The sequence below is a fragment of the Photobacterium sp. NCIMB 13483 genome (assembly GCF_003025475.1).
GTDB classification, from domain to species: domain Bacteria; phylum Pseudomonadota; class Gammaproteobacteria; order Enterobacterales; family Vibrionaceae; genus Photobacterium; species Photobacterium piscicola.
In genome coordinates this window covers 1-46,501 of record NZ_PYLV01000031.1, presented here as the reverse complement: position 1 = coordinate 46,501, position 46,501 = coordinate 1, and the positions used below count along the sequence as shown (strand labels likewise).

46 protein-coding genes are annotated in these 46,501 nt (G+C 42.6%); 34 read left to right on the top strand and 12 right to left on the bottom strand.

Annotation, left to right across the window (positions count from 1 at the left end):
• The coding region (locus C9I86_RS20230) for a hypothetical protein (RefSeq protein ID WP_206748827.1) at positions 1–203 on the top strand (203 nt) is incomplete at its 5' end.
• A 345-nt stretch (positions 204–548) separates the two neighbouring features.
• On the opposite strand, the gene hemG is transcribed toward C9I86_RS20230, so the two are convergent.
• Genes hemG through C9I86_RS18210 form a run of 3 tightly spaced genes read right to left on the bottom strand, consistent with a single transcriptional unit; the run spans position 549 to position 3,216 of the window.
• Complete coding sequence (gene hemG, locus C9I86_RS18220; RefSeq protein WP_107277116.1) at positions 549–1,073, bottom strand: menaquinone-dependent protoporphyrinogen IX dehydrogenase; 525 nt, start codon at positions 1,071–1,073, stop codon at positions 549–551.
• A 10-nt stretch (positions 1,074–1,083) separates the two neighbouring features.
• Positions 1,084–2,541 (bottom strand): TrkH family potassium uptake protein, encoded by a 1,458-nt coding sequence (locus C9I86_RS18215; protein WP_107277115.1) that lies wholly within the window; start codon positions 2,539–2,541, stop codon positions 1,084–1,086.
• Positions 2,542–2,589: 48 nt separating this feature from the next.
• Entirely contained in the window at positions 2,590–3,216 is a 627-nt protein-coding gene (locus C9I86_RS18210; RefSeq protein WP_107277114.1) for a YigZ family protein, read from the bottom strand.
• A gap of 263 nt (positions 3,217–3,479) precedes the next feature.
• Here C9I86_RS18210 and fadB point away from each other — a divergent pair, with 263 nt between their 5' ends.
• From fadB to C9I86_RS18195, 3 genes are all read left to right on the top strand, one after another.
• Entirely contained in the window at positions 3,480–5,654 is a 2,175-nt protein-coding gene (fadB, locus tag C9I86_RS18205) for a fatty acid oxidation complex subunit alpha FadB (protein ID WP_107277113.1), read from the top strand.
• Between the two features lie 2 nt (positions 5,655–5,656).
• Positions 5,657–6,823 (top strand): acetyl-CoA C-acyltransferase FadA, encoded by a 1,167-nt coding sequence (gene fadA / locus C9I86_RS18200; RefSeq protein WP_107277112.1) that lies wholly within the window; start codon positions 5,657–5,659, stop codon positions 6,821–6,823.
• A 163-nt stretch (positions 6,824–6,986) separates the two neighbouring features.
• Positions 6,987–7,967 (top strand): MDR family oxidoreductase, encoded by a 981-nt coding sequence (locus C9I86_RS18195; protein ID WP_080159030.1) that lies wholly within the window; start codon positions 6,987–6,989, stop codon positions 7,965–7,967.
• A 94-nt stretch (positions 7,968–8,061) separates the two neighbouring features.
• Here the strand turns inward: C9I86_RS18195 and C9I86_RS18190 are convergent, their stop codons facing one another.
• Positions 8,062–9,003, bottom strand: a complete 942-nt coding sequence (locus tag C9I86_RS18190) for a LysR family transcriptional regulator (RefSeq protein ID WP_107277111.1) — start codon at positions 9,001–9,003, stop codon at positions 8,062–8,064.
• Between the two features lie 125 nt (positions 9,004–9,128).
• The gene (locus C9I86_RS18185; protein WP_080159032.1) at positions 9,129–9,311 is read right to left on the bottom strand and encodes a hypothetical protein; all 183 of its coding nucleotides are present in this window, start codon (positions 9,309–9,311) and stop codon (positions 9,129–9,131) included.
• Positions 9,312–9,449: 138 nt separating this feature from the next.
• Between C9I86_RS18185 and tusA the strand changes: the two genes are divergently transcribed.
• Entirely contained in the window at positions 9,450–9,701 is a 252-nt protein-coding gene (gene tusA / locus C9I86_RS18180; RefSeq protein WP_080159033.1) for a sulfurtransferase TusA, read from the top strand.
• A 45-nt stretch (positions 9,702–9,746) separates the two neighbouring features.
• Here the strand turns inward: tusA and C9I86_RS18175 are convergent, their stop codons facing one another.
• A complete protein-coding gene (locus C9I86_RS18175) occupies positions 9,747–9,992 on the bottom strand; it encodes a hypothetical protein (RefSeq protein ID WP_080159034.1) in 246 nt (81 codons plus the stop codon).
• Between the two features lie 272 nt (positions 9,993–10,264).
• Positions 10,265–10,954: an OmpA family protein gene (locus C9I86_RS18170; RefSeq protein ID WP_080159035.1), complete on the bottom strand. Its 690-nt coding sequence runs from the start codon at positions 10,952–10,954 to the stop codon at positions 10,265–10,267.
• Positions 10,955–11,247: 293 nt separating this feature from the next.
• Here C9I86_RS18170 and glyQ point away from each other — a divergent pair, with 293 nt between their 5' ends.
• The 3 genes from glyQ (at position 11,248) to C9I86_RS18155 (ending at position 15,725) form a co-directional block, all read left to right on the top strand.
• Entirely contained in the window at positions 11,248–12,159 is a 912-nt protein-coding gene (gene glyQ / locus C9I86_RS18165) for a glycine--tRNA ligase subunit alpha (protein WP_036789134.1), read from the top strand.
• Positions 12,160–12,168: 9 nt separating this feature from the next.
• The gene (glyS, locus tag C9I86_RS18160) at positions 12,169–14,238 is read left to right on the top strand and encodes a glycine--tRNA ligase subunit beta (protein WP_107277110.1); all 2,070 of its coding nucleotides are present in this window, start codon (positions 12,169–12,171) and stop codon (positions 14,236–14,238) included.
• A 236-nt stretch (positions 14,239–14,474) separates the two neighbouring features.
• On the top strand, positions 14,475–15,725 hold the full coding sequence (locus C9I86_RS18155) for a valine--pyruvate transaminase (protein WP_107277109.1): 1,251 nt from the start codon (positions 14,475–14,477) through the stop codon (positions 15,723–15,725).
• Between the two features lie 105 nt (positions 15,726–15,830).
• Here the strand turns inward: C9I86_RS18155 and gyrB are convergent, their stop codons facing one another.
• The 4 genes from gyrB to dnaA are packed head-to-tail and all read right to left on the bottom strand — an operon-like array spanning position 15,831 to position 21,851.
• Positions 15,831–18,251: a DNA topoisomerase (ATP-hydrolyzing) subunit B gene (gene gyrB, locus C9I86_RS18150; protein WP_080159038.1), complete on the bottom strand. Its 2,421-nt coding sequence runs from the start codon at positions 18,249–18,251 to the stop codon at positions 15,831–15,833.
• Positions 18,252–18,266: 15 nt separating this feature from the next.
• The gene (gene recF, locus C9I86_RS18145) at positions 18,267–19,349 is read right to left on the bottom strand and encodes a DNA replication/repair protein RecF (RefSeq protein ID WP_107277108.1); all 1,083 of its coding nucleotides are present in this window, start codon (positions 19,347–19,349) and stop codon (positions 18,267–18,269) included.
• Between the two features lie 2 nt (positions 19,350–19,351).
• Positions 19,352–20,452, bottom strand: coding sequence for a DNA polymerase III subunit beta (gene dnaN / locus C9I86_RS18140; RefSeq protein ID WP_080159040.1), 1,101 nt, complete (start codon positions 20,450–20,452; stop codon positions 19,352–19,354).
• Position 20,453: 1 nt separating this feature from the next.
• Positions 20,454–21,851 (bottom strand): chromosomal replication initiator protein DnaA, encoded by a 1,398-nt coding sequence (dnaA, locus tag C9I86_RS18135; protein ID WP_080159041.1) that lies wholly within the window; start codon positions 21,849–21,851, stop codon positions 20,454–20,456.
• A gap of 477 nt (positions 21,852–22,328) precedes the next feature.
• On the opposite strand from dnaA, the gene C9I86_RS18130 reads away from it, so the two are divergent.
• From C9I86_RS18130 to mnmE, 8 genes are all read left to right on the top strand, one after another.
• Complete coding sequence (locus C9I86_RS18130; protein ID WP_107277107.1) at positions 22,329–23,084, top strand: amino acid ABC transporter substrate-binding protein; 756 nt, start codon at positions 22,329–22,331, stop codon at positions 23,082–23,084.
• Between the two features lie 81 nt (positions 23,085–23,165).
• On the top strand, positions 23,166–23,837 hold the full coding sequence (locus C9I86_RS18125; RefSeq protein WP_080159043.1) for an amino acid ABC transporter permease: 672 nt from the start codon (positions 23,166–23,168) through the stop codon (positions 23,835–23,837).
• Positions 23,834–24,571 carry an amino acid ABC transporter ATP-binding protein gene (locus C9I86_RS18120; protein WP_080159044.1) on the top strand — a complete coding sequence of 246 codons (738 nt, stop codon included), beginning with the start codon at positions 23,834–23,836 and terminating at the stop codon, positions 24,569–24,571. Before C9I86_RS18125 ends, C9I86_RS18120 begins: the two co-directional genes overlap by 4 nt.
• Before the next feature lie 183 nt (positions 24,572–24,754).
• On the top strand, positions 24,755–24,889 hold the full coding sequence (gene rpmH / locus C9I86_RS18115; RefSeq protein ID WP_006233350.1) for a 50S ribosomal protein L34: 135 nt from the start codon (positions 24,755–24,757) through the stop codon (positions 24,887–24,889).
• A 15-nt stretch (positions 24,890–24,904) separates the two neighbouring features.
• A complete protein-coding gene (rnpA, locus tag C9I86_RS18110; RefSeq protein WP_080159045.1) occupies positions 24,905–25,261 on the top strand; it encodes a ribonuclease P protein component in 357 nt (118 codons plus the stop codon).
• Positions 25,228–25,485 carry a membrane protein insertion efficiency factor YidD gene (gene yidD / locus C9I86_RS18105; protein WP_080159046.1) on the top strand — a complete coding sequence of 86 codons (258 nt, stop codon included), beginning with the start codon at positions 25,228–25,230 and terminating at the stop codon, positions 25,483–25,485. Before rnpA ends, yidD begins: the two co-directional genes overlap by 34 nt.
• Before the next feature lie 2 nt (positions 25,486–25,487).
• Positions 25,488–27,128, top strand: a complete 1,641-nt coding sequence (gene yidC / locus C9I86_RS18100; protein WP_080159047.1) for a membrane protein insertase YidC — start codon at positions 25,488–25,490, stop codon at positions 27,126–27,128.
• 116 nt (positions 27,129–27,244) lie between these two features.
• A complete protein-coding gene (gene mnmE, locus C9I86_RS18095) occupies positions 27,245–28,612 on the top strand; it encodes a tRNA uridine-5-carboxymethylaminomethyl(34) synthesis GTPase MnmE (RefSeq protein WP_080159095.1) in 1,368 nt (455 codons plus the stop codon).
• A 66-nt stretch (positions 28,613–28,678) separates the two neighbouring features.
• Here the strand turns inward: mnmE and C9I86_RS18090 are convergent, their stop codons facing one another.
• Positions 28,679–29,218 carry a cobalamin adenosyltransferase gene (locus tag C9I86_RS18090; protein WP_080159048.1) on the bottom strand — a complete coding sequence of 180 codons (540 nt, stop codon included), beginning with the start codon at positions 29,216–29,218 and terminating at the stop codon, positions 28,679–28,681.
• A gap of 140 nt (positions 29,219–29,358) precedes the next feature.
• Between C9I86_RS18090 and C9I86_RS18085 the strand changes: the two genes are divergently transcribed.
• The 18 genes from C9I86_RS18085 (at position 29,359) to glmU (ending at position 46,309) form a co-directional block, all read left to right on the top strand.
• On the top strand, positions 29,359–30,276 hold the full coding sequence (locus C9I86_RS18085) for an ABC transporter substrate-binding protein (RefSeq protein WP_080159049.1): 918 nt from the start codon (positions 29,359–29,361) through the stop codon (positions 30,274–30,276).
• Positions 30,254–31,294: an iron ABC transporter permease gene (locus C9I86_RS18080; protein ID WP_107277106.1), complete on the top strand. Its 1,041-nt coding sequence runs from the start codon at positions 30,254–30,256 to the stop codon at positions 31,292–31,294. The genes C9I86_RS18085 and C9I86_RS18080 overlap by 23 nt, the downstream gene beginning before the upstream one ends.
• A complete protein-coding gene (locus tag C9I86_RS18075; protein ID WP_107277105.1) occupies positions 31,291–32,058 on the top strand; it encodes an ABC transporter ATP-binding protein in 768 nt (255 codons plus the stop codon). The genes C9I86_RS18080 and C9I86_RS18075 overlap by 4 nt, the downstream gene beginning before the upstream one ends.
• Positions 32,059–32,411: 353 nt before the next feature.
• Positions 32,412–32,858: an FMN-binding protein MioC gene (gene mioC / locus C9I86_RS18070; protein WP_080159052.1), complete on the top strand. Its 447-nt coding sequence runs from the start codon at positions 32,412–32,414 to the stop codon at positions 32,856–32,858.
• A gap of 426 nt (positions 32,859–33,284) precedes the next feature.
• On the top strand, positions 33,285–35,174 hold the full coding sequence (gene mnmG, locus C9I86_RS18065) for a tRNA uridine-5-carboxymethylaminomethyl(34) synthesis enzyme MnmG (protein WP_080159053.1): 1,890 nt from the start codon (positions 33,285–33,287) through the stop codon (positions 35,172–35,174).
• Between the two features lie 10 nt (positions 35,175–35,184).
• Entirely contained in the window at positions 35,185–35,805 is a 621-nt protein-coding gene (gene rsmG / locus C9I86_RS18060; RefSeq protein ID WP_080159054.1) for a 16S rRNA (guanine(527)-N(7))-methyltransferase RsmG, read from the top strand.
• 17 nt (positions 35,806–35,822) lie between these two features.
• Positions 35,823–36,617 (top strand): ParA family protein, encoded by a 795-nt coding sequence (locus C9I86_RS18055; protein ID WP_080159055.1) that lies wholly within the window; start codon positions 35,823–35,825, stop codon positions 36,615–36,617.
• A gap of 8 nt (positions 36,618–36,625) precedes the next feature.
• Positions 36,626–37,531: a ParB/RepB/Spo0J family partition protein gene (locus C9I86_RS18050; RefSeq protein WP_107277104.1), complete on the top strand. Its 906-nt coding sequence runs from the start codon at positions 36,626–36,628 to the stop codon at positions 37,529–37,531.
• Positions 37,532–37,706: 175 nt separating this feature from the next.
• Positions 37,707–38,096 (top strand): F0F1 ATP synthase subunit I, encoded by a 390-nt coding sequence (locus C9I86_RS18045; RefSeq protein WP_080159057.1) that lies wholly within the window; start codon positions 37,707–37,709, stop codon positions 38,094–38,096.
• A gap of 8 nt (positions 38,097–38,104) precedes the next feature.
• Entirely contained in the window at positions 38,105–38,908 is an 804-nt protein-coding gene (gene atpB, locus C9I86_RS18040; RefSeq protein ID WP_080159058.1) for a F0F1 ATP synthase subunit A, read from the top strand.
• 66 nt (positions 38,909–38,974) lie between these two features.
• Positions 38,975–39,232, top strand: coding sequence for a F0F1 ATP synthase subunit C (atpE, locus tag C9I86_RS18035; RefSeq protein WP_012551447.1), 258 nt, complete (start codon positions 38,975–38,977; stop codon positions 39,230–39,232).
• Between the two features lie 82 nt (positions 39,233–39,314).
• Positions 39,315–39,785 carry a F0F1 ATP synthase subunit B gene (atpF, locus tag C9I86_RS18030; protein ID WP_080159059.1) on the top strand — a complete coding sequence of 157 codons (471 nt, stop codon included), beginning with the start codon at positions 39,315–39,317 and terminating at the stop codon, positions 39,783–39,785.
• Between the two features lie 16 nt (positions 39,786–39,801).
• Positions 39,802–40,335: a F0F1 ATP synthase subunit delta gene (gene atpH, locus C9I86_RS18025; RefSeq protein WP_107277103.1), complete on the top strand. Its 534-nt coding sequence runs from the start codon at positions 39,802–39,804 to the stop codon at positions 40,333–40,335.
• A 16-nt stretch (positions 40,336–40,351) separates the two neighbouring features.
• Positions 40,352–41,893 carry a F0F1 ATP synthase subunit alpha gene (atpA, locus tag C9I86_RS18020; protein ID WP_080159061.1) on the top strand — a complete coding sequence of 514 codons (1,542 nt, stop codon included), beginning with the start codon at positions 40,352–40,354 and terminating at the stop codon, positions 41,891–41,893.
• Positions 41,894–41,938: 45 nt separating this feature from the next.
• Positions 41,939–42,805 carry a F0F1 ATP synthase subunit gamma gene (gene atpG / locus C9I86_RS18015; RefSeq protein ID WP_080159062.1) on the top strand — a complete coding sequence of 289 codons (867 nt, stop codon included), beginning with the start codon at positions 41,939–41,941 and terminating at the stop codon, positions 42,803–42,805.
• A 32-nt stretch (positions 42,806–42,837) separates the two neighbouring features.
• Positions 42,838–44,244 (top strand): F0F1 ATP synthase subunit beta, encoded by a 1,407-nt coding sequence (gene atpD / locus C9I86_RS18010; protein WP_080159063.1) that lies wholly within the window; start codon positions 42,838–42,840, stop codon positions 44,242–44,244.
• A gap of 17 nt (positions 44,245–44,261) precedes the next feature.
• The gene (locus C9I86_RS18005; RefSeq protein WP_080159064.1) at positions 44,262–44,684 is read left to right on the top strand and encodes a F0F1 ATP synthase subunit epsilon; all 423 of its coding nucleotides are present in this window, start codon (positions 44,262–44,264) and stop codon (positions 44,682–44,684) included.
• A 266-nt stretch (positions 44,685–44,950) separates the two neighbouring features.
• Positions 44,951–46,309: a bifunctional UDP-N-acetylglucosamine diphosphorylase/glucosamine-1-phosphate N-acetyltransferase GlmU gene (gene glmU / locus C9I86_RS18000; RefSeq protein ID WP_080159065.1), complete on the top strand. Its 1,359-nt coding sequence runs from the start codon at positions 44,951–44,953 to the stop codon at positions 46,307–46,309.
• Positions 46,310–46,501 lie beyond the last annotated feature (192 nt).

Genomic DNA, 46,501 nt, shown 5'->3' with positions numbered 1-46,501 from the left:
TAGGCCTGCCGCCAGCGTTCAATCTGAGCCATGATCAAACTCTTCAATTAAAGTTTTGTTGTCTCTTTCGAGACGGCTCAATGAATACTGACTTCAAAACTACCTTAGTAATTTTAAAGCTATTATCGTTCCAACAGAACGATAATGAATTGACTGTGCCAAAACAACTTACGTTATTTTGTATTGGTCACTCAGTTCATTGATAAATCTTTCGACTTAACTATTCAACGAGTGCCCACACAGATTGCATGGTCAAATTGTTAAAGAACAATCTTCTTCGAATTATCAAACATTTGACTGTTTAATCGTTTCGTTGAAGTGGATGGCCATTCTAGCGAAATAACATAAAGTGTCAACCACTTTTTTATTTCTTTTATCAGGTCTATCATCCAATCGATTATTGCATAACATCTTCTTTTATAAAGCTGCTCGCGTTCCGATAGAGCAGCAGTATAGAGACAACGACGTTCATCGCAAGTACTTTATGCTTTTTATCAATAAAAACGAACCGTTAGATCAAAAAGCAAACAAAGCGATCAATAATACGATTATAGCGTCTTAAATTGGTGACTAAAATGTGCCACCTTTTGCCAGTCGGTATATTCCACTTCTTTTGTTGTATCAGTTTCGCCCCCCGTAAGCTTCATTATTAACTTAATCATTGTGCGATCAAAAAAGTTATAACGTGGATAGCGCAATGCTCCAGCAAATACGGCCATCATTTTAGGATGCCATGGTGACTTCAATAAGAACTTCTTAACATAAGCACTTGTTGCTGGCGTATCTTTACCTTCTTTACGAGCGGTTAGGTTAACGCAGAAGAAAGCGACCTTTGCTTGTTCAAGACTAGCTACATTTTGCTCTATAAATTGATATAGCTTTTTATTTAAATGGCCATAGCGTACGGAAGCACCAACAAGAATGCGATCATAACCATTGAAATCAATTTTTGGCTCTGAATGTATATCAATATAGTCACATTGATACTGTTCGCCTAAGTCCTGCTCTATATGGTTAAGGATTTTAATCGTTTGTCCTTCACAACTAGAATGCAGTAATAATACCTTTTCCATGATAGCTCCTTTAATTACGCCAAAATGTCGGCGTAAATAAAACTAATAATGTAAACACTTCTAAACGGCCAAATAGCATAGCAATAATGAGGATCCATTTCGCTGAATCATTTATTTGACCAAAATGAACCGCAACTTCGCCTAAACCTGGACCTAAATTATTAAGTGTCGCGGCCACCGCTGAAAATGCTGTTAATTCATCGATACCTGTCGCAATAAGAGCCAACATACATACCACAAAAACCAATGCATAAGCCGAGAAAAACCCCCACACAGCATCAACAACTCGTTGTGGTAACGCTTTATGCCCAAGTTTAATGGTGTACACCGCGCGAGGATGTACTAAACGTTTTAACTCTCGAACACCTTGTAATGACAATAACAACATTCGAATTACTTTCATGCCACCCCCAGTCGAGCCAGCACAACCACCTATAAAAGAGGAAAACAGCAATAACACAGGTAGAAATAACGGCCAATCAGAAAAACCAGTGGTAGTAAAACCTGCCGTTGTAGAAATAGAGACCGTTTGAAACAGCGCTTGATCAAAAGCATCAAAAGAGTGGTCATAAGAATGATGCTTTAATAGCAATCCAAAACAAATCACAAATAGAATAAGTTGCACCACAAAAAATGCTCTAAATTCAGGATCTCGCCAATATGTTTTAAGGTTAATATTGCCATTACCAAATGCAGCAAAGTGAAGGGAAAAGTTACAGGCTGAAATTAAAAGAAAAACAACGGTGATCATATTAATAGTAGGACTATTAAAATAACCGATACTGGCATCGTGAGTTGAGAAGCCACCGATTGCGACAGTTGAAAAGCTATGTGATATCGCATCAAAGCCGCTCATACCAGCAAGCCAAAACGCGAATGCACATGCAATCGTTAATGCTAAATATATATACCACAACGTCTTAGCTGTTTCGGCAATACGAGGAGTCATTTTACTGTCTTTTACCGGCCCTGGCGTTTCAGCTCGATATAACTGCATTCCACCAATACCTAACACCGGTAATATTGCGACCGCTAACACGATAATTCCCATACCGCCAAACCATTGCAGTAACTGACGATAGAATAAAATCGCTTTCGGTAAATGGTCGAGGCCAACAATGACCGTTGCGCCCGTTGTTGTCAGTGCAGAAAATGATTCAAAAAAGGAGTCTGCAACCGACAAGTCTGGATTTTTAGACAACAAAAAAGGTACCGCGCCAGCACTACCAATAACAGCCCAAAACAGCACTACAATTAAGAAGCCATCACGGGCTTTTAATTCATGCCGATGGCGACGATTAGGTAACCATAGTACAGTTCCACCCGCTAGTAATAAAAAGAAGGTGACAACAAAAGGAAATCCAGCACCATCACGGTAAATCAAAGCCACTAGAGCGGGAATGAGCATCGTGACACTAAATAAAGCGAGCAACAGCCCGACGATACGTATAATTGAACGAAACTGCATGGCCCTAACCGGCCCTCATATGAAAATATAGAATAAAATAAATAATGGTTAACTTTCAGGAGTTGATGTTGCAACAATCCGTCCACCACTACGATTAATTAACTTGGTACTAAATTCAGTCACGGTACGGCTATCAAGCGCTAGATGCATACTCACTTGTTGACCATAATCAGCCTTTAATTGTGTGCCGTTATATTCACTTAATAACGCTTCAACTAATGATATTTGATTATAATCACAACATAGAAACAACTCACTGATGATGATCTTTTGTTGTGTGCTCAGTAGCGTTAATCCACGTTGCACACCGCCACCATAAGCCTTAACCAGCCCACCCGTTCCTAAATGAATACCACCAAAATAACGAACAACAACTGCAGTTAATTCACCAACCCCCGATCCAGTTAATTGCGCTAATATCGGTTTTCCAGCGGTTCCTGATGGCTCGCCGTCATCACTAAAGCCCCACAACATTGAATCTGTCGGTCTACCAGCAACAAAACCCCAACAATGATGATTGGCACTTGGATGGACTAACTTTACTTCGTTAATAAACTGCTTAGCCGCTTCAATCGACGCCGTATGGGCTAAATACGTTATAAAATGGCTCTTTTTGATTTCTTCTTCAAAAGTCACGGCTTGCAGTGGAATCAAGTAAGGTTCGCTGGTTGACATAAAACATACCTCGTCATCAAAAAACCACCGCAGGATACCATATTCCTATTATGACCCAAGCAATGCTCATTATTGCTTACAATGACGCCATTCTACGAATTATTACCGTTAAGATAATGAACCAATCGACAATGTTAAATAAATGTTTAAATTAATTGTTGAATTTGTAGCCATTGCAGTTCAGACTAAATATTAACCACTACAGGTCAAACCAGTTAAATCACACCAGATCCGTCATAGAATGGAATATATGGAGATAGAACATGATTTACCACGGTGAAACACTCTCTGTACGCTACCTCGAAGAAGGGATCGCTGAACTCATTTTTGATGCACCAGCTCCCATCAATAAATTTGATCTCGCCACTCTTGAAAGTTTTAGTCTTGCTCTTGATGCACTCTACCAACAACCCAACCTTAAAGGCTTAATCCTACGTTCAACCAAAGCGGCATTTATCGTTGGCGCCGATATTACCGAGTTTCTAGGATTATTTGCTCTGCCAGCTAATCAACTTTCAAAGTGGCTTCATCACGCCAATACTATTTTTAATAAATTAGAAGATTTACCTGTTCCCACTCTATCAGCCATTAATGGTTATGCCCTTGGTGGTGGTTGCGAATGCGTACTCGCGACTGATTTTAGAATTGCAGATCATCAAGCGCATATTGGATTACCAGAAACAAAACTCGGGATCATGCCAGGATTTGGAGGGACGGTTCGCCTGCCACGATTAATTGGCGCAGACAGTGCAATGGAAATAATTACCTCAGGTAAAGATAAAACAGCAGATGCAGCCTTAAAACTAGGACTTATTGATGCGGTGGTTGCCACAGATGTATTACCAACAGCAGCATTGCGTATTATTAAACAAGCTATTGCGGGTGATTTAGATTGGCAACGACGCCGATCTCAAAAAAAAATGCCATTAAAGCTAACAGCTACTGAAGCATTAATGAGTTTTACCACGGCTAAAGCTATGGTCGCTAATATCGCAGGTAAACATTACCCTGCACCAATGGCGGCAGTGACCGCAATCGAAACCGCTGCAACCAGTGAACGCACACAAGCTCTGGTTATTGAAAATTCTCACTTTGTCACCCTTGCTAAAACTGATATTGCTCAAGCTTTAGTGGGTATTTTTCTAAATGACCAATATTTAAAAAGCAAAGCTAAACAAGCCATTAAAACAGCCCACCCAACACAACAAGCAATGGTATTAGGTGCTGGCATTATGGGTGGCGGCATTGCTTATCAATCAGTAACAAACCATGTCCCTGTCGTCATGAAAGATATCACCAGTGAGGCCTTAACTCTTGGCATGCAACAAGCCGCAAAATTACTTAATAAAAAACTCACTCGAGGACGGATCGACGGCTTACAAATGGCAGCAACATTAGCCACCATCACGCCAACCCTGACTTATTCCGATTCCAACCACGTTGATATTGTTATAGAAGCGGTAATTGAGAATCCCACCATAAAAGCAGCGGTGCTCGCAGACGTCGAGCAACAGGTTACCGATACTACGGTGATCACCTCAAACACCTCAACAATCCCAATTAATTTACTCGCAGCATCATTACAACGACCTCAAAATTTTTGCGGCATGCACTTTTTTAATCCGGTCCATAAAATGCCATTGGTTGAGATCATTCGCGGCCAACACACCTCAAATGAAACCATCGCTCAAGTGGTGGCTTATGCGGCTAAAATGCGCAAAACCCCTATTGTAGTAAATGATTGTCCGGGATTTTTTGTTAATCGGGTTTTATTTCCTTATCTAGCGGCATTTAGTTTACTGCTGCGTGATGGCGGTGATTATCGTCAGATTGATAATGTTATGGAACAGGATTTCGGGTGGCCAATGGGGCCGGCTTATCTGCTCGATGTGGTGGGTATTGATACCGCTCATCACGCTCAAAAAGTGATGGCTGAGGGATACCCACAACGCATGGCTAAACATGATACCGATGCCATTGATGTCTTATACGAACAACAACGCTTTGGCCAAAAAACAGGAGCGGGATTTTTTAACTACCATCTGGATAAGAAAGGTAAGCCTAAAAAAACAATTGATCCTCAAACGACTGATTTACTTGCGCCCATCACAGCAACATCGACCTCATTTGCAAACACCACCATTATCGATCGTATGATGATTCCAATGATTAATGAAGTCGTACGCTGCTTAGAAGAAAACATTATTGCAACGCCTGCAGAAGCAGATATGGCATTGGTTTACGGCTTAGGTTTTCCGCCCTTTAAAGGTGGTGTATTCCGTTATTTAGATAACCTAGGCTTAGCTAATTACGTCGCATTAGCCAATAGTTATCAATCACTCGGTCCTTTATATCAAGTACCTGAAGGTCTGCGCGCCAAAGCGGCGGCTGATGAGTGTTATTACCCCACTATTGCTGCTGCATCATTAAGGAGTTAATTATGAATAATGTGGTGATTGTTGACTGTATTCGTACCCCAATGGGACGCTCAAAAGGCGGTGCATTCCGCCATGTGCGTGCTGAAGATTTATCAGCGCATTTAATGACAGGATTGTTAACCCGTAACCCTCAATTAGATGCGAATAATATAGAAGATATTTATTGGGGATGTGTGCAACAAACCTTAGAACAAGGATTTAATATTGGTCGTAATGCAGCACTACTTGCAGGGATCCCAACCTCTGTCGGTGCAACAACCGTTAACCGTTTATGTGGTTCATCCATGCAAGCACTGCATGACGCCACTCGCGCTATTATGGTGGGCGATGCACAAAGCTGTTTAATTGGCGGGGTTGAGCATATGGGTCACGTACCAATGACTCATGGGGTTGATTTCCACCCAGGCCTATCGAAAACCGTCGCTAAAGCCGCAGGGATGATGGGCTTAACCGCAGAAATGTTAGCCCGAAAATATGATATTAGTCGGGAGCTACAAGATCAATTTGGCGCGCGTTCACACCAGCGCGCCCATGCCGCGACGGTTGAAGGTCGATTTACCCATGAAATTTTCGCAACAGAAGGCCATGATAGCAATGGCATTTTAACTAAATATGCTACCGATGAAGTCATTCGTCCCGAAACAACCGTGGCAGCATTAAGTCAATTACGCCCTATTTTCGATCCCATCCATGGCACAGTAACAGCCGGTACATCATCAGCGCTATCGGATGGTGCGGCAGCAATATTACTCATGGATGAACACCAAGCGCGCACATTAGGTTTACCTATTCGAGCCCGAATCAAAGCCATGGCAATTGCTGGGTGTGAACCATCACTCATGGGATTTGGACCTGTTCCTGCCACTCAAAAGGCATTACAACGCGCAGGCTTAAGTTTAGATGATATTGATATCATTGAGCTCAATGAAGCCTTTGCGGCACAAACATTACCGTGCATTAAAGCACTCGGGTTAATGGATCATCTTGATGAAAAAATTAACCTTAACGGCGGTGCGATTGCCCTTGGTCACCCATTAGGGTGTTCAGGTGCTCGTATCTCAACCACTCTCATCAATATCATGGAACAAAAGCAAGCTCGCTTTGGTTTAGCCACCATGTGTATCGGCTTAGGACAAGGTATTGCGACTATCTTTGAACGAATAGAATAACCTCCAAAAATATCGCAAGTGTTGATCTTCACCATATAATGGTACAGACGCCATGCAACTTACACATAGATACCATGAGTAAGTTTCATTTTCTTCATCAAGATAAGCCGTCTACACTCAATCCTATATTGATTGCTAACCATGATTTTTCCGGAGTATTGCAATGTTTAAAGCACTAGTACTAGAACAAGAAGATAAAAAAACACTCGCAACTATTCGTCAAATGGCAACATCTGAATTACCTGCTGGTGATGTGTTAATTGATGTTGATTACTCTTCATTAAACTATAAAGATGGCTTAGCAATTACCGGTAAAGGTCGTATCGTACGTCAATTCCCAATGGTACCAGGTGTCGATTTAGCGGGCACAGTGGCTGAGTCAAGTGATGATCGCTACCACGTCGGTGACAAAGTAGTACTGACGGGCTGGGGTGTGGGTGAAGGTCACTGGGGTGGCATGGCTGAAAAAGCCCGCCTAAATGCAGATTGGTTAGTACCATTACCCGCAAACCTTGATGGCAAACAAGCGATGATGGTCGGTACTGCAGGCTTAACGGCAATGCTGTGTGTACAAGCTATTGTTGATGCAAATGTAAAACCTGAAGATGGCGAGATTTTAGTCACGGGTGCCAGCGGTGGTGTTGGCTCAGTTGCGATTACTTTACTGGCACAACTCGGCTATAAAGTTGCCGCAGTAACGGGGCGTGCTGAAGCTAATGGCCCATTACTAAAACAACTTGGCGCAACGACAATTATTGATCGTAGTGTGTTTGAAGAACCTGCTCGCCCATTAGATAAGCAATTGTGGGCTGGCGCAATTGATACTGTTGGTAGCAAAGTACTGGCTAAAGTATTAAGCCAAATTAACTACAACGGTGCAGTTGCTATTTGTGGCCTTGCTGGCGGCTTTGATTTACCGACAACAGTTATGCCTTTTATTCTACGTAATGTACGTTTACAAGGTATCGATTCAGTAATGTGCCCATTTGAAAAACGTCAACAAGCATGGCAACGTCTAACTGAGTTACTACCCGCTAGCTACTTTGAACAAGCCTGCCGTGAAGTCGCACTTGAACAAGTAACAGAATGTGCAGAAGCGATCACCAACGGTCAAATCACCGGCCGCGTAGTCATTAAACTGTAATGATCAAATAATGCAGTATTAATGCCACTGAATGATGGTCGTTAATCAATGAGGTCAGCCATGTGCTGGCCTTTTTATTGATCTCAATATTTCACTACAACAACCCGATATCATGAATACGGGAGTTGATCAGTCGTCCACACTCTTCTTTAATAATAGTACGCAGCCATATTTGCGATGCCGAATGCTCACAACGCGCATGCCATAATAATGAATAATCAAATGGCTTAAACTCAAATGGCAATGGCTTGACGATTAACTGATAACGTTCTGCGACTAAATACGCCAAATCTGCAGGCACCGTCATGATCAATGGCATTTGTTCGATGATCGCTAAAGCCGCTTCTAAATGATAAGCCCGTAATACCATTTTAGGTTGAGGATGACCACGCAACTGTTCATCAATTAACGCTTTAACGCCATCGCTTACCGCTATCATTGCATGGGGATAGGTTAAGTAATCTTGCAAGGTAAGTGGCTTATTTGCTAATGGATGATTCTGGCTCACAAGACAAAACACACTCACTAAGCCTAATAACTGCTGACACAGTGGCTCCATATCAGCACTAGGACGACAAATTGCCATATCACAGCCCCCCGTAGTCAACTGTGACAACACGTTATTATGCTGTAACGGGCTAAATTCTAATGACAGATGGGGTGCTTCTTGATAAATACGCGGCAATGCAAATGGCAGAATAGTTTGCATTGCATAATCCGTCGTCGCAATTTTAAAAGTTTGATCACAAATAGCGGGATCAAAATCATTCGGCGTCAGTAATAATCGTAATGATTCTAACGGTTCATTTAATTGTTCATTTAATTCCAATGCCCGTTGTGTCGGTAGTAATGACTGCCCTTGACGGGTAAACAACGGATCACCGACTAAGTCGCGTAATCGGCCAAGCACTCGGCTCATTGCTGATTGGCTCAAGTTAAGTCTAATAGCTGCACGACTAACACTGCCTTCATCCAATAACACCTTTAACGCAACCAGTAAATTTAAGTCACGCCGATAAACTTCTTCGAGCTCCATAGTTTTACTTCTCTAACGCTATGAATTAATCAAATATGGCAACAGTATGGCGGGATAGATAAAAAAAATCCCGCCTTTTTAAGACGGGAATATTCACGAGCAAGCATCATTCAACGCCGTTAGCGTTATTTTTTTTGTTGTTCTAGCTTATTTTTACTGGCGAACTCAACCCATAATCCAAGGATTGTGGCCAGCAAACCACCAACAGCAAAGAGCCCGGTAGCATGGTGACTAATAAGCATTATAGTGCTAAATGAAATAATGCACAGTACCGCATAAATCATGACACGATCGATTGAAGTTAACATAATATCCCCCTAATCCATTAGAAGAAAGGTTAATGTGATGTTAATAAGGTTACACATTTTATCTAGATTTACCAAGCCTTATTGATTAATTCTTATCCCGCAGTATGATCATAATGTCTACAATAATACGTGTAAATTATGACTGCTAATTTTGAAAATCCGACCCATAGCCTTGATGCTCTCGGCTTACGTTGTCCTGAACCCGTAATGATGGTACGCAAAACAGTCCGAAAAATGGCAACTGATGAAACCTTGTTAGTTATTGCCGATGACCCATCAACGACGCGCGACATTCCCAGCTTTTGTCGCTTCATGGATCACACGCTTATCGCCGCAGAAACAGAAACGCTACCCTATCGTTTTCTGATCAAAAAAGGCGCTGGCAATTAAATCAAATTAAAAAGGCAGCGTTAATAAACGCTGCCTTTTTAGTTGTTATTGATTGTGTTGTTGCTGACGTAAGTTTTCGAGTTCATGTTGCACCTGACGTAACTCTTTTTTAAGTGGTAATACATAGCGTAATCGAACCCACGCATCGACAGACAAATAGGTTGTGACAACCGTTCCGACGACCATAGGAAACCACATATCAGTTAACATCATTCCCGCTACATTCAGTGCTAATGCAATATGAAATAACCAACATTGACTTTGCGGTGAAATCGCTGAGAAGCGCGCCATAGAAACCCCCTACATCACCCAACAGAATTTAAGTTAACGATTAATTAACGTTAACTCTAGCATGGTAAATCACGATAATCTTTTGCAGCAATCACAGTTACACACTTAAATTAATTCACATTTAATGACGATTTAACCCGCTTAACTTCACTTCCAAGTTTCACATGAAACTAACCACACTCAATATAAAATAAAACAAAAAAAACCATGAGCCTGAGCCCATGGTTTCAATATGGTGTTAGTTACACACCACTATGATCAATCAATATCAATTAAGCCAATGGAGATAGAATGATCTCAACACGACGGTTTTGAGCACGACCTTGTGATGTTCCATTGGTCGCAATCGGGCTGTTCTCACCACGGCCTTGAGAAACAACACGATCAACATTTACGCCTTGACGGATAAGGTAGTTACCGACTTCACCGGCACGTACTTGTGATAAACGCTGATTATAAGCCGCAGCGCCAGAGCTATCTGTAAAGCCCAAAACGTTTAACTGGGTCTTAGGGTATTCTTTAGCAACTATCGCTACATTATGTAACGCTTCCATCGCACGGCTATTTAATGCAGATTGGTCAACACCAAAGGTAATTTCATTTGGCATATTTAAAATGATGTTATTGCCATTACGGGTAACACTGATGCCTGAAGATGCTAATTGCTGACGCAGTTTAGCTTCTTGTACATCCATGTAATAACCAATACCGCCACCCAAAGCTGCGCCAGATGCTGCACCAATCAATGCACCTTTACCGCGATCATGTTTGCTTGAAGACGCGATACCGATTGCAGCACCCGCTAATGCACCAATGATAGAACCGCCAGTACCTTTTGCAGTTTGGCTCTCACCAGTATAAGGGTTAACTGTTGAACACCCCGCAAGCGTAACAGCAGCAGCAACAGAAATTACCGCAGCACGCACCCAAGTTTTTGATGCCATCACTTGATTTTTTGCCATTTAATTTAAAGACCCATGTTCTTGATACGCACATCGCATACCGAATAAAACTACGTTAATAATCAGACCAACGAGCTATTTGTTAGCGCTATTGTAATCAACCGATACATTTACGCCATCAAAATAATGTCAAATATTCATGAAAACCCAGTGTCCACAAGGGACAATCTGAGGAATTATCTCAAAACAAGCGCCAGATGGATAAAAAACACTCACGGCCCCTACTCGCCTCTGGGTTGGCAATGTATACTTGATAATTAATTATTTCATCCACTAATCTCGCGAAGCTGACAATGCAGAAATACGATATTAAAACCTTTCAGGGCATGATCCTCGCGCTGCAGGATTACTGGGGCCAACAAGGCTGTACAATTGTGCAACCTCTTGACATGGAAGTGGGTGCAGGTACCTCTCACCCGATGACATGTCTACGAGCTCTAGGTCCAGAACCAATTGCAGCAGCGTATGTACAACCATCTCGCCGTCCAACCGACGGTCGTTACGGTGAAAACCCTAACCGTCTTCAGCACTACTATCAGTTCCAGGTAATGCTTAAGCCGTCTCCAGATAACATTCAGGAACTGTACTTAGGCTCACTAGAAGTCCTAGGTGTTGACACTAAAGTACATGACATCCGTTTTGTAGAAGACAACTGGGAAAACCCAACCTTGGGTGCTTGGGGTCTTGGCTGGGAAGTTTGGCTGAACGGCATGGAAGTAACACAGTTTACTTACTTCCAGCAAGTTGGCGGCCTTGAGTGTAAGCCTGTTACTGGCGAAATCACTTACGGTATTGAACGTCTAGCGATGTACATTCAAAACGTTGATTCAGTCTATGACTTAGTTTGGACAGATGGCCCATTAGGTAAAGTAACCTACGGTGATATCTTCCATCAAAACGAAGTTGAGCAATCAACTTACAACTTTGAACACGCTGATGTTGATTTCCTATTTACTTTCTTTGACCAGTGCGAGAAAGAATCACTGAAGCTGTTAGCACTTGAGCAGCCACTGCCATTGCCAGCTTACGAGCGTATTTTGAAAGCAGCACATGCTTTCAACCTTCTTGATGCTCGTAAAGCAATTTCAGTAACTGAACGTCAACGTTACATTCTACGTATTCGTAATGTAACCAAACAAGTCGCTGAAGCTTACTATGCATCACGTGAAGCACTTGGCTTCCCAATGTGTAAAAAAGATAAGTAAGGGATAGCCATGACAGATAAGAATTTCTTAATTGAGCTAGGTACTGAAGAGTTGCCACCCAAGGCACTTCGCACTCTAGCTGAAGCGTTTGCAGCCAACTTTGAAGCGGAGCTAAAAGCCGCTAACTTACCTCACCAAGGTATTAAGTGGTATGCAGCACCGCGTCGCCTAGCACTTAAAGTAACAGCGCTTGCTGAAAATCAACCTGACAGAATTGTAGAAAAGCGCGGCCCAGCGATTGCGGCAGCATTTGATGCAGAAGGTAATGCGACTAAAGCGGCTCAAGGTTGGGCGCGTGGTAACGGCATTACGGTTGATCAAGCTGAACGCATGATTACCGATAAAGGCGAATGGCTACTGTTCAAGCAAGAAGTAAAAGGCCAACCAGCCCAAACATTATTGCCTGAACTTGTTGCAGCAGCATTAGCTAAACTGCCTATCCCTCGCCCAATGCGTTGGGGTGATAAAGACACCCAATTTATTCGTCCAGTAAAAACACTGACGATGCTATTAGGTGAAGAGCTCATTGAAGGCACTATTTTAGGTGTTGCTTCTGCGCGTACTATTCGTGGCCACCGCTTTATGGGTGAAGCTGAATTTACGATCGATAATGCTGACCAATACCCTGCGATTCTAGAAGAACGTGGCAAGGTAATGGCAGACTACGATGCACGTAAAGCAATCATTCTAGCTGATGCGAAACTAGCCGCTGAAGCGGTTGGTGGTATTGCAGATCTTGATGATGAGCTAGTTGAAGAAGTTACCTCTCTTGTTGAATGGCCAGTCGTGCTGACCGCTTCATTTGAAGAAGAGTTTCTAAAGGTTCCTTCTGAAGCGTTAGTTTACACCATGAAAGGTGACCAGAAGTACTTCCCTGTTTATGATGCGGAAGGCAAACTAGTCCCTAAGTTCATCTTCGTCTCTAACATCATCTCAAATGATCCAAGCCAAGTTATTTCAGGTAATGAGAAAGTAGTCCGCCCACGTTTAGCGGATGCTGAGTTCTTCTTTAATACTGACCTTAAGAGCAAGTTAGTTGATCGCCTACCTCAACTTGAGACAGCCATCTTCCAACAACAGCTTGGTACCATTAAAGATAAAACCGATCGTATCACTGAGCTTGCGGGCTACATTGCAGAGAAAATCGGCGCTGATGTCACTAACGCTAAGCGTGCTGGCCTACTGGCTAAGTGTGACTTAATGACCTCTATGGTATTTGAGTTCACTGAAACCCAGGGTGTTATGGGTATGCACTATGCACGTCATGATGGCGAAGTAGAAGATGTTGCACTAGCACTAAACGAGCAATACATGCCACGTTTTGCTGGCGACCAACTACCAAGCACTGGTGTTTCTTCTGCAGTGGCGATGGCTGACAAACTAGATACTATCGTAGGTATCTTTGGTATTGGCCAAGCACCAAAAGGTAGCGACCCATTTGCATTGCGTCGTGCTTCTTTAGGTGTACTACGTATTATCGTTGAAAACGGTTACGACTTAGATCTTGTTGATTTAGTCGCTAAAGCACACTCGTTATTTGGTGACAAACTAACGAATGCTAATGTTGATTCAGATGTAATTGAATTCATGCTCGGTCGTTTCCGCGCATGGTACCAAGATGCAGGCTTTAGCATTGATGTTATTCAAGCTGTACTTGCAATGCACCCTACTCAACCGTCTGATTTTGATAAGCGTGTTAAAGCAGTAAGTCATTTCCGTGACTTAGATGCAGCAGAATCACTTGCCGCAGCCAACAAGCGTGTAGGTAACATTCTCGCGAAATTTGATGGCGAGCTACCAGCGACCATTAACAACAGCTTGTTAGTAGAAACGGCAGAGAAAGAACTAACACAAAAAGTAGAGACGGTTGTTGCAACACTTGCACCAGTCTTTGCTGCGGGTGATTACCAACAAGCACTCACAGAACTTGCATCACTACGTGAGCCTGTTGATGCATTCTTTGATAATGTAATGGTAATGGCTGATGACGAGCAACTTAAAGTTAACCGTCTAGCACTGCTAAACCTATTACGTAACCAGTTCTTACAAGTAGCTGATATTTCATTACTACAAAAGTAAGTTTAATCATCACTGGTTCATAATATAAACCACGCTTTGGCGTGGTTTTTTTATATCTGCATTTGATAATTTCACATTGTTCCACGTGAAACACATCGACACAGCCGACCACTACCCTTAGAGCAAACAAAGGGTTTCGCTTCTGATTGCAATCAGGTATTTTGATCTATCGCCCATCATAAATAACGGGCATCGCAAGCACGTAACCCTGCACTGATATAGAGGTCAATAGCACCATGGAATTTTCTGGCTTTGGCGATAAGTTCGCTGGCGATTCAGGCATTACTCAATTAATGCACGATTTAAATGATGGCTTAACCAACCCTGATGCGATCATGCTCGGTGGTGGTAATCCAGCTCAGATTCCAACAATGGTTGATTATTTTAATCAGCTATTAATAGAAATGGCCACCTCTGGTGAGTTGACCGCATCGATCACCAACTACGATGGCCCTCAAGGAAAAGACCGTTTTATTAACGCCCTAGCGACGTTGCTTAAACACCATTATGGTTGGGACATCAGCAGTAAAAACATTACTCTCACCAACGGTAGTCAAAGTGCCTTCTTTAATTTATTTAACTTATTAGCAGGCAAATGCCGTAATGGTGCCAGTAAGAAAATTCTCTTACCGCTATCTCCTGAATATATTGGCTATGCTGATGCGGGTTTGGAACAAAATATGTTTGTCTCTTACCAACCCACGATTAGCTTATTGGATAATGGCTTATTTAAATACCATATTGATTTTAGTAAGTTGGTTATTGATGACAGCATTGGTGCAATTTGTGCTTCTCGCCCAACCAACCCGACAGGTAACGTGCTGACTGATGATGAAGTTAAGCAACTCGATGCGCTCGCTCAAGCACATAATATTCCACTGATTATCGACAATGCTTATGGCATGCCTTTCCCTGATATTATCTTTGCTGATATCACCCCTTTTTGGAACAGCAATACCATTTTATGTATGAGCTTATCTAAACTGGGTTTACCCGGTATTCGCTGCGGAATAGTGATTGCCAATGAAGAGATTATTACTGCGCTCACCAATATCAACGGTATTATCAATTTAGCACCCGGCAGTTTAGGTCCGGCAATTGCTGATAAGCTAATCGCCCGTAATGATTTATTACGGCTAAGCCATGACGTTATTCGCCCTTTTTATCAGCGCAAAGCACAATATGCCGTGAGTCGATTACAGCACTATATTACTGATCCACGGTTTCGTATTCATAAGCCAGAAGGCGCGATATTTTTATGGTTATGGTGTGATGAATTACCAATCACCACTAAAGAACTCTATCAACGTCTGAAAGTTCGCGGAGTATTAATTGTTCCAGGTGAATATTTCTTTATTGGTTTACAACAACCATGGCAACACAGTCAGCAATGTATACGCATGAACTACGTTCAAAGTGACGAACAAATGGAGCGCGGAATTAAAATTATTGCAGAAGAAATTACACGAGCTTATACCATGGGTTAACCAACCCTATTCTGCCCTCCCCTTTAGTAACAACAATAAAATTACCCTATAAAAAAACGCCGCTATGATTAGCGGCGTTTTTATAACTATTAACCTAATGACAAACTACACGTCAAGGTTAGCTACTTTTAATGCGTTCTCTTCAATGAAGTTACGACGCGGTTCAACTTGATCACCCATCAAACAAGTAAACAGCTCATCGGCCGCAACAGCATCATTGATGGTAACTTGTAGCATACGGCGTACTTCAGGATCCATGGTTGTTTCCCACAACTGGTTCGGGTTCATTTCACCCAGACCTTTATAGCGTTGTAAAGATAAGCCACGACGTGATTCTTTGTTTAGCCACTCAAGCACTTCTTTAAAGCTTGAAACTGGTTGTTTACGCTCACCACGTTGGACAAAAGCAGTATCATCCAATAAGCCATCTAGTGCTTCAGAAAGATCCGCTAATTTAGCATATTCTTTTGAGTTCAATAGATCGAAGCTTAATGGGTACTCATGATCAACACCGTGAGTACGCACCACAACCTTAGGTACGAAGACGTTGTTCTCTTCATCACGTAAGATTTCAAACGTAAACTGACTTTCACCTGATTGCTTAGTATTTAGTGCTGCAACAAGGTGAGTTAACCATGCTTCAACTTGCGCGCTATCCGCTAGCATCTCAGTGCTTAAACGAGGTTGGTAAACCAATTCATTCAGCATTAACGCTGGGTAACGACGGCTCATGCGTTCGATCAGTTTCATCGCGCCATTATATTGAGTCACCAATGCTTCAAGTGCTGTACCTGTCATTGCAGGAGCACCATCATTTGCAAACAGAGATGCATTATCTAATGCTAGTGCTGTTTGGTATTGGTTCATCTCTTCGTCGTCTTTAATGTATTGCTCTTGCTTACCTTTCTTCACTTTGTAAAGTGGTGGCTGAGCAATATAGATGTGGCCACGCTCAATAAGCTCTGGCATTTGACGGTAGAAGAAGGTCAATAGCAACGTACGAATGTGCGAACCATCGACATCGGCATCGGTCATAATGATGATGTTGTGGTAACGCAGTTTATCTGGGTTGTACTCGTCACGACCAATACCACAGCCCATTGCAGTGATCAGTGTTGCCACTTCTTGTGAAGATAGCATCTTGTCGAAACGGGCTTTTTCAACGTTAAGAATTTTACCTTTTAGCGGTAGAATCGCTTGGTTTTTACGGTTACGTCCCTGCTTGGCTGAACCGCCAGCAGAGTCCCCTTCCACAATGTATAGTTCAGAAAGAGCAGGATCTTTTTCCTGACAATCTGCAAGTTTCCCCGGAAGGCCCGCTAAATCTAATGCACCTTTACGACGTGTCATTTCACGCGCTTTACGCGCTGCTTCACGCGCACGAGAGGCATCAATAATTTTAGTACAAATGATTTTAGCGTCAGCTGGGCTTTCTAATAAGAACTCAGCAAACTTCTCGTTCATTGCTGATTCAACCGCAGTTTTCACTTCACTTGAAACCAGTTTATCTTTAGTCTGGCTCGAGAACTTAGGATCAGGCACTTTAACAGAAACTACCGCGACTAAGCCTTCACGCGCATCATCACCTGACGTTGCTGCTTTGGCTTTCTTTGAGTAGCCTTCTTTATCCATAAATGAATTAAGAGTACGGGTCAAAGCACCACGGAAACCCGCTAAGTGGGTACCACCATCACGTTGTGGAATGTTGTTAGTAAAGCAGTAAACACCTTCTTGGAAACCATCGTTCCACTGCATTGCAACTTCAACGGTAATGCCATCTTCACGCTCACTATCAAAGTGAAAAACTTTCTGATGGATTGGCGTTTTATTACGGTTTAGGTGCTCGACAAACGCGCGAATACCACCTTCATACATAAAGTGATCTTGCTTACCGTCTTCACGCTCATCAATTAACTTGATAGACACGCCAGAGTTCAAGAATGATAATTCACGTAGACGTTTAGCTAAAATTTCGTAATGAAATTCAATATTGTTGGTAAAGGTTTCTTCGCTTGGCCAGAAACGTAAACGAGTACCGGTTTTGTCAGTATCACCCACTTCAGCCAATGGTGCATCAGGCACACCATGATGGTAAGTTTGCTGATGGATATGGCCTTTACGGTTAATGGTTAGCTCAACTTTTTCAGACAAGGCGTTTACAACAGAAACACCTACGCCATGGAGGCCGCCAGACACTTTGTAAGAATTATCATCGAACTTACCACCAGCGTGGAGTACAGTCATGATAACTTCAGCGGCTGACACCCCTTCTTCTTCGTGAAGTTCAGTCGGAATACCACGACCGTCATCGCTTACAGAAACCGAACCATCTTCGTGGATCGTAACAATGATATCTTCACAGTGACCAGCAAGAGCTTCATCGATAGAGTTATCGACTACCTCAAAAACCATGTGGTGCAAGCCAGTACCATCATCAGTATCACCGATGTACATTCCTGGGCGCTTACGTACCGCATCGAGGCCTTTAAGCACCTTAATGCTTGATGAATCGTAATTGTTGGACATTGAGTTACTCTCGCTTTAATTATCCTGTGTTATCTTGCCGTGTTCGACCATGAACAACTTACCGTTTTCATCAAGCATATCAACCACTTGCTCGCGACTAATAGCACTAATGAACACTTGGGCGTTAGTTTCCTTTAATCGTTGCGCTAACAACGCTCGCCTATGGCTATCCAATTCGGAAGCAAAATCATCAATTAGGTAAATACACTGTTTGCCGGTGGCCTCTGTCAGATGTAAACCTTGCGCTAAACGCAATGCACACACCATTAACTTTAGCTGACCGCGGGACAAAACGTCCTCAACCGGTGTTCCAGCAACTTTAATCCGTAAATCAGCCTTATGGGGCCCACTTACGGTATAGCCAAGCTGACAGTCACGTTCAAAATTACGTTGCAGCAGCTCAGCATACGGTGTCTCTTTTTCCCAGCCACGATAGAAACCGAGCTGGATTTCAAATTCAGGTAAGAACACCTGACATATTTCAGCCGCTTTGATTTTTACGGCAGTAATGTACTCTTGACGCCACACACTGATTTGTTCAGCAAGTAATGCTAGCTCTTGATCCCAATAACTGAGTTCACGGTAACTTCGTGCTTGCTTTAATAATGCATTACGTTGTTTCGTCAGTCGTTTTAAGCGGCTCCATGCATTATAGAACTTTGGTTCAACATGAAACACACCCCAGTCAATAAAAGACCGTCGAAACTTAGGTCCGCCGATCAATAAATCAAATCCTTCTGGGGTAATTAACTGTAATGGTAAAATTTGGGCTAACTGCGCCAACTTTTGATTACCTTCACCACCAATTTTAACTTCGGTAGTACCATCACGTTGCTTGCTGATCCCTAACGGTAAAGTGAGATCATTGTTATCAGTGACTCGACCATGAATAAACAATTGTTGTTGTTCATGGCGAATAACGCGACTGGTTAAATGACTGCGGAATGAACGCCCATGTCCTAAATAATGAATCGCTTCAAGAACACTGGTTTTACCGCTGCCATTAGCGCCAACCAAAAAATTAAACCCGCTGGCTAACGCAATATCACACTGAGCAATATTACGAAAATCCTGCACTAATAACCGAGTAAGCGCCATAATTACAGTCTAATTGGCATTACTACATACATGGCTTCATCATTGGTTGCATCTTCAATTAATGACGGCGCATTCGCATCCGATAATGACAACCGCACTTGATCACACTTTAGGGTGTTTAATACATCAAGCACATAGCTAACATTAAAACCAATCTCTAAGCTATCGCCCTCATAATCAACATCAAGAAACTCTTCCGCTTCTTCTTGTTCAGGGTTATTAGCAGTAATACGCATTTCACCGTTAGATAAACCGACTCTTACGCCACGAAACTTTTCGTTGGATAAAATCGCCGCTCGTGCAAACGCTTTACGCATTTCATCACAACTTGCTTCAACAAATTTGGTGCTATTTTGTGGCATTACACGACGGTAATCAGGGAAGCGACCATCAACTAACTTAGAGGTAAACACAAAATTACCCACCGTCGCACGTAAATTTGAATGACCAATTTGAATATTGACTAAGGCTTCAGGGTTATCAAACAACCGCACCAATTCAAGTACCCCTTTACGCGGTACAATAATTTGCTTGGTTGGTAAATCATGACCTGTATCAATCGCACACACAGCCATTCGGTGACCGTCGGTTGCGACTGAACGTAAATGTTGACCATCAGTTTCAAACAACATGCCGTTTAAGTAGTAACGCACATCTTGGTTAGCCATTGAAAATTGGGTGCTATCAATTAGCTGACGCATACGACCTTGTTCAATCGTAAACTCAACTTCGCTTTGCCAATCTTCAATATTTGGAAAATCTGTAGCGGGTAATGTCGTTAGTGTATAGCGACTACGACCAGAGCGAATTAACACTCGATCACCTTCATAGATAACCGCGATGGTGGCACTATCAGGTAAACCACGACAAATATCTAAAAATTTACGTGACGGTACTGTCACAGCACCCGCTTCAAAATCGCCTTCTAACGCAATTTTAGCAATGAGCTCCACTTCAAGATCGGTACCCGTCATTGACAAGCATCCATTCTCAACTTGCAGCAAAATATTGCCTAAAATAGGTAATGATGGACGACCACCTAATGCACCAGTCACCTGTTGCAAAGGTTTTAATAAATGTTCACGTTCAACAGTAAATTTCATATTAAGACGACAACGTTCTAATTAGGTTTGAATAATCTTCTTTAATATCGTGGCTTTCTTCACGTAACTGCTCAATCTTACGACAAGCATGGAGCACGGTAGTATGATCGCGGCCACCAAAGGCATCGCCAATCTCAGGAAGACTGTGGTTTGTCAGTTCTTTTGCTAAAGCCATCGCCATTTGGCGAGGACGAGCAACACTACGAGAACGACGTTTAGACAGCATATCAGCCATCTTTATTTTATAATATTCTGCAACAGTCTTCTGAATATTATCAATCGTCACTAACTTTTCTTGTAGCGCTAATAAATCACGCAGTGCTTCACGAACAAAATCAATCGTGATCGCGCGACCAGTAAAGTTAGCATTGGCAATCACACGATTCAACGCACCCTCTAATTCACGCACATTGGAGCGTAACCGCTTTGCAATAAAGAACGCCACTTCGTCAGCCAGACGAATATTATGATCTTCGGCTTTCTTCATTAAAATAGCAACGCGGGTTTCCAGCTCAGGCGGTTCAATAGCAACAGTCAGTCCCCAACCAAAGCGTGATTTTAAACGGTCTTCAACCCCATTAATTTCACGAGGATAACGATCTGATGTCAAAATAATTTGTTGGTTACCTTCTAATAACGCATTGAAGGTATGAAAAAATTCTTCTTGAGAACGTTCTTTATTGGCAAAAAATTGAATGTCATCAATCAAGAGAGCGTCAACACTACGGTAATAACGCTTAAATTCTTCAATGGCATTGTTTTGTAGCGCTTTCACCATATCTTGCACAAAACGCTCAGAGTGCATATAAACCACTTTGGCATTAGGTTTACGATTAGCAATCGCATTACCCACCGCATGCAACAAGTGAGTTTTACCTAACCCCGTACCACCGTATAAAAATAACGGATTGTAAGCCGCACCTGGGTTATCAGACACTTGACGACAAGCAGCAAGGCCTAATTGGTTTGATTTACCTTCCACAAAATTATTGAAATTATGTTTAGGGTTTACATTTGAACGATAGCCACCAGGTGATTCCGTTTGTACAGGAGACGGTGCCGGTTCGTAATGCATTGGCTCAGGTTCAGTGCGAGGTCTTGATTGCGGCAAGGTAAAAACCGGCGGCGCAACAGGTTGAGGTGGCGCAACAACAGGTTTGCTACCAACCTCAAAACGCAGGCTCGGAACATCAGCACCACAAAATTCATTAAGCAGTCGATTGATATTATTAAGATATTTATCACGCACCCAATCTAAAACAAACCGATTGGGAGCAAATAATGTCAATGTATGATCATTTAATTCAGCCTGAAGCGGACGCAGCCACATACTGAATTCTGTCGCAGGGAGTTCTTCCTGAAGGCGTTGAAGGCACTGCAACCATAGCGAAGATGACAAGGTAGACTCCACACTGAATAAACAAAACACAAAAAGGAAGATAATTTTATACTCGCTGAACAAGGATCGCCAGTAAAGAGATCCCAGATCCAGTGAATAAGATCGAACTTATGCACATAGATCTCACAATAAAATGCAAGATCAGCACAATTTAACCCACCTTTACCCACAGCTATATTAACACACCTGCCACAAAGATAAGTCTTTCATTGCCCGTTTAATGCTGTTTTTACTCAATAATGACCATTATATCATCAGCCATTATCATCCACAGGGAAAACCAACTGCTGTGGGTAACCTTTTATAACAATCAGCCCCTCTTTTAGGTGCCGTAAAAAGCATAATCTCAAGCCGTAATATGTCGCTAGCCAAACAAATGGTTATTTCAAATAACTGTTAATTATTATCTTTATGATTAAATATCGAGGTAGGATGCTTTCACCAAATAAAGCCCTATCAAGGTAAGGAAAATACCGAATGAAAAACTGGATAAAAACATTAGTGATCGCAAGTACTTTATTTGCTACTACAACCACCAGTGTTATGGCTGCAACCACAGTAAAAGTGGGCATGTCAGGTCGTTATTTCCCTTTTACTTTTGTTAGTCAAGATAAGCTACAAGGGTTTGAAGTTGACCTTTGGAATGCCATTGGTAAACGCAATGACTATAATGTTGAATTTGTTACCGCCAGCTTCTCTGGTTTATTTGGCCAGTTAGAAACAGGGCGTATTGATACTATTTCAAACCAAATCGCCATCACTCCCGCCCGCCAAGCCAAATTTTTATTTAGTCAACCTTATGTCATTGATGGTGCGCAATTGGTGGTAAGAAAAGGCAATGACAGCATTCACTCAACAGCGGATTTAGATGGAAAAACGGTGGGCGTCAACTTGGGCTCAAACTACGCGCAACTGCTACGTGGTTTACCCAATGCCGATAATATCAACATCAAAACCTATGACAGTGGTATTGAACAAGATGTGGCTTTGGGACGTACCGATGCGTTTGTGATGGATCGTCTATCGTCAGTGGCTGTGATTAATACAAAACACTTACCGTTACAATTAGCAGGAAAGCCATTTGCAACCGTTGAAAGTGCATGGCCATTTTTAAATAACGCCAAAGGTAAATTACTTCAACAGCAAGTGAATCAAGCTTTAGTGGCAATGCGTAAAGACGGCACCCTTGCTGCAATATCAAACAAGTGGTTCCATACTGACATCACTCGATAACTCATCGTTTCACCATCACAAACAAAAGTGGTGGTGACTTTATTTACCCCGCTTGCATAGCCAGTACAACGGATCACCATTATGGGTTTTGATTTTAATTATATGTTGTCGTTGATGCCTATTTTGTTGAAATATCTACCAACGACATTATCCATGGCCTCTCTTGGTGCCATTTTTGCACTTTTCCTTGGGTTAGCTATTGCGTTAATTCGTATTTATAAACTGCCGCTACTTAACCCTTTAGCTCAACTTTATATCAGTTTCTTCCGTGGCACACCGTTACTGGTACAACTATTTTTACTGTATTACGGTTTACCACAAGTATTACCAAGTTTAGTTGGATTAGACGCATTCAATGCCGCGGTTATTGGCCTTAGCCTTCACTTTGCCGCTTACATGGCAGAAAGTATTCGAGCAGCGATTATCGGTGTTGACCGCAGCCAACGCGAAGCCAGTCTTGCTATCGGCATGACGGAATCGCAAACCATGTTGCGAATTATTTTACCGCAAGCCACTCGTATCGCTTTACCTTCGCTCATGAACTATTTCATCGATATGATTAAATCGACCTCCCTTGCCTTTACATTGGGTGTACCTGAAATTATGGCAAAAGCACAAATGGAAGCATCATCAAGCTTTAAGTTCTTTGAGGCTTTTCTTGCTGTTGCAATCATATACTGGGTGTTGGTGATAGTGCTTACTCGCTTACAACAATTGGCTGAAACACGTTTAGATAGGGCTTACGTACGATGATCAATATAAACAAACTCACTAAACGTTTTGGCGAACAAACTATTTTTAGCGATCTTGATCTCACTATCAAAAAAGGTGAAATCGTGGCTATCATTGGTCCATCAGGCACCGGAAAATCAACCTTTTTACGTTGCCTTAATTACCTTGAAAGTGCCAATAGTGGCACTATCACCATTAACGATGTGACCGTCGATGGCCAACAGCCTAAAAAAAGTGACATTTTAGCCCTGCGACGCCAAACCGGATTTGTATTTCAAAACTATGCTTTGTTTAATCACCTGACAGCACAGCAAAATATCAGTGAAGGTTTACGCGTCGTTAAAGGCCTTAGTAAACAACAAGCACAGCAACGCGCACTTGATATTTTAACGGACATTGGTTTAGCCGATAAAGCCGATATCTACCCTGCCGCCCTCTCTGGTGGCCAACAGCAACGGGTGGGTATTGGTCGTGCTATGGCGTTAGAAGCCGAATTATTATTACTTGATGAACCTACGTCAGCCCTCGATCCACTGTGGGTCAATGAAGTGCTTAACTTGATCAAGCAATTGGCAAAACAACAACAAACAATGTTGATCGTCACTCATGAATTACAATTTGCGCGTGAAGTCGCCGATAGAGTGATCTTTATGGCCGACGGTCAATTTGTAGAGCAAGGGCCACCAGAGCAGATCTTTAATCACCCTAACGATCCGCGACTAAAGGCTTTTTTGACTCAAATAGGGATCCAATAAGGATCCTTGAACTTCGCGCTATAAAACGTATAATGCAGCGCCCGTCATTAGATGTGGGTATAATTATTGACTCTTTGTTGGTCAGTGATTACAATTCCGCCTCTTTGTTCGTGGTAATTGTCCAATTATGGCCAATTACATCTAACAAACTTAAAAACTGATCAGTTAATTTAAGGTAAAACCATGAAACGCACATTCCAACCTTCTGTTCTTAAGCGTAAGCGTAGTCACGGCTTCCGTGCTCGTATGGCAACTAAGAACGGTCGTGCAACAATCAATGCACGTCGCGCTAAAGGCCGTAAGCGTCTTTCTAAGTAATCATCGACGATTATTTTGAATAAGTTCGCTTTTTCTCGGGAGTTACGTTTGTTAACTCCCGAACATTATAAAACTGTCTTCCAGCAAGCTCATCGTGCTGGCTCTCCCCACTTGACTATTCTTGCCCGTTCTAACGAACTCGACCACCCCCGTCTCGGTCTGGCTGTTCCAAAAAAACAGATTAAAACTGCTGTCGACAGAAACCGCTTCAAACGCGTTGTTCGCGAAAGTTTCCGTTTAAAACAACATCAGCTTCCAGCTTGCGACTTCGTAGTCATTGCCAAGAAATCAGCCAATGGGTTGAGTAACGAAGAACTATTTACGTTGTTAGATAAGTTATGGCATCGCCTGTCTCGCCCGTCGCGTGGCTAGTCGTAAGACTAGTCCGCTTTTACCAACTGGCAATCAGTCCTCTCCTTGGACCACGCTGTCGGTTCACCCCTACATGTTCTCAATATGCGATCGAAGCTGTAAAAACGCATGGAGCGCGAAAAGGTTGTTGGTTAGCGGCGAAACGTCTATTAAAATGTCACCCTTTAAATGACGGTGGTTACGACCCCGTTCCGCCAACCAAGCATAACGACAGAGAACATTAACCATGGGTTCCCAACGTAATATTCTGTTAATTGCCCTACTGTTTGTCTCATTCTTGCTATTTCAACAATGGCATGGCGACAAAAACCCGCAACCAACGAAGCCGGGTGTAGAGCAACAAGTCAATAACAATAGTGGTATTCCATCACATTCAAGTGATAATCAACCACTGGCTGACCAGAAAACTTCAACTAACTTAATTACCATTAAAACGGATGTACTGGAATTAACAGTCGACACGCTTGGTGGTGATGTTATCAATGCAAAACTACTAAAATACGACAACACCCTAGATTCTAAAGACCCATTTGTTCTGTTAAGTGATACTGACGGCCGCGATTACATTGCGCAATCAGGCTTAATCGGCACTAATGGTTCTGACTCACAAACACATGGTCGCGCACAATACGCGGTGACGGCGAAAAGCTTCGTCATGGCACCAGACCAAAACGAACTACGTGTACCAATGACATTCACTCGTGATGGCATTAGTTACATCAAAACGTTCGTTTTCAAGCGTAACGATTATGCGGTTAATGTTGACTACACTGTCGACAACAAAACTGACAAGCCTGCAACAGTACAAATGTACGCACAGCTTCGTCACCGCCTAGAAAGCAAAACTGGCGGCGGTATTCAAGGCATGGCAATGCACACCTACAATGGTGCGGCATACTCAGCTAATGATACTAAATACAAAAAATACAGTTTTGATGACATCAAAGAGAAGAACCTTAACCAGTCAGCAAATGACGGCTGGGTTGCGATTATGGAGAACTACTTCGTATCAGCATGGATCCCTCGTGATGGCAAAGACCAAACGTCTCAAGTCTACAGCAGCGATAACAACGGTGTAGGTTACATCGGCGTACGTATGCCGTTAGAGACTGTTGCTCCTGGTCAAACAAAAGAAATTAAAGCAACACTATGGCTTGGTCCTAAGTTGCAAAAAGAAATGGCAGCAACAGCCGCTAACCTAAACCTAACGGTTGATTACGGTTGGTTATGGTTCATTGCTAGTCCATTGCATAAATTGCTTTCTTTCATTCACGGTATTGTAGGTAACTGGGGTGTTGCAATCATCATCCTAACGCTAATTGTTCGTGGTGCTATGTACCCACTAACAAAAGCGCAGTACACCTCAATGGCGAAAATGCGCATGCTACAGCCAAAAATTCAGGCAATGCGTGAGCGTTTAGGTGATGACCGTCAACGTCAAAGCCAAGAAATGATGGAACTGTACAAAAAAGAGAAAGTAAACCCACTTGGTGGTTGTTTACCTATCATGCTACAGATGCCAATTTTCATCGCACTGTACTGGGCACTAATGGGATCAGTTGAATTGCGTCATGCGCCATTCTTCGGTTGGATTACGGATCTATCAGCACAAGACCCGTACTACATCCTACCTGTTCTTATGGGTGTATCAATGTTCCTTATTCAAAAGAACAGCCCATCAACAGTAACGGATCCAATGCAGCAGAAGATCATGACCTTTATGCCGGTTATGTTTACTTTCTTCTTCCTATGGTTCCCTTCTGGTCTAGTGCTTTACTGGCTAGTATCAAACGTTGTGACCCTGATTCAACAAACCATTATTTTCCGCGCGTTGGAGAAAAAAGGTTTACACAGCAAAGCTAAATAAGCTGTCCCTGTGAATGAAAGGCGACCTTAGGGTCGCCTTTTTTTATGGGTCAGATTAGGCGTAAGCCCTCACAGTGGTTTACAATCATCAAGTCATTTTCAAGCAAAGCCAAGGTTATGAATCAACATATCGATACTATCGTTGCACAAGCAACACCACCGGGCCGTGGCGGCGTCGGCATCATTCGCGTTTCAGGTCCTAAAGCGAAAGAAGTAGCCCTTGCCGTTGCTGGCCGTGAGTTAAAAACCCGTTACGCTGAATACCTGCCATTTAAAAATGAAGATGGGACCGCGCTTGATCAAGGGATCGCGCTATTTTTTAAAGGCCCTAACTCGTTCACGGGTGAAGATGTATTAGAACTGCAAGGCCACGGTGGCCCAGTATTGATGGACATGATGATCCGTCGCATTCTTAACATTGAAGGCATTCGTCCTGCACGCCCTGGAGAGTTCTCAGAACGTGCTTTTATGAACGATAAGCTTGATTTAGCCCAAGCAGAAGCCATTGCTGATTTAATTGATGCCAGCTCAGAAGAAGCAGCAAAAAGTGCCTTTAAATCACTGCAAGGCGTATTCTCAAACAAGGTAAATGAATTAGTCGAAGCTTTAATTCATTTACGTATTTTCGTCGAAGCGGCGATTGATTTTCCTGAAGAAGAAATAGATTTTCTGTCTGACGGCAAAGTCAGTGGTGATCTCAATAACATCATGGATCGCTTGGCTGATGTGCGTAAACAAGCCAACCAAGGTGCAATCATGCGTGAAGGCATGAAGGTAGTGATTGCAGGTCGCCCTAATGCTGGTAAATCAAGCCTATTAAATGCCTTATCAGGTAAAGACAGCGCGATTGTGACCGATATCGCAGGTACAACCCGTGATGTATTACGTGAACATATTCACATTGACGGTATGCCATTACACATTATTGATACCGCAGGTTTACGTGAAGCAACCGATGAAGTAGAACGGATTGGTATTGAACGCGCATGGGCGGAAATTGAACATGCCGATCGGGTGTTATTCATGGTTGATAGCACCACCACCGATGCTACCGATCCTAAAGATATCTGGCCTGATTTTATTGAACGCTTACCGGCCAACATGGGCTTAACGGTAATTCGCAATAAAGCTGAACTTACCGGTGAAGTAACGGGCATTACAGAAGTTAATGACTCAACCTTAATTCGCCTCTCAGCGCGCACAGGCGATGGTGTCGACGACTTACGCGAACATCTAAAGCAATGTATGGGATTTGCAGGCACGACGGAAGGCGGCTTTATGGCACGTCGTCGTCACTTAGATGCCCTTGAACGTGCAGCTGAACATTTAGTGATCGGTAAAGAGCAACTAGAAGGCTTTATGGCAGGTGAGATTCTGGCTGAAGAATTACGGTTAGCTCAACAGCACTTAAGTGAGATCACTGGTGAGTTTACATCGGATGATTTACTTGGACGTATCTTTACTTCTTTCTGTATTGGTAAGTAAATACTAACCCAATATATAAGTAACAAAAAAACGCCATATATAATTGATATATGGCGTTTTTTATTATTATTTAGCTTCGGGCGAAGGATAATTTATGCTGATATATTCAGGCTCTTCAATCCCAGCCTGCTGATTAAGCACTCGCGTTAATGCAAAAAAGTAATTCACCAACAAATTACTGAATCGAGGTAATGTTTCAGGCACCTTTTTACCCACCGCATCAACGTTAACTAATTGACGCACCACCTTCTTCGATAAACTCCGACATTGATGTAATTGCACCACCGCGCCTATCCCTCGTGGTAATACAAAGCGCTTATTGTTATCGGTTACTTGGGCGCGAAAATAATGATAATCCGCTTTCAACTTAATAATATCCGCTTCAAAAATACCGCACTTACCTCGAATAGATCCATTGAGGTTAAAAATACGTGGTTGTAACCATGATAAAGATTGTCGCACTTCATCATCTTGCAGTTGTGAAATGGCTAATCCCACATACGTACATAATTCATCGGTGAGAATTTCAAAATCACATAACGGGGAATCTTCAAAAATAAAGGGATAAGCAAGTTCATCAATATCACCCGAAAATTTTAATACCATAACTGTGTTATTCCTTGCCAAATATACGTAATTCTAACAGAAGACGACCATTGACAGCGCTCAAAAAATCACTAACTATGTCCGCAAAATTTGCTTACCAAGGATGAGGTAAGCTCACTATTAGCAGCATATGGAAAATTATGTATTCACGACTTAAAAATTTATTTTTTATAGGCTGCCTATGCACTAGCACAGCCTGTTTAAGTGCACAAACCTCATACCCTATCACCGTCACCGATGCCAGTCAGCACCCCTTGACATTAACCACGATGCCGACACAAGTTGACTCTAAAAGCATGTTTAGTGATCAAGTATTAATGGCACTATTGCCCTTAAAAAACATCACCAGTTTAAGTCGTTTAAGTAAGGACCCGACTTATTCAATTATTGCCGATAAAATTCCAGAGACATTACCGCTACGTGATCTAAACGTGGAACGTATCATTGCCGAACGTCCAGATTTAGTGCTGGTGGCCAGTTGGAGTGATGGACCTAAAATTGCTCAATTACGTGCAGCAGGTATCAATGTTTTTGTTATTAAAACCGTTTATAGCCTCAAAAATATTGAACAAAACATTTTATTAGTTGGCAAGCTCGTCAATAAAAATGCAGCGGCGATGGCAGTGGTTGACAAGATGAACACCAAACTTAAACAACAGGTTATTATTCCACAGCACAAGCTAACTGCTATTGAATACACCCCCTGGGGCGCATCCAGCAATCATAACTCCACTATCAATACCATTATTAGTCACGCCCAGCTTAACAACGTGATTGCCAATACCAATGGCGATAAATTTGGCCAAGTTCCAATAGCGAAAGAACAACTGTTAGCCCTAAACCCTGATGTAATTATTATTCCAGGTGAAAATAACAATGGCTTTAAACAACAGCTATTACACGATCCAGCCTTGCAAACATTAACGGCCATTCGTGATCGCCGCGTTATCAGCTTGCCACATTCATTACGTTCAACCGATAGCCAATATATTGCCGATGCTATCATCTACCTTAATCATAAGGTTTATCAGTCTCATGTTCACCCATCCATACATTAAACCCGTTCAAGGTCTATTAGCCGTTACCGCATTACTGGTGCTACTCATGCTTTATTTGAGCCTCGGATCAGTTGCCATTCCCATGCATGATATTGTTGCCATGCTTGCCAGTTATATTCAGGGAGGGGAAACCTTAGCTCAGCAACAACATCCCCTCGCCTCAGCCATCATATTACAGATCCGTTTGCCCCGCGCTTGTGCCGCTATATTAGCCGGAAGTGCGTTAGCGTTAGCTGGAGCATGCAGCCAAGGTTTGTTTAGAAATCCCCTCGCTAGCCCCGATATCTTAGGTATCAGTGCAGGCAGTAGCTTTGCAGCAGTGGTGGCGATTGTCAGTGGCTTAACGGTCGTCAATCCTGCGTTATTACCCCTTGTTACAGCCATCGGCGCATTAATAACGGCAACAATCGTTTATTTAATTGCTCGTCAAACTCAACAACATGGTTTATTCATCATTTTAGCCGGGCTCGCCGTGTCGAGTTTATTAGGTGGATTAACCATGGGCGTATTGTTAACCGCTCAACAATATGAAGTGAGTGAGTTTGTCTTTTGGACCATGGGAGGATTAGACGCGCGTACATGGCAACAATTATTATGGCCAACCCCCATTATTATCATTACAGGATGGCTACTATTACGCCACGGTCAGACCTTAAATTTACTGGCTTTAGGTGAGCAAAATGCCCACGGCATGGGAATAAATGTTAACCACAGCCGCCGATTATTATTACTACTGACCACCTTACTCACCGCAATGGCCATTGCTGTAGCGGGCCCAATTGGTTTTATTGGCTTAATAGTGCCGCATTTAGCACGGTTACTAATAGGACCGAATAATCGTATTTTATTACCGTTTTCAGCATTATTTGGCGCAATGTTTTTATTAGCGTGTGATCTTATTGCCCGTACAGTTATTGCTCCCAATGAATTAAAAACGGGGATTATCACCGCGGTTATAGGCGGGATCTATTTTATTGCTCTACTCATACGCAGCCAATATAAAGGATTACCATCATGATCCCATCACTGAAAATAACCCAATTAAATTATTACCAAGGATCACAACCATTATTGCAGAATATCAATTTTGCAATTAATCCCGGTGAGTTAGTCGGAATTATCGGCCCTAATGGCGCAGGGAAAAGTACCTTATTAAAATGCCTGAGCGGTTTTGTTGCACCTAAAAGTGGCAATATTTCTCTATTTGAACGCCCTCTCAGCAGCTACAACCATCAACAACGGGCACAATATTTAAGTTATTTACCTCAGCACACCGAACCCGCATTTGGCTTTGTGGTTCAAGATATTATTCATTATGGCCATCACCAATCCTCGTCGATATCAGAACAAAAAATAACAAGCATTATTAATCAGTTAGAGATAAAACCATTATTAAAACGCCCAATCAACCAACTCTCTGGTGGTGAACAACAACGGGTACATTTTGCACGGTTACTGATTCAAAATGCCGCCATTATGCTACTTGATGAGCCCACAGCCAGCCTTGATATTGGCCATGAGTCGCTCTTACTTAATATTTTGAGCCACCATTGCCAACAAGGCAAAAGCGCACTAATTGCCATTCATAACCTTAATACGGCCATCACATTTTGCGATCGTTTATTATTGCTTGAACAAGGCCAACAAATTGCCTTTGATACACCTCAAAACGTATTAACATCCGCCCAAATTAATGCACTTTATCACCACCATGTCAGCGTTATCCCTCATCCAACCACCCAAAAACTGGTTATTTTACCTCGAAAAAACAAGATCATTTAATTATTGCGATCAGTATGATGATCGCAATAATTAAAGATCATAAGCTTGTGCAAACAATAAGGGGATCATGTGGGTAAGATCTTTTATTAAGACCAAATCCCTTTTATCTTCCATCGCCGTAATGATCATCTTAATTGCTATAAAACTTCATTTTTTTGTATAAATACCCACATTTTTTCCCTGTTTCATCCCCACTTGATGCTGGTGGATAAAAAAAATACCCTGTCAGTGAATAAAAATGGTCACTTATGCCATAAAGGCTATCTTTATAGGGTTTGATCTCAGTACAATCTCAAGCTGGTATTCATCATTTCATATCGATGATCCCATCTAACGCCAATTTGAGGACAATTATGTCAACTATTACGCTGATCACTGGCAGCACGCTTGGTGGTGCTGAATATGTCGCCGATCATGTAGCCGATTTACTTACCGCACAAGGTCATCAAACCGATATCACAAACCAACCTCAATTTGATCAATTAAACCAAGACACCATTTGGCTTATTATTTGTTCAACCCATGGGGCCGGTGATTATCCAGATAACTTTATCGCCTTTGCAAATGCTCTTGCTGATCAGAATCCCACTCTTGATCAGCTAAAATTTGCCGTTATTGGGCTTGGAGACAGTAATTACGATACTTTCTGTGCTGCAGGTAAAAATATTCAAGCACGCTTACTCTCATTAGGTGCAACACAGCTTGGTGAACGACTTGATATTGATGTTTCAATGACACCAGTACCTGAAGATGCCGCAGAAATATGGCTTGAAGAATGGCAAAATGTATTAAATGATTAAAAAGTGGTCAATAGTTACTCAATTTGAAATCCTATTTAATGCTTTTATCTGTGGATAACTATAGATCTAAACGGTGATCAACCCATAGTTATCCATTTAATAACTTATAGACCCCTCTGCCCCTGTGTATAAGTAGCTATTTTGATCCCAGCCTATCCTCTGGAAGATCCAAGCTACTCCACAACAAATGATCGTCTATAAATACATGATCATAAGGATCATTTAGCGGTTATCCACACGATCAGTGGATCCTAATAGTAGATCTAATAGAAGATCTCTTTAAAAAGATCTTATATATATTTAAGAGACGTAAATGGGCGATCAAATGATCTTGATGAAAGATTCTCTCTTGCCAAGAAACAGGATAGAATGTCCGCCCTTTGCTCTAGTTAACTCACTGGCTATTTAAATACCTGAGGAAGTTTCATGTTTTACCAGGAAAAATTTGATGTCATCGTTGTGGGTGGTGGTCATGCCGGTACCGAAGCGGCACTGGCAGCTGCCCGAATGGGACAAAAAACCTTACTATTGACCCATAATATCGATACGTTGGGCCAAATGTCGTGCAACCCAGCTATCGGCGGGATCGGGAAAGGACACCTGGTTAAAGAAGTTGACGCCCTTGGTGGCTTGATGGCACATGCTATCGATAAAGGCGGAATTCAATTCCGTACACTCAACTCTTCCAAAGGCCCTGCAGTTCGGGCAACACGTGCACAAGCAGACCGTGCACTTTACAAAGCAGCAGTACGTAACGTATTGGAAAATCAGCCTAATTTAATGATTTTCCAACAAGCTGTAACAGATTTAATTGTTGAAAACCATCGCACTACCGGTGTAGTGACTGAAATGGGTTTAAAATTCCACGCAAAAGCTGTGGTATTAACCGTCGGTACATTCCTTGGCGGTAAAATTCATATTGGTCTAGAAAACTACAGTGGCGGTCGTACTGGTGATCCTGCATCAAATGCACTTGCGGATCGTCTCCGTGAATTACCGTTACGGGTTGATCGCTTAAAAACAGGTACTCCACCACGTATTGATGCACGCACTGTTGATTTAAGTATTCTTGAAACCCAACATGGTGATAATCCAACCCCAACATTTTCTTTCATGGGGAAACAATCGGATCATCCTCGTCAAATTCCATGTTTTATTACTTACACCAACGAGCGTACGCATGAGGTTATTCGTAATAACCTTGATCGTAGCCCAATGTATGCTGGTGTGATTGAAGGTATTGGCCCTCGCTACTGCCCTTCAATTGAAGATAAAGTGATGCGTTTTGCGGATAAAAATAGTCACCAAATCTTCATTGAGCCTGAAGGCTTAACCACCAATGAACTGTATCCAAATGGTATTTCTACAAGCTTACCGTTTGATGTTCAGATGCAAATTGTGCGCTCAATGAAAGGATTTGAGAACGCAACCATTATGCGTCCTGGTTATGCGATTGAGTATGATTTCTTTGACCCGCGCGATCTTAAACAAACCTTTGAAAATAAATACATTGATGGATTGTTCTTTGCGGGACAAATTAACGGTACGACCGGTTACGAAGAAGCCGCCGCTCAAGGCCTAATGGCAGGCATGAACGCTGCCCTTCAAACCCAAGACAAAGAAGGTTGGAGTCCACGTCGTGATCAAGCGTACATGGGCGTATTGATCGATGATTTATCAACGATTGGTACTAAAGAACCGTACCGTATGTTTACGTCACGTGCGGAATATCGCTTGTTGTTACGTGAAGATAATGCTGATTTACGTCTAACACCAATGGGACGTGAATTAGGTCTAGTTGATGATGAGCGCTGGGCGCGTTTCAATCAAAAATTAGAAAATATGGAACAAGAGCGTCAACGTTTGAAAGAGATTTGGGTTAATCCAAACTCGAATCATATTGAGAGTTTAAATAAGATCCTTAAGTCACCGATCGTTCGTGAAGCGAATGGTGAGGATCTTCTTCGTCGCCCTGAAGTTACTTACGAACAATTAACGACAATTGAAACGTTCGCGCCAGCACACGAAGACATTGAAGCGCGTGAGCAAGTTGAAATTCAGATTAAATACCAAGGTTATATTGATCGCCAACGTGATGAAGTTGAAAAATCATTACGCCATGAGACCACTAAACTACCTTTTGATCTTGATTACAGCTTAGTGAAAGGTTTATCAAACGAAGTCGTAATTAAGCTTAATGATGCGAAGCCTGAATCTGTAGGCATGGCATCACGTATTTCAGGTATTACACCAGCCGCTATTTCATTACTATTGGTTTATTTGAAAAAACACGGCTTGCTTAAAAAAGGCGAATAAGGGCTCGATAATGAAACAACGTTTAATACAACTTATCGCTCAAACTGACCTGCAGGTCACAGAACAACAACTCGATCAATTGATTGGTTATGTGCAACTGCTGCATAAGTGGAATAAAGCGTATAATTTGACTTCTGTGCGTGATCCTAATGAAATGTTAGTTAAACACATTATGGATAGCATTGTTGTTAGCCAATATTTAGATGGTGAGCGTTACATTGATGTGGGTACGGGGCCGGGTTTACCTGGAATTCCATTAGCAATTATGTGCCCGCATAAATCATTTACGCTGCTTGATAGCTTAGGTAAACGAATTCGATTTATTCGCCAAGTGATCCATGAGCTAAAAATTACCAATGTGACTGCAGTTCAAAGTCGAGTTGAAGAGTTTGATCCCGGTGAAGGTTTTGATGCGGTATTAAGTCGTGCCTTTGCTTCAATGTCAGACATGGTTAATTGGTGTCACCATTTGCCTAAGTCAGGCGGCCAGTTTTTCGCTCTTAAAGGTCAGTACCATCAGGATGAAGTCTCCGATTTACCTGAATGGTGTACTGTTGTTGAAGTTAAATCTTTGCAAGTACCTGAACTTGATGGTGAACGTCATTTAGTTGTTTTAACGGCAAAAGATTAATTGTTGAGGTTTTTTTTGTGGGAAGAATCATAGCTGTTGCAAATCAGAAAGGTGGTGTTGGTAAAACAACATCGTGTGTCAATCTGGCTGCTTCATTGGCTGCTACGCAGCGTAAAGTATTAGTGATCGATCTCGATCCTCAAGGTAACGCTACCATGGCTAGTGGGGTCGACAAATATCAAGTCGAATCTACCGCTTATGATCTTCTTGTTGAAGAAACCCCATTTAATCAGGTTGTTATTAACGAAACCACGGGTGGCTATCATTTGATAGCCGCTAATGGCGATGTAACTGCAGCTGAAATTAAATTGATGGAAGTGTTTTCCCGTGAGACGCGATTACGTAATGCACTGGCGCCTGTTCGTGACAATTACGATTATATTTTTATCGATTGTCCGCCATCTCTAAACTTATTAACAATCAATGCGATGACGGCAGCTGACTCAGTGTTAGTGCCGATGCAGTGTGAATATTTTGCCCTTGAAGGTTTAACCGCATTGATGGACACCATCAGTAAATTAACCGCGGTTGTTAATAGTGATCTCAAAATTGAAGGGTTATTGCGGACCATGTTTGATCCCCGTAACCGACTTTCAAATGAAGTGTCACAACAGCTTAAAAAACACTTTGGTGATAAAGTATATCGCACTGTTATTCCTCGCAATGTTCGTCTTGCTGAAGCGCCAAGTCACGGTCGCCCTGCAATGTATTATGACAAATATTCTAGTGGTGCTAAGGCGTATTTAGCGTTAGCCGGTGAAATGATTCGCCGTGATGAATTAGCACTGCAAGCCCCCCAGGTTGAAGCGTAAGGTTTTCCATGAATTTCAATAAACGAGGCTTGGGCAAAGGCCTTGATGCCCTATTAGCCACCAGCAATGTTGCTCAAGCTAAAAAACAGCAAAGTGATGACAACGCATCACAACAGGCTGCCGTTGATGGTGAATTACGCCAGATTGCAGTTACCGCACTTAAATCAGGTCAATATCAGCCTCGTAAAGCAATGGCGGCTGATGCGTTAACTGAATTAGCGGAATCGATTCGTGCTCAAGGTGTGATTCAACCGATTGTTGTACGCCGTATTGATAGCCAAAGTTATGAAATCATTGCCGGTGAGCGTCGCTGGCAAGCAGCCCGTCAAGCGGGTCTACAGGTTGTACCTTGTATTATTAAAAATGTTGATGATCGTGCTACGGTGGCGATTGCGCTGATTGAAAATATTCAACGTGAAGATCTTAATGCAATCGAAGAAGCGCGTGCGCTAGAACGTTTACAACAAGAGTTTTCATTAACGCATCAACAAGTTGCCGATGCGGTAGGTAAATCACGTGCCGCGGTTTCTAATTTATTGCGATTGAACCAATTATCTGACGCCGTCAAACAATTGGTTGAGCAAAAACAGTTAGAAATGGGTCATGCAAGGGCTTTATTGGCCTTAGACGAGCAACAACAGTTAGCTGCTGCACAAATTATCATCAATAAGTTGTTAACTGTGCGTGAGGCTGAAAAGCTAGTAAAAACGTTATTAAATCCAACTGAAACGCCGGCGAAGTTAGCACCTCAACCTCAACCTCAAACGGTGGCATTGCAATTAAGTTTGAGCGAGCGTTTTGGTACTAAAGTTGCCGTAAACCAAAATAAAAATGGTAAAGGCAAAATTGTTATTAATTTTGATCAACAAGATAAACTAACGCAAATTCTTGCAATGCTTGGTCACGATTTGTGATCTAGTCGCGAGAATTATTAATTCAAGCGTTATGTGAAAGTTGATGGGTTATTTTGTTGTAAAATATAAATGTTTTTTTGCTGCAATAAGATTGCATTCAATCTATTCAGCCGTATAATTTTCGCTGTATTTCCCTGCACTCATGTGTCGTGGAATGGACTCGAGGAACGAATACATGGTATCGGCGCTAGTGAAACCGGGACGCCAATTGGCAAAGCGGTTGCTGTTACTACAATCTGGCGTCGTAGTAGTTACGGCATTAACGGCAGTCTTCGCTGTCAATGTTGACTGGGGAATCTCTGCACTTATCGGTGGTGGTATTTTTGTAATTGCCAATGCCGTATTTGCTATGTGTGCGTTTATGTACAGTGGTGCCAGGAAGGCACGATTAGTCATGGCGTCATTTTATGGCGGAGAAGTGCTCAAAATCCTCATTACAGTCATCCTTTTTGCCGCAGCTTACCTGTATAAAGGGGTGGAACTTGTTCCCCTCCAACTAACCTATTTGCTGGTCCTTGGTATTAATATTTTTGGACCGGTTTTATTCATTAACAACAACAAATAGGATGAGTTATGGCTGCGCCAGGTGAAGCGCTAACGCCGTCAAGCTACATAACCCACCACTTAACTAACTTATCGACTGATAAGCTAGGTTTAGCGAGTGAAGGTAGTTTCTGGACGGTAAATATCGACAGCCTTATTTTTTCTGTCTTAACCGGATTATTCTTTTTATGGGTATTTCGTAAGGTAGCAAAACAGGCGTCATCAGGAGTTCCAAGCAAGTTACAATGTTTTGTGGAAATGATTGTTGAATTCGTTGATACCAACGTTAAAGATACTTTCCATGGCCGCAATCCACTTGTTGCTCCGTTAGCACTAACCATTTTCTGTTGGATTTTACTGATGAACATCATGGACCTTGTGCCAATTGATTTTCTTCCGTATGCCGCACAAAGTGTTGGAATTCCTTATTTGAAGGTGGTTCCAAGTGCTGACGTTAACATCACTATGGCAATGGCGTTAGGTGTATTCGCATTGATGATTTACTACAGCATCAAAGTGAAAGGTCTACTCGGCTTTGCAAAAGAACTGGCTCTTCACCCGTTCAATCACCCAGTAATGATTCCATTTAACTTACTACTTGAAGTGGTATCGCTGATTGCGAAGCCAATTTCTTTAGGTATGCGTTTATTCGGTAACATGTTTGCTGGTGAAGTGGTGTTTATTCTTATCGCGGCGTTGATGCCGTGGTGGGCTCAATGGCTAGGCTCGGTACCGTGGGCTATTTTCCACATCCTGGTCATTACAATTCAAGCATTCGTATTCATGATGTTAACTATTGTGTACCTGTCTCAGGCGCATGAAGACAATCATTAACGATTATTTGTAAATTTTAGATTTTTTATTGGCACTTTAGCCGACAACTATAAACTGGAGATAGTGATGGAAACTTTACTAAGCTTTTCTGCAATTGCCGTGGGCATTATTGTAGGTCTTGCTTCCCTTGGTACAGCGATCGGCTTCGCAATTCTTGGTGGTAAATTCCTTGAAGGCGCTGCACGTCAACCTGAAATGGCGCCAATGCTACAAGTTAAGATGTTCATCATCGCAGGTCTATTGGACGCCGTTCCAATGATCGGTATCGTAATCGCGTTGCTATTCACATTCGCAAACCCATTTGTTGGCCAACTAGCTGGCTAATAAACCGCTGTGATCAGCCTTTCTCAAGAAGGCTGACTCCAGAGTAAATGGACCCTAGCAACCCTTTTTAAGGAGATGCGTTGTGAATATGAATGCAACTTTGCTGGGTCAGGCTATCGCTTTCTTCTTCTTTGTCGTGTTCTGCATGAAATATGTATGGCCGCCAATTATGGAAGCGATTGAAGAACGTCAGAAAAAAATTGCTGACGGTTTGGCAGCAGCAGATCGCGCTGCCAAAGACCTGAACCTTGCACAAGCTAATGCTTCTGATCAATTGAAAGAAGCGAAACGCGCCGCGAGTGAGCTGATTGAACAGGCAAATAAGCGTAAAGCTCAAATTGTCGATGATGCGAAAATTGAAGCCCAAGCTGAGCGTGAAAAGATTCTTGCTCAAGGTCTGGCTGAAATTGAAGCTGAACGTAATCGTGCTCGTGATGAGTTAAGAAAACAAGTTGCAACTCTAGCTGTGATTGGCGCTGAGAAGATCATTGGTCGCTCCATCGATATGGAAGCGCAAACTGATATTCTTAACGAACTCACTGCAGAACTGTAATTAAAGGGGCAAGCACATGTCGGATATGACTACTATCGCACGCCCCTACGCTAAAGCAGCATTTGACTTTGCGGTCGAGAAAGGCGAACTAGCACAGTGGGCAGAAATGCTAACTTTTGCTGGCGCTGTGGCAACTAATGACACTATGCAAGATATTCTTGATAGTGGCTATGCCGCTGACAAGCTCGCTGAAATTTTTGTTTCAGTGTGCGGTGAGCAACTCGATGAATTCGGCCTTAACTTAATTAAAGTGATGGCTGTAAATGGACGCCTCAATGCGCTACCTGATGTCTGTGGTGAATTTATGCTGATGAAACATGAGCATGAAAAAACTATCGAAGCTATGGTGATCTCTGCCATCGTTCTTGATAAAAGCCAGTTAGATGCGATCAGCGCCAAACTTGAGCAGCGTTTAGCACGTAAAGTGATGTTGACCTGCAGTGTAGACGAGACCCTGATTGCTGGGGTCGTAATTAGAGCTGGAGACCTTGTTATCGATAACTCTGTACGGGGAAAATTGAACCGTCTGAGCGATACTTTGCTGTCTTGATTTGGGGAATTGGAGCATGCAACTTAATTCCACGGAAATTAGCGCACTGATCAAACAACGTATTGAAAACTTCAACGTTGTAAGTGAAGCGCGTAACGAAGGTACTATCGTTTCTGTAAGCGATGGTATTATTCGAATCCATGGCCTTGCTGACGTAATGCAAGGTGAAATGATTGAACTACCTGGCGGCCTGTTCGCTTTAGCACTTAACCTTGAGCGTGACTCTGTTGGTGCGGTAGTTATGGGCCCTTATGCTTCGCTACAAGAAGGCATGAAGGTAACCGGTACTGGTCGTATTCTTGAAGTACCTGTTGGCCCTGCACTACTTGGGCGTGTTGTTAACACCCTAGGTCAGCCTATTGATGGTAAAGGTTCAATTGAAACAGAGACATTCTCTCCTGTTGAAGTAATTGCACCGGGTGTAATCGATCGTAAATCTGTTGATCAACCAGTACAAACTGGTTACAAAGCAGTGGATGCGATGATTCCTATCGGTCGTGGTCAGCGTGAGCTGATTATCGGTGACCGTCAAACGGGTAAAACTGCGATGGCTATCGATGCCATCATTAACCAGAAAAATTCTGGTATCTACTCTGTGTATGTGGCTATTGGCCAGAAAGCTTCAACGATTGCGAACGTGGTTCGTAAACTTGAAGAGCACGGCGCATTGGAAAACACTATTGTTGTGGTTGCATCTGCTTCTGAAGCGGCAGCACTACAATACCTTGCACCTTACTCAGGTTGTGCAATGGGTGAATATTTCCGTGACCGTGGCGAAGATGCACTGATCGTATACGATGACTTGTCTAAACAAGCCGTTGCTTATCGTCAAATCTCACTATTGCTGAAGCGTCCACCAGGCCGTGAAGCATTCCCTGGTGATGTTTTCTACCTTCACTCTCGTCTTCTTGAGCGTGCATCACGAGTTAGTGCGCACTACGTTGAGAAATTTACGAATGGTGAAGTGACAGGTAAAACCGGTTCTTTAACTGCGCTACCTATCATTGAAACGCAAGCTGGTGACGTATCGGCGTTCGTACCGACCAACGTTATCTCTATCACTGATGGTCAAATCTTCCTACAAACAGAACTGTTCAATGCGGGTATTCGTCCTGCGGTTGATCCAGGTATTTCTGTATCGCGTGTAGGTGGTGCTGCCCAAACTAAAGTTATCAAGAAGCTTTCTGGTGGTATTCGTACTGCCCTAGCACAGTACCGTGAACTAGCAGCGTTTGCTCAGTTCTCGTCAGACCTTGATGATGCAACCAAGAAGCAACTTGATCACGGCCAAAAAGTGACTGAGTTGATGAAGCAAAAGCAATACTCGCCAATGTCTGTATTTGAGCAAGCTATTGTTATTTTTGCTGCTGAAAAAGGTTTCCTAGGCGATATTGAAATTGCCAAGTTAGCTGATTTCGAAGCTGCGTTGCTTTCATTTGCCAAAGGTCAATTTGCTGAGTTAGTAGCTCAAATTGATAAAACGGGTGCTTACAACGATGAGATTGAAGCGCAGTTCTCGAAACTGCTGCAAGATTTCAAAGCGACCCAAACTTGGTAATTGGTGGGTGATCGCTTAGCGATCACCTTCTAACGGAGAGTGACGATGGCCAGCGCAAAAGAGATTCGTAACAAGATCGGCAGTGTTCAAAATACACAGAAGATCACCAAAGCGATGGAAATGGTGGCCGCTTCTAAAATGCGTAAAACGCAAGAAGCGATGGAGTCATCACGTCCATATGCACAAACTATGCGCAAAGTGATCGGTCACCTCGCCCTTGGTAGCCTTGAGTATAAACATCCTTATCTCGAAGAGCGTGAAGCCAAGCGCGTCGGTTACATCATTGTTTCTACTGATCGTGGTCTGTGTGGTGGTTTGAATATTAACTTGTTCAAACAAGCCATTAATAATGTTCAGACTTGGACTGAAAAAGGTGCGGAAGTTGATCTTGCGCTAATTGGCGCGAAAGCAACGGCCTTTTTTAACAACTACGGCGGTAACGTAACGGCTCAGGTTTCAGGCCTTGGTGATTCACCAACGGTTGACGAGCTGATCGGTACAGTTGGCGTAATGCTAAAGAAATATGATGAAGGTCAATTAGATCGTTTGTATTTGGTATACAACAAGTTTGTAAATACCATGGTGCAAGAACCGGTGATTGATCAATTGTTGCCTTTGCCTAAGTCAGAAGACGAAGAGATGCAGCGCAATCATTCTTGGGATTATATTTATGAGCCCGAGCCTAAACCTTTACTTGATGCTTTATTGGTTCGCTATGTTGAATCACAAGTGTATCAAGGCGTGGTTGAAAACCTTGCCAGTGAGCAAGCGGCACGAATGGTAGCAATGAAAGCTGCAACAGATAACGCAGGTGATCTTATCGATGACTTGCAACTTGTGTACAACAAAGCCCGTCAGGCGGCGATCACACAAGAATTATCAGAAATCGTTTCTGGTGCATCTGCTGTTTAAGGCAAAGAATTAATAAGTTTAGAGGATTAACGATGGCTACAGGTAAGATCGTCCAGATCATTGGTGCAGTAGTCGACGTAGAGTTTCCACAGGACTCTGTACCCAAAGTATATGATGCCCTACATGTTGATGCGAAAGAGAAAGGTACGTTAGTACTGGAAGTTCAGCAGCAACTTGGTGGCGGTGTTGTGCGTGGTATCGCAATGGGTACTTCTGATGGCTTACGTCGTGGTTTGTCTGTAGAAAATACAGGCCGCCCTATTGAAGTACCAGTGGGTACGGCAACACTAGGACGTATCATGAACGTTCTAGGTCAACCCATTGATGAGTGTGGTGAAATCGGTGAACAAGAGCGTTACGCTATTCACCGTCCAGCGCCAAGCTATGAAGAACAATCAAATGCAACCGAGCTACTAGAAACAGGCGTTAAGGTTATCGACCTTATCTGTCCGTTTGCTAAAGGTGGTAAAATCGGTCTGTTTGGTGGTGCGGGTGTTGGTAAGACCGTTAACATGATGGAGCTTATCAATAACATCGCCCTACAACACTCAGGTTTATCAGTGTTTGCTGGTGTGGGTGAGCGTACTCGTGAAGGTAACGATTTCTACTTTGAAATGCAGGAAGCTGGGGTTGTTAACCTTGAGAAGCCTGAAGAATCTAAAGTAGCAATGGTTTACGGTCAGATGAACGAGCCTCCAGGTAACCGTCTACGTGTTGCTTTGACTGGTTTAACCATGGCTGAGCGTTTCCGTGATGAAGGTCGTGACGTACTGTTATTTATCGATAACATCTACCGTTACACCCTTGCGGGAACAGAGGTGTCAGCACTATTGGGTCGTATGCCTTCTGCGGTAGGTTACCAGCCAACACTTGCTGAAGAGATGGGTGTGTTACAAGAACGTATCACATCAACTAAGTCAGGCTCTATCACATCAGTGCAGGCGGTATACGTTCCTGCCGATGACTTGACTGACCCATCACCAGCAACAACGTTTGCTCACCTTGATGCGACAGTTGTTCTATCACGTCAAATCGCATCGCTAGGTCTATACCCTGCGATCGACCCATTGGATTCAACATCTCGTATGCTTGATCCATTGGTAGTAGGTCAAGAGCATTACGACGTTGCGCGTGGTGTTCAAAGCTTACTACAGCGTTATAAAGAGCTGAAAGATATCATCGCAATCCTAGGTATGGATGAGCTATCTGAAGAAGATAAGCAAGCTGTATCGCGTGCGCGTAAGATCGAACGTTTCCTAACGCAGCCTTACCACGTAGCAGAAGTATTTACCGGTTCACCTGGTATTTACGTATCACTAAAAGATACGTTACGTAGCTTTAAAGGTATTTTAGCTGGTGAATATGACGATATCCCTGAGCAGGCATTTATGTACTGTGGTGCGATTGAAGACGTATTAGAAAACGCCAAAAAACTGTAAGCTAATTAGGAGGCGATATGGCAGCGATAACCTTTCACCTGGATGTCGTCAGCGCTGAGAAACGTTTGTTTTCTGGTCGTGCTGAAAATATTCAAGTAACAGGTAGCGAAGGTGAGCTCGGTATTCATGCCGGCCACACGCCGTTGTTGAGTGCGATTACTCCAGGTATGGTACGTATTATTAAGCAAGGCGGTAAAGAAGAGGTTATTTATCTTTCTGGCGGCATGCTTGAAGTGCAACCTGGTATCGTAACTGTACTTGCTGACACTGCTATTCGTGGTATTGATTTAGATACTGCGAAAGCTGAAGAAGCAAAGCGCCAAGCTGAAGAGAGAATTCATAATCAGCATGGTGATATCGATTTTGCCCAAGCAGCCAGTGATCTAGCAAAAGCAATTGCTCAGCTACGCGTTATTGAATTGACGAAACGTTCACGTTAATCATTGAATAACTGCACCATAGAAAGCGACCTTAGGGTCGCTTTTTTTATCGTTGTTCTCTATGTGGTTAACTAATTAATAACGTGCATATATGGTTGTCATTGTTATGGCTTATTTTTAAACATGTATAAATAAAAGTTATTTATAACGAGTTTTTTTGTTGGTTATTTTTTAGTTAAAATATGCAAATCATTCTTAAACCTATGTGCATCTACAGGTACAATAGGGATATATAAACTTTATATGCATTCAGAGGAATACTCGTCATGAGCTTTAGTGCTGTGATTCTTGCCGCGGGAAAAGGCACCCGTATGTACTCTAACTTACCCAAGGTACTTCATACCCTTGCAGGTAAGCCAATGGTTAAGCATGTTATCGATACATGTAATGATATTGGTGCAAATAGCATCAACCTAGTTTATGGCCATGGTGGCGATACCATGCAGCAAGTACTAGCCAAAGAAAATGTTAATTGGGTATTACAAGCAGAGCAACTAGGTACCGGACACGCGGTTAATCAGGCAGTACCAAATCTTGCTGATGATGAGAAAGCATTGATTTTGTACGGTGATGTACCATTAATCAGTGCACAAACATTAGAAAACTTGCTTGATGCTCAACCAAGTGGTGGTATTGCATTACTGACTGTTGTACTCGATGATCCTTCAGGTTATGGCCGTATTGTGCGTCGTAATGGCCCGGTTGTGGCAATCGTTGAAGAAAAAGACGCAACAGAAGAGCAAAAGCTAATTAAAGAAGTTAACACTGGTGTGTTGGTTGCCAATGGTGGTGATCTTAAGCGTTGGTTAGCTTCACTTAAGAACGAGAACGCTCAAGGTGAATATTACTTAACTGATATTATCGAAATCGCACATAACGAAGGCCGTGCTGTTGAAGCGGTACACCCTGCGTTAGCGATTGAAGTTGAAGGGGTGAATAACCGAGTTCAACTGGCGCGTCTTGAGCGTGCATTTCAGAGTATGCAAGCTGAGCGCCTATTAGAACAGGGTGTTATGCTGCGCGATCCAGCACGCTTTGATTTACGCGGTGCACTACAATGTGGTACTGATGTTGAAATCGATGTGAACGTTATTATTGAAGGTAGCGTAAGCATTGGTGATAACGTGGTTATCGGTGCTGGTTGCGTGCTAAAGAATTGTGAAATTGATGATAACAGTATCATTAGCCCTTACAGCGTAATTGAAGGTGCGACTGTTGGTGAAATGTGTACTGTAGGCCCATTTGCACGTCTACGTCCAGGCACTGAATTACTGACTGGTGCGCATGTGGGTAATTTCGTTGAAATGAAGCAAGCACGTTTAGGCCTTGGTTCTAAAGCGGGTCATCTTAGCTATTTAGGTGATGCTGATATTGGCGCAAATGTAAATATCGGTGCGGGTACTATTACCTGTAACTATGATGGTGCTAATAAATTTAAAACAGAAATTGGTGACGATGTATTTGTTGGTTCAGATACTCAGTTGATCGCGCCTGTTAAAGTTGCTGCTGGCGCAACCATTGGCGCTGGCTCAACCATTAACCGTAATATCGGTGAAGATGAGCTAGTGATCACGCGTACGCCTGCACGTACGATCAAAGGTTGGAAACGCCCAACTAAAAAATAGGCTTATTCCATAGCTGAAAAAATGTCAGTTTAAAGTCTTAAAAATAATCAAGCAGAGCCTAAGCTCTAATGCATGTGAATTAAGATAATTTACGCTTCCTTGAAGGCCTAGTCGCATAGCGACTAGGCCTTTTCTTTACTGCCCTTGGATAACTTCTTTCCTGCCTTTCTGGTAGTACAAAGCTTTCTGCCA

Bases quoted from the DNA above. Each gene is read 5' to 3' on its own strand.
- C9I86_RS18080 (WP_107277106.1), top strand. From the start codon at position 30,254: ATGTTCACCCATCCATACATTAAACCCGTTCAAGGTCTATTAGCCGTT.
- C9I86_RS18215 (WP_107277115.1), bottom strand. From the start codon at position 2,541: ATGCAGTTTCGTTCAATTATACGTATCGTCGGGCTGTTGCTCGCTTTA.
- mnmG (WP_080159053.1), top strand. From the start codon at position 33,285: ATGTTTTACCAGGAAAAATTTGATGTCATCGTTGTGGGTGGTGGTCAT.
- atpD (WP_080159063.1), top strand. From the start codon at position 42,838: ATGGCTACAGGTAAGATCGTCCAGATCATTGGTGCAGTAGTCGACGTA.
- C9I86_RS18175 (WP_080159034.1), bottom strand. From the start codon at position 9,992: ATGGCGCGCTTCTCAGCGATTTCACCGCAAAGTCAATGTTGGTTATTT.
- gyrB (WP_080159038.1), bottom strand. From the start codon at position 18,251: ATGTCCAACAATTACGATTCATCAAGCATTAAGGTGCTTAAAGGCCTC.
- atpE (WP_012551447.1), top strand. From the start codon at position 38,975: ATGGAAACTTTACTAAGCTTTTCTGCAATTGCCGTGGGCATTATTGTA.
- atpG (WP_080159062.1), top strand. From the start codon at position 41,939: ATGGCCAGCGCAAAAGAGATTCGTAACAAGATCGGCAGTGTTCAAAAT.
- atpH (WP_107277103.1), top strand. From the start codon at position 39,802: ATGTCGGATATGACTACTATCGCACGCCCCTACGCTAAAGCAGCATTT.
- atpB (WP_080159058.1), top strand. From the start codon at position 38,105: ATGGCTGCGCCAGGTGAAGCGCTAACGCCGTCAAGCTACATAACCCAC.
- mioC (WP_080159052.1), top strand. From the start codon at position 32,412: ATGTCAACTATTACGCTGATCACTGGCAGCACGCTTGGTGGTGCTGAA.
- glyQ (WP_036789134.1), top strand. From the start codon at position 11,248: ATGCAGAAATACGATATTAAAACCTTTCAGGGCATGATCCTCGCGCTG.
- rsmG (WP_080159054.1), top strand. From the start codon at position 35,185: ATGAAACAACGTTTAATACAACTTATCGCTCAAACTGACCTGCAGGTC.
- C9I86_RS18050 (WP_107277104.1), top strand. From the start codon at position 36,626: ATGAATTTCAATAAACGAGGCTTGGGCAAAGGCCTTGATGCCCTATTA.
- C9I86_RS18045 (WP_080159057.1), top strand. From the start codon at position 37,707: ATGGTATCGGCGCTAGTGAAACCGGGACGCCAATTGGCAAAGCGGTTG.
- yidD (WP_080159046.1), top strand. From the start codon at position 25,228: ATGGCATCGCCTGTCTCGCCCGTCGCGTGGCTAGTCGTAAGACTAGTC.
- C9I86_RS18190 (WP_107277111.1), bottom strand. From the start codon at position 9,003: ATGGAGCTCGAAGAAGTTTATCGGCGTGACTTAAATTTACTGGTTGCG.
- C9I86_RS18185 (WP_080159032.1), bottom strand. From the start codon at position 9,311: ATGTTAACTTCAATCGATCGTGTCATGATTTATGCGGTACTGTGCATT.
- glyS (WP_107277110.1), top strand. From the start codon at position 12,169: ATGACAGATAAGAATTTCTTAATTGAGCTAGGTACTGAAGAGTTGCCA.
- C9I86_RS18155 (WP_107277109.1), top strand. From the start codon at position 14,475: ATGGAATTTTCTGGCTTTGGCGATAAGTTCGCTGGCGATTCAGGCATT.
- C9I86_RS18120 (WP_080159044.1), top strand. From the start codon at position 23,834: ATGATCAATATAAACAAACTCACTAAACGTTTTGGCGAACAAACTATT.
- yidC (WP_080159047.1), top strand. From the start codon at position 25,488: ATGGGTTCCCAACGTAATATTCTGTTAATTGCCCTACTGTTTGTCTCA.
- fadB (WP_107277113.1), top strand. From the start codon at position 3,480: ATGATTTACCACGGTGAAACACTCTCTGTACGCTACCTCGAAGAAGGG.
- C9I86_RS18170 (WP_080159035.1), bottom strand. From the start codon at position 10,954: ATGGCAAAAAATCAAGTGATGGCATCAAAAACTTGGGTGCGTGCTGCG.
- C9I86_RS18210 (WP_107277114.1), bottom strand. From the start codon at position 3,216: ATGTCAACCAGCGAACCTTACTTGATTCCACTGCAAGCCGTGACTTTT.
- dnaN (WP_080159040.1), bottom strand. From the start codon at position 20,452: ATGAAATTTACTGTTGAACGTGAACATTTATTAAAACCTTTGCAACAG.
- hemG (WP_107277116.1), bottom strand. From the start codon at position 1,073: ATGGAAAAGGTATTATTACTGCATTCTAGTTGTGAAGGACAAACGATT.
- tusA (WP_080159033.1), top strand. From the start codon at position 9,450: ATGACTGCTAATTTTGAAAATCCGACCCATAGCCTTGATGCTCTCGGC.
- recF (WP_107277108.1), bottom strand. From the start codon at position 19,349: ATGGCGCTTACTCGGTTATTAGTGCAGGATTTTCGTAATATTGCTCAG.
- C9I86_RS18195 (WP_080159030.1), top strand. From the start codon at position 6,987: ATGTTTAAAGCACTAGTACTAGAACAAGAAGATAAAAAAACACTCGCA.
- C9I86_RS18090 (WP_080159048.1), bottom strand. From the start codon at position 29,218: ATGGTATTAAAATTTTCGGGTGATATTGATGAACTTGCTTATCCCTTT.
- C9I86_RS18075 (WP_107277105.1), top strand. From the start codon at position 31,291: ATGATCCCATCACTGAAAATAACCCAATTAAATTATTACCAAGGATCA.
- C9I86_RS18125 (WP_080159043.1), top strand. From the start codon at position 23,166: ATGGGTTTTGATTTTAATTATATGTTGTCGTTGATGCCTATTTTGTTG.
- C9I86_RS18085 (WP_080159049.1), top strand. From the start codon at position 29,359: ATGTATTCACGACTTAAAAATTTATTTTTTATAGGCTGCCTATGCACT.
- glmU (WP_080159065.1), top strand. From the start codon at position 44,951: ATGAGCTTTAGTGCTGTGATTCTTGCCGCGGGAAAAGGCACCCGTATG.
- rpmH (WP_006233350.1), top strand. From the start codon at position 24,755: ATGAAACGCACATTCCAACCTTCTGTTCTTAAGCGTAAGCGTAGTCAC.
- C9I86_RS18130 (WP_107277107.1), top strand. From the start codon at position 22,329: ATGAAAAACTGGATAAAAACATTAGTGATCGCAAGTACTTTATTTGCT.
- C9I86_RS18005 (WP_080159064.1), top strand. From the start codon at position 44,262: ATGGCAGCGATAACCTTTCACCTGGATGTCGTCAGCGCTGAGAAACGT.
- fadA (WP_107277112.1), top strand. From the start codon at position 5,657: ATGAATAATGTGGTGATTGTTGACTGTATTCGTACCCCAATGGGACGC.
- atpA (WP_080159061.1), top strand. From the start codon at position 40,352: ATGCAACTTAATTCCACGGAAATTAGCGCACTGATCAAACAACGTATT.
- mnmE (WP_080159095.1), top strand. From the start codon at position 27,245: ATGAATCAACATATCGATACTATCGTTGCACAAGCAACACCACCGGGC.